Source organism: Desulfitobacterium elongatum, assembly GCF_055378975.1.
On record NZ_AP038772.1, the window covers coordinates 1,325,882 to 1,383,552 of the forward strand.

The 57,671-nt window shown below is 45.7% G+C and carries 47 protein-coding genes and 3 pseudogenes (2 of these 50 running past the window's edge); 45 read left to right on the top strand and 5 right to left on the bottom strand.

The window, feature by feature from the left end; all coding sequences use genetic code 11:
- The 15 genes from smc to ACZ42W_RS06200 form a co-directional block, all read left to right on the top strand.
- A protein-coding gene (gene smc / locus ACZ42W_RS06130) for a chromosome segregation protein SMC (RefSeq protein ID WP_464169205.1) crosses the window boundary here: on the top strand, positions 1-687 show its final stretch. The gene continues 2,910 nt to the left of window position 1, outside the view; only the last 687 of its 3,597 coding nucleotides appear in the window; its start codon lies off the left edge, out of view; the stop codon is at positions 685-687.
- A 227-nt stretch (positions 688-914) separates the two neighbouring features.
- Positions 915-2,615 (top strand): LytS/YhcK type 5TM receptor domain-containing protein, encoded by a 1,701-nt coding sequence (locus ACZ42W_RS06135; protein WP_464169207.1) that lies wholly within the window; start codon positions 915-917, stop codon positions 2,613-2,615.
- 12 nt (positions 2,616-2,627) lie between these two features.
- Positions 2,628-3,413: a LytR/AlgR family response regulator transcription factor gene (locus ACZ42W_RS06140; RefSeq protein WP_464169210.1), complete on the top strand. Its 786-nt coding sequence runs from the start codon at positions 2,628-2,630 to the stop codon at positions 3,411-3,413.
- A gap of 222 nt (positions 3,414-3,635) precedes the next feature.
- Positions 3,636-5,297: an L-lactate permease gene (locus ACZ42W_RS06145; RefSeq protein ID WP_464169212.1), complete on the top strand. Its 1,662-nt coding sequence runs from the start codon at positions 3,636-3,638 to the stop codon at positions 5,295-5,297.
- Positions 5,298-5,326: 29 nt separating this feature from the next.
- Entirely contained in the window at positions 5,327-6,988 is a 1,662-nt protein-coding gene (locus ACZ42W_RS06150) for an L-lactate permease (protein WP_464169214.1), read from the top strand.
- A gap of 66 nt (positions 6,989-7,054) precedes the next feature.
- Positions 7,055-7,408 (top strand): cupin domain-containing protein, encoded by a 354-nt coding sequence (locus tag ACZ42W_RS06155; RefSeq protein ID WP_464169216.1) that lies wholly within the window; start codon positions 7,055-7,057, stop codon positions 7,406-7,408.
- Positions 7,409-7,623: 215 nt separating this feature from the next.
- The gene (locus tag ACZ42W_RS06160; RefSeq protein ID WP_464169218.1) at positions 7,624-9,621 is read left to right on the top strand and encodes a methyl-accepting chemotaxis protein; all 1,998 of its coding nucleotides are present in this window, start codon (positions 7,624-7,626) and stop codon (positions 9,619-9,621) included.
- A 618-nt stretch (positions 9,622-10,239) separates the two neighbouring features.
- Complete coding sequence (locus ACZ42W_RS06165; protein ID WP_464169220.1) at positions 10,240-10,620, top strand: RidA family protein; 381 nt, start codon at positions 10,240-10,242, stop codon at positions 10,618-10,620.
- A gap of 375 nt (positions 10,621-10,995) precedes the next feature.
- The gene (locus ACZ42W_RS06170; RefSeq protein WP_464169222.1) at positions 10,996-11,415 is read left to right on the top strand and encodes a DUF3830 family protein; all 420 of its coding nucleotides are present in this window, start codon (positions 10,996-10,998) and stop codon (positions 11,413-11,415) included.
- Between the two features lie 78 nt (positions 11,416-11,493).
- On the top strand, positions 11,494-11,730 hold the full coding sequence (locus ACZ42W_RS06175) for an ABC transporter permease subunit (protein WP_464169224.1): 237 nt from the start codon (positions 11,494-11,496) through the stop codon (positions 11,728-11,730).
- Positions 11,685-12,080, top strand: a complete 396-nt coding sequence (locus tag ACZ42W_RS06180) for an ABC transporter permease (protein WP_464169226.1) — start codon at positions 11,685-11,687, stop codon at positions 12,078-12,080. The genes ACZ42W_RS06175 and ACZ42W_RS06180 overlap by 46 nt, the downstream gene beginning before the upstream one ends.
- Before the next feature lie 300 nt (positions 12,081-12,380).
- On the top strand, positions 12,381-13,616 hold the full coding sequence (locus ACZ42W_RS06185) for a hydantoinase/carbamoylase family amidase (protein ID WP_464169228.1): 1,236 nt from the start codon (positions 12,381-12,383) through the stop codon (positions 13,614-13,616).
- A 499-nt stretch (positions 13,617-14,115) separates the two neighbouring features.
- Entirely contained in the window at positions 14,116-15,456 is a 1,341-nt protein-coding gene (locus ACZ42W_RS06190; protein WP_464169230.1) for a cation:dicarboxylate symporter family transporter, read from the top strand.
- Positions 15,457-15,571: 115 nt separating this feature from the next.
- Entirely contained in the window at positions 15,572-16,780 is a 1,209-nt protein-coding gene (locus ACZ42W_RS06195; protein ID WP_464170886.1) for an MFS transporter, read from the top strand.
- Positions 16,781-16,809: 29 nt separating this feature from the next.
- On the top strand, positions 16,810-18,096 hold the full coding sequence (locus ACZ42W_RS06200; protein WP_464169231.1) for a CapA family protein: 1,287 nt from the start codon (positions 16,810-16,812) through the stop codon (positions 18,094-18,096).
- A gap of 269 nt (positions 18,097-18,365) precedes the next feature.
- On the opposite strand, the gene ACZ42W_RS06205 is transcribed toward ACZ42W_RS06200, so the two are convergent.
- Positions 18,366-20,351, bottom strand: a complete 1,986-nt coding sequence (locus tag ACZ42W_RS06205) for a sigma 54-interacting transcriptional regulator (protein WP_464169232.1) — start codon at positions 20,349-20,351, stop codon at positions 18,366-18,368.
- A gap of 159 nt (positions 20,352-20,510) precedes the next feature.
- Here ACZ42W_RS06205 and ACZ42W_RS06210 point away from each other — a divergent pair, with 159 nt between their 5' ends.
- The 3 genes from ACZ42W_RS06210 to ACZ42W_RS06220 all read left to right on the top strand — a co-directional run bounded on the left by ACZ42W_RS06210 (position 20,511) and on the right by ACZ42W_RS06220 (position 23,650).
- Positions 20,511-20,750, top strand: coding sequence for a hypothetical protein (locus ACZ42W_RS06210; RefSeq protein WP_464169234.1), 240 nt, complete (start codon positions 20,511-20,513; stop codon positions 20,748-20,750).
- Between the two features lie 353 nt (positions 20,751-21,103).
- A complete protein-coding gene (locus tag ACZ42W_RS06215; protein ID WP_464169236.1) occupies positions 21,104-21,538 on the top strand; it encodes a DUF3830 family protein in 435 nt (144 codons plus the stop codon).
- 561 nt (positions 21,539-22,099) lie between these two features.
- The gene (locus ACZ42W_RS06220) at positions 22,100-23,650 is read left to right on the top strand and encodes an AbgT family transporter (RefSeq protein ID WP_464169238.1); all 1,551 of its coding nucleotides are present in this window, start codon (positions 22,100-22,102) and stop codon (positions 23,648-23,650) included.
- A gap of 527 nt (positions 23,651-24,177) precedes the next feature.
- Here ACZ42W_RS06220 and ACZ42W_RS06225 read toward each other — a convergent pair.
- A pseudogene (locus tag ACZ42W_RS06225) lies at positions 24,178-24,308 on the bottom strand (IS3 family transposase); the annotation flags it as partial.
- 81 nt (positions 24,309-24,389) lie between these two features.
- Between ACZ42W_RS06225 and ACZ42W_RS06230 the strand changes: the two are divergent.
- The 3 genes from ACZ42W_RS06230 (at position 24,390) to ACZ42W_RS06240 (ending at position 26,681) form a co-directional block, all read left to right on the top strand.
- Positions 24,390-24,683: a hypothetical protein gene (locus ACZ42W_RS06230; protein ID WP_464169240.1), complete on the top strand. Its 294-nt coding sequence runs from the start codon at positions 24,390-24,392 to the stop codon at positions 24,681-24,683.
- Between the two features lie 275 nt (positions 24,684-24,958).
- The gene (locus ACZ42W_RS06235) at positions 24,959-25,768 is read left to right on the top strand and encodes a LuxR C-terminal-related transcriptional regulator (RefSeq protein WP_464169242.1); all 810 of its coding nucleotides are present in this window, start codon (positions 24,959-24,961) and stop codon (positions 25,766-25,768) included.
- 412 nt (positions 25,769-26,180) lie between these two features.
- The gene (locus tag ACZ42W_RS06240; RefSeq protein ID WP_464169244.1) at positions 26,181-26,681 is read left to right on the top strand and encodes a VOC family protein; all 501 of its coding nucleotides are present in this window, start codon (positions 26,181-26,183) and stop codon (positions 26,679-26,681) included.
- 593 nt (positions 26,682-27,274) lie between these two features.
- On the opposite strand, the gene ACZ42W_RS06245 is transcribed toward ACZ42W_RS06240, so the two are convergent.
- The gene (locus tag ACZ42W_RS06245) at positions 27,275-28,966 is read right to left on the bottom strand and encodes a sigma-54 interaction domain-containing protein (protein ID WP_464169245.1); all 1,692 of its coding nucleotides are present in this window, start codon (positions 28,964-28,966) and stop codon (positions 27,275-27,277) included.
- An 820-nt stretch (positions 28,967-29,786) separates the two neighbouring features.
- On the opposite strand from ACZ42W_RS06245, the gene ACZ42W_RS06250 reads away from it, so the two are divergent.
- Genes ACZ42W_RS06250 through ACZ42W_RS06260 form a run of 3 tightly spaced genes read left to right on the top strand, consistent with a single transcriptional unit; the run spans position 29,787 to position 32,996 of the window.
- Entirely contained in the window at positions 29,787-32,189 is a 2,403-nt protein-coding gene (locus ACZ42W_RS06250; protein WP_464169246.1) for a molybdopterin-dependent oxidoreductase, read from the top strand.
- A gap of 2 nt (positions 32,190-32,191) precedes the next feature.
- Entirely contained in the window at positions 32,192-32,536 is a 345-nt protein-coding gene (locus ACZ42W_RS06255) for an oxidoreductase (RefSeq protein WP_464169248.1), read from the top strand.
- A 19-nt stretch (positions 32,537-32,555) separates the two neighbouring features.
- Positions 32,556-32,996 (top strand): FKBP-type peptidyl-prolyl cis-trans isomerase, encoded by a 441-nt coding sequence (locus ACZ42W_RS06260; RefSeq protein ID WP_464169249.1) that lies wholly within the window; start codon positions 32,556-32,558, stop codon positions 32,994-32,996.
- Positions 32,997-33,406: 410 nt separating this feature from the next.
- Here the strand turns inward: ACZ42W_RS06260 and ACZ42W_RS06265 are convergent, their stop codons facing one another.
- Positions 33,407-33,577 carry a hypothetical protein gene (locus tag ACZ42W_RS06265; RefSeq protein ID WP_464169251.1) on the bottom strand — a complete coding sequence of 57 codons (171 nt, stop codon included), beginning with the start codon at positions 33,575-33,577 and terminating at the stop codon, positions 33,407-33,409.
- Between the two features lie 116 nt (positions 33,578-33,693).
- Here ACZ42W_RS06265 and ACZ42W_RS06270 point away from each other — a divergent pair.
- The 14 genes and pseudogenes from ACZ42W_RS06270 to ACZ42W_RS06335 all read left to right on the top strand — a co-directional run.
- Positions 33,694-33,806 (top strand): annotated as a pseudogene (locus ACZ42W_RS06270) (transposase); the annotation flags it as partial.
- 368 nt (positions 33,807-34,174) lie between these two features.
- Positions 34,175-34,522, top strand: coding sequence for an FKBP-type peptidyl-prolyl cis-trans isomerase (locus tag ACZ42W_RS06275; RefSeq protein ID WP_464169252.1), 348 nt, complete (start codon positions 34,175-34,177; stop codon positions 34,520-34,522).
- Between the two features lie 252 nt (positions 34,523-34,774).
- Positions 34,775-35,281: a hypothetical protein gene (locus ACZ42W_RS06280; protein WP_464169254.1), complete on the top strand. Its 507-nt coding sequence runs from the start codon at positions 34,775-34,777 to the stop codon at positions 35,279-35,281.
- A gap of 776 nt (positions 35,282-36,057) precedes the next feature.
- Complete coding sequence (locus ACZ42W_RS06285) at positions 36,058-36,867, top strand: LuxR C-terminal-related transcriptional regulator (protein WP_464169256.1); 810 nt, start codon at positions 36,058-36,060, stop codon at positions 36,865-36,867.
- A 449-nt stretch (positions 36,868-37,316) separates the two neighbouring features.
- Positions 37,317-37,766, top strand: a complete 450-nt coding sequence (locus tag ACZ42W_RS06290) for a VOC family protein (protein ID WP_464169258.1) — start codon at positions 37,317-37,319, stop codon at positions 37,764-37,766.
- 34 nt (positions 37,767-37,800) lie between these two features.
- On the top strand, positions 37,801-38,535 hold the full coding sequence (locus ACZ42W_RS06295) for an electron transfer flavoprotein subunit beta/FixA family protein (protein ID WP_464169260.1): 735 nt from the start codon (positions 37,801-37,803) through the stop codon (positions 38,533-38,535).
- On the top strand, positions 38,532-39,485 hold the full coding sequence (locus tag ACZ42W_RS06300; protein WP_464169262.1) for an electron transfer flavoprotein subunit alpha/FixB family protein: 954 nt from the start codon (positions 38,532-38,534) through the stop codon (positions 39,483-39,485). The genes ACZ42W_RS06295 and ACZ42W_RS06300 overlap by 4 nt, the downstream gene beginning before the upstream one ends.
- 80 nt (positions 39,486-39,565) lie before the next feature.
- Positions 39,566-41,053 (top strand): FAD-dependent oxidoreductase, encoded by a 1,488-nt coding sequence (locus tag ACZ42W_RS06305; protein ID WP_464169264.1) that lies wholly within the window; start codon positions 39,566-39,568, stop codon positions 41,051-41,053.
- A gap of 2 nt (positions 41,054-41,055) precedes the next feature.
- Complete coding sequence (locus ACZ42W_RS06310; RefSeq protein ID WP_464169265.1) at positions 41,056-42,357, top strand: FAD-dependent oxidoreductase; 1,302 nt, start codon at positions 41,056-41,058, stop codon at positions 42,355-42,357.
- Positions 42,354-42,653 carry a ferredoxin family protein gene (locus ACZ42W_RS06315; protein ID WP_464169266.1) on the top strand — a complete coding sequence of 100 codons (300 nt, stop codon included), beginning with the start codon at positions 42,354-42,356 and terminating at the stop codon, positions 42,651-42,653. Before ACZ42W_RS06310 ends, ACZ42W_RS06315 begins: the two co-directional genes overlap by 4 nt.
- 81 nt (positions 42,654-42,734) lie before the next feature.
- Positions 42,735-43,568, top strand: a complete 834-nt coding sequence (locus ACZ42W_RS06320) for an SDR family NAD(P)-dependent oxidoreductase (RefSeq protein WP_464169268.1) — start codon at positions 42,735-42,737, stop codon at positions 43,566-43,568.
- 295 nt (positions 43,569-43,863) lie between these two features.
- Positions 43,864-44,391: a hypothetical protein gene (locus tag ACZ42W_RS06325; RefSeq protein ID WP_464169270.1), complete on the top strand. Its 528-nt coding sequence runs from the start codon at positions 43,864-43,866 to the stop codon at positions 44,389-44,391.
- Positions 44,392-44,451: 60 nt separating this feature from the next.
- Positions 44,452-46,380, top strand: coding sequence for an oxidoreductase (locus tag ACZ42W_RS06330; RefSeq protein ID WP_464169272.1), 1,929 nt, complete (start codon positions 44,452-44,454; stop codon positions 46,378-46,380).
- A 68-nt stretch (positions 46,381-46,448) separates the two neighbouring features.
- Positions 46,449-46,991 (top strand): hypothetical protein, encoded by a 543-nt coding sequence (locus ACZ42W_RS06335; RefSeq protein WP_464169274.1) that lies wholly within the window; start codon positions 46,449-46,451, stop codon positions 46,989-46,991.
- Here the strand turns inward: ACZ42W_RS06335 and istB are convergent.
- Positions 46,933-47,685, bottom strand: coding sequence for an IS21-like element helper ATPase IstB (gene istB / locus ACZ42W_RS06340; protein ID WP_464169276.1), 753 nt, complete (start codon positions 47,683-47,685; stop codon positions 46,933-46,935). The two genes, ACZ42W_RS06335 and istB, sit on opposite strands and share 59 nt — an antisense overlap.
- 386 nt (positions 47,686-48,071) lie before the next feature.
- Here istB and ACZ42W_RS06345 point away from each other — a divergent pair.
- The 7 genes and pseudogenes from ACZ42W_RS06345 to ACZ42W_RS06375 all read left to right on the top strand — a co-directional run.
- Positions 48,072-49,362, top strand: a pseudogene (locus tag ACZ42W_RS06345) (IS3 family transposase).
- A gap of 283 nt (positions 49,363-49,645) precedes the next feature.
- Positions 49,646-50,881: a PucR family transcriptional regulator gene (locus ACZ42W_RS06350; RefSeq protein ID WP_464169278.1), complete on the top strand. Its 1,236-nt coding sequence runs from the start codon at positions 49,646-49,648 to the stop codon at positions 50,879-50,881.
- 45 nt (positions 50,882-50,926) lie between these two features.
- Positions 50,927-52,936 (top strand): molybdopterin-dependent oxidoreductase, encoded by a 2,010-nt coding sequence (locus tag ACZ42W_RS06355; RefSeq protein ID WP_464169279.1) that lies wholly within the window; start codon positions 50,927-50,929, stop codon positions 52,934-52,936.
- Entirely contained in the window at positions 52,929-53,486 is a 558-nt protein-coding gene (locus ACZ42W_RS06360) for a 4Fe-4S dicluster domain-containing protein (RefSeq protein WP_464169281.1), read from the top strand. The genes ACZ42W_RS06355 and ACZ42W_RS06360 overlap by 8 nt, the downstream gene beginning before the upstream one ends.
- Before the next feature lie 272 nt (positions 53,487-53,758).
- Complete coding sequence (locus ACZ42W_RS06365; RefSeq protein WP_464169283.1) at positions 53,759-56,380, top strand: molybdopterin-dependent oxidoreductase; 2,622 nt, start codon at positions 53,759-53,761, stop codon at positions 56,378-56,380.
- Positions 56,381-56,398: 18 nt separating this feature from the next.
- Positions 56,399-56,983 (top strand): 4Fe-4S dicluster domain-containing protein, encoded by a 585-nt coding sequence (locus tag ACZ42W_RS06370; protein ID WP_464169285.1) that lies wholly within the window; start codon positions 56,399-56,401, stop codon positions 56,981-56,983.
- Positions 56,984-56,987: 4 nt separating this feature from the next.
- Positions 56,988-57,671, top strand: the 5' portion of a protein-coding gene (locus ACZ42W_RS06375) for a dimethyl sulfoxide reductase anchor subunit family protein (protein WP_464169287.1). It continues 201 nt past the right edge of the window; 684 of the gene's 885 nt are visible here — the first part of the coding sequence; its start codon is at positions 56,988-56,990; its stop codon lies beyond the right edge, outside the window.

Here is a 57,671-nt window from a genome sequence, read left to right on the forward strand (position 1 = left end):
CAAACCGAGGAAGAGCGTGCCAAACTCTGGGCAAGAGTACAGGAAGTTAAACGTCAGATTGAAGTCCTAGGCCCTGTCAATCAGGCTGCAATTGAAGAATATCCTAAGATGCGGGAACGGTTTGAATTTTTATCCACACAAAAGCTGGATTTAGTGGAAGCGAATAACTCGCTTCGCGAACTGATTGGAGAACTTGACAAAACCATGTCAGAGCGCTTTGAAGAAGGCTTTAAGGCGGTTAATGAAGCCTTCCAGGTGGTTTTTAAAGAACTCTTCAACGGGGGTTTTGCAGAACTGCGTCTGGATGACCCCAATAACATCTTGGAGACAGGGGTAGAGATTATCGCCCAGCCTCCAGGGAAGAAGCCACAACTTCTTTCTCTCTTATCCGGAGGAGAACGGGCACTCACTGCAATCGGCTTACTCTTTGCTTTGCTTCGAGTAAAACCAAGTCCCTTCTGTATCCTCGATGAGATTGAAGCCTCCCTCGATGATGCAAACGTCAGCCGTTTTGCCCAGTATATCCATCGACTCTCCAGCTCCACACAATTCCTCGTCATTTCCCACAGGAAAGGTACGATGGAATCCGCAGACGTTCTCTACGGTATTTCCATGGAGGAATCTGGAGTATCGAAACTATTGTCTGTCAAACTAGAGGATCAGAATAAGGATACCACATGCGCTTGAAACGGCGGAGCAGGTCCCTCCTTTCAGAGAAAGCACGGGTAGGGTACTTCCTCACATCGATCCGTATAAAACAAAGACGATGTCCCTAAACTTGGGGGCATCGTCTTTTCCAGTATCTCTATCTCAGATATTTTTACTACGGGTTTAAATATTGTTTTCTTTAACTAAAAAGGGTATGATCGATAAGTTAAATACAAAAAACTTAATTCACAAAGTAGGGGTTTAAAATGTTTTTTCAAATTTTACAAAAACTTACATTGAATATGAGTTTGATCGTTACTTTAGCTTTCTTAATCAGTAAAACGACAATATTTAAAAGGACAATGAGAGGTAATGTCAAGAAAACCGAAAAGGCTCTACTTATTGTGTTCTTCGGTTGTATAGGTATTTTAGGAACTTACATCGGTCTTCCAGTAAAAGGAGTTTTGGCTAACTCAAGGGTTATTGGTATAGCTGCTGGAGGACTATTAGGTGGCCCGACTGTGGGCTTAATAGCTGGTATCATTGCTGGAGGACATCGGTTATTACTCGGTGGTGTAACTGCAGTAAGTTGTGGTATTGCAACAGTTTTAGTTGGCCTTTTCACGGGCTATATTTCCAAACTTGTGTCGCCAAGAATATTAACATGGAAAGAAACTCTAGTTTTTGGTATGGTCGCTGAAGTTATAGAGATTGTTTTTATTTTATTTTCGCAACCTTTCGCTGCTGGACTGGATTTGGTGGAAACAATAGGCCTCCCGGTTATTATAATGAACGGAATCGGTATAGCGATATTTTATGGTATTGCACAGAGTTCGTTGATTGAGGAGGAGCGTATCGGTGCTTTACAGGCACAAAAAGCCTTGCAAATCGCAAACTTAACCCTACCTATTTTAAGAATGGGCCTGAATGAAGCTACGGCTGAAAAGGTCGTTAAAATAATTTTTGATCGAGCAGACTATGCAGCTGTAGCCTTAACAGATGGGCAAAGAGTATTAGCCTACGTTGGTAAGGGTTGTGACCATCATAAGCATGGTAAGGAAATTCAAACGAGGGCAACTTTAGAGGCTTTAGAATCTGGAGAAATTAAGTTAGCAGCGACTAAAGAGGAAATAGGATGCCTTGATAGCAAATGTCCGTTGTTTACAGCATTGATCGTACCGTTACACTATCAAGATTTGGTTGTTGGCACCCTTAAAATATATCGGGAGGGTCCGCGTGGGGTAAGCCAAATCGATTGGGAATTTGCTTCAGGACTAGGAATGCTTTTTTCTACGCAATTAGAGCTAGCAGAATTAGAGGTAAAGTCTAGACTTATCAGTAAAGCTGAGCTTAGGGCCCTCCAAGCCCAGATTAACCCTCATTTTTTATTTAATACTATTAATACAATTGTTTCCTTCTGCCGAACAAATCCGGATAGAGCTAGGGATCTTCTTCTGCAGCTCGGGGATTTCTTTCGCAAAAACTTACAGAGTGGTGATCGTTATGTTACTTTAGAGGAAGAATGTGAGCATATCCGAGCGTATTTAGCAATTGAACAAGCTCGCTTTTTCGATCGACTAAAAATCGTTGAACACATACAACCAGAAACTTTGAATTGGAAGCTTCCTGGGCTAACTCTTCAGCCTCTCGTGGAAAATGCAATTAAACACGGGATTTATCCGTCCAGGATCCCGGGAGAGATCTTAATCACTGCTTCAATTGAAAACGATCGTTTAATAATTAGTATTAGAGATAATGGGGTTGGGATGCGTGAGGAGACCATTAAACAGATTCAGAATGGGGTTAAGATTCAAAGTAAGGGTTTAGGAATTGGCCTTAATAACGTATCACAGAGGTTAAAACACGCCTATCACGGGCAGGCACAATTAGTAATTCAAAGTGAGACCAATAAAGGAACCTTGATTACCCTAAGCATACCCGAAATGTATCAATCTGAAATTGCCTAAAGGAGTAGAAGTATGAGAGTCATTGTTGCGGATGATGAACTACCGGCTAGGGAAGAACTCATCTATCTCCTTAGCCAACAAGAAAATGTTGAGATCGTTGGTGAAGCGGCTACAGGTGAAGAAACCTTCGAAAAAGTACAAGCTTTGCGTCCCGATGTAATCTTTTTGGATATTCAAATGCCTGATGCTTCAGGTGTGGACGTTGCGCGTAGAATATTGAATGAAAAGATTGAGACGGCAGTGGTATTTGCAACAGCTTATGATCAATACGCCTTGAATGCTTTTGATGTTAATGCTATTGATTATTTGCTTAAGCCCTTTAAGGAAGAACGCTTGAAAGCTACGATTCAACGACTAAAAAAACGTTTCAGCGATGAAAAATCGTCAGGGATACCTAATTTAAGCAAACCTATTAATGCTGAGTTTTTGGGGAAAATTGAGCAGCTCTATTCTATGTTAATACCAGCTACGGAACAGGGAAAACTCAAAGTCGAAGAGAATGAGAGAATTTATTTAATACCGACAAATGAGGTCATCTATGCAACGGTAGAAGGGCGTTCGGTTCGAGTTTTTACCGAAAAAAGAAGTTATCTAACCAGTTACACCTTGAGTGAGTTAGAAAATCTATTAGGTCATTCTTTTTTACGGGTCCATAAAAGCTTTCTGGCTAACCTGAGTAAAATTGATTCAATCATTCCCTGGTTTAACAATACCTACAATATCATGATGCAGGGCGGCACTGAAGTACCCGTCAGCCGATCTTATGTGAAGGCCTTCCGTGAGCGGTTAGAACTTTAATAATTTAATTAATAATTTAATAAATTGGCATTTCAGACAGGATTTTCGGCGACTTACGCGGCGAACCCTGTCTTTTTTGCGTATATTTACAGTTCTTTTTAATTTTTCTGTAGAATCTGAATGAACATTTGTTTTCCGCTATTGAGATTTTAAGGAAAGGAGTAACGAAAACAGTATTCGAACTTAATCTTAAATTTTTTTAAAGGAAAGGTGGACTCATGGATGCCGTGGACTCAGAATTATGCTGCACTTGGCAATAGCCTAAGCTTAACGGCGCTCGCTGTTGCAATCCCTATCTTCTTCTTATTCTGGGCATTAGCTGTGAAAAGAATGAAAGGCTATATTGCTGGATTACTAACGCTCTTAATTACCCTTGTCGATGTTATTCTCGTTTACAAAATGCCTGTTTCAATTGCTCTTTCCGCAACCGCCTATGGTATGTTATATGGTCTTTGGCCTATTGCCTGGATAGTTATCACAGCTGTGTACTTATACAATTTAACGGTTGAGGCCGGTCAGTTCGAAGTTATCAAAAGTTCTATTGCTTCGATTTCTAATGACCGCCGACTCCAAGCTCTTCTTGTGGCATTCTCCTTTGGGGCGTTTCTTGAAGGGGCCGCAGGTTTCGGTGCTCCTGTTGCAATTACGGGTGCGCTCCTTATCGGACTCGGTTTTGAACCCCTAAAAGCTGCAGGTCTATGCTTGATTGCCAATACTGCTCCTGTTGCCTTCGGCGCGATTGGTGCTCCAATCATTGCTGCAGGCGCCGTAACCGGAATGGGAGACTTCGTAATTTCCCAAGCAGTCGGCCGCCAACTTCCCTTCCTTTCCGTTGTGATTCCACTTTACCTCGTTGTTCTCATGGCGGGATGGAAGGCAGCAAAAGAAGTTATGCCCGCAATCTTAGTGACAGGATTCTCCTTCGCAATTGCTCAGTGGTGGTCCTCAAACCATCTCGGAGCGTACCTCCCGGATATTGTTTCTTCTTTAGTATCTCTAATTTCGCTCTCAGTCTTTTTGAAGTTCTGGAAGCCCAAGACACTCTGGCGTTTTCCACACGAGAAAAATGATGAAATTGATGAAGTTACCCATTATTCAGGTGGTCAGATTGTGAAGGCTTGGTCTCCATTTATCATCTTGACCGGTATGGTGACAATCTGGGGAACTCCGGCCTTTAAGACGTGGGCAGTGGATAAAATGCATTTAGTATTCTATGTTAAATCTTGGCCCGGTCTCGATGGCTTAGTCTATAAAGCGTCTCCGATCGTAGCTAAGCCAGCAATTTATTCTGCTTCATTTAAATGGGATTATTTCTCAGCTGGTGGTACAGCTATCCTATTTACCGCGATTATCAGTATGTTCATACTCGGTATTAAGCCTGCTGATGCAGTAAAAGTTTTTGGGAAAACAATCAAGCAGCTAATCTATCCAATTATCAATATGTCTGCCGTTCTCGGCTTTGCTTATCTAGCGAATTATTCTGGTCTTTCTTATACCCTTGGACTCTTATTTGCATCCACAGGGAAAGCCTTCCCACTCCTCTCTCCTGTACTTGGCTGGATGGGTGTATTCCTGACGGGTTCTGATACGTCTGCAAATGCCCTTTTTGGTAAACTCCAACAGGTTACCGCTGAACAAATCGGAATTAACCCGGTACTTACTGTGGCTGCGAATAGCTCAGGCGGAGTTGTCGGTAAAATGATTTCACCTCAGTCTATCGCGGTCGCCGCTGCAGCGACATCCTTGGTCGGTCGGGAGTCAGATCTCTTCCGCTTTACGGTGAAACATTCACTGGTCTTCTTGGTCGTTGTTGCGATTATGATCTATCTTCAAGCTTATGTTGTCCCAGGAATGATCCCGACGTTGGCTGCAGCAATAAAGTAGTATGTTATAACGAAAGGAAGTATATGAATATGCCATGGAATCAGAATTATACTGCGTTAGGCGGTAGTGTATTCCTAACTGCTCTTGTGGTAGCTATTCCAATCTTCTTTCTTTTTTGGGCCTTGGCTATTAAACGGATGAAAGGTCATATTGCCGGATGGTTGACGCTTCTGATAGCCATTGTTGATGTGGTTCTTGTTTATAAGATGCCTGTTGGAATAGCTATTTCTTCATCATTACTCGGTGTTGTAAATGGACTTTTCCCGATTGGTTGGATTGTGCTAACCGCCGTATTTCTCTATAACCTAACGGTTGAGGCGGGACAATTTGAGATTATCAAAAGTTCAATTTCTTCAATTTCTAGTGATAGAAGAATGCAAGCTTTGCTCATTGCGTTTTCATTTTCGGCCTTTATGGAAGGGGCTGCAGGCCAAGGCGCACCTGTTGCAATAGCAGCAGCGATGTTAATTGGTTTAGGTTTTCCTCCGTTGCAGGCCGCAATTGTTTGTCTTGTTGCAAATACTCCACCAGTTCCGTTTGGGCCTGTCGGAACACCTACGATCATGATGTCGTCGGTTACAGGTATTAGCGATTTACTTCTTGCTCAAGGTGTTGGCCGTAACATGTCCTTTATCGCTCTGATTATTCCTATTTTCATGTTGATTGTGCTAGCTGGATGGAAAAACACGAAGGACGTTTTACCAGCGGCTTTCGTTGTAGGTATTGGTTATGCAATCCCGAACATTCTTATTACACAATATTTAGGCGTTGCTCTTCCTAGTATTGTGTCGCCTATTGTTTCTTTGATTGCTTTAACGGTATTTCTAAAGTTCTGGCAACCCAAAACAATTTGGCGCTTCCCTAACGAAGGTACTTCAGAAGACTCTAAGATAACCTATACCAGTGGTCAAATTTTTAAAGCTTGGTCCCCTTTCTTAGTCCTAATGATTGTAATGGGTATTTGGAGCACCCAAGGGTTCAAAGATTTAATAGCTAAAAAACTTCAATGGTTTGTTAATATACCGCATTGGCCAGGAGTCGATGGCTTAGTCATGAAAACTGCGCCTATTGTCGCTAAGCCTGCGGTTTATGCTGCAAGCTATAAATGGGATTTTTTTGCGGCTGCAGGTACCGCCATGTTGATTTCAGCGTTGATTACCATGCTTATTTTAAAGATTAGTCCTGCACGTGGAGCAAAAGTCTTTGCTCAAACCTTTAAGCAACTCGTTTTTTCACTAATCACCATTGCATCCGTTCTTGGTTTGGCATATCTTGCTAACTACTCAGGTATGTCTTACACCCTGGGGTTAGCATTTGCCTCTACAGGCGTTATTTTCCCAGTCTTCTCGCCAGTGCTTGGTTGGTTAGGCGTTTTCTTAACAGGATCAGTAACCTCTTCTGCTGCTTTATTCGGAAAGCTTCAACAAGTTACCGCAGGTCAGTTGGGACTCAACCCGGTTTTAACAACATCAGCAAATCTGATTGGTGGCGTTATGGGAAAGCTTATTTCTCCTCAGTCCATCGCGATTGCTTGTGCTGCTACAGGTTTAGTGGGTAAAGAGAATGAGATATTCAGAAGGACTTCTAAATATTCACTTATGCTCCTTGGTGTTGTTATTGTTATGATTTTAGTACAAGCGTATATGTTCCCAGGAGTAATTCCAGAAATCGCTTCGTCAGCGATTCATTAAGCGAACTAATCACAAAGGAAATGATTATTGTCCTTATTTTTATCAAATTGCGTCAGGAGGTCCATTATGAGTGACAGAGTCTTTAACCTAGATGAATTAGCGAAGTTTGATGCCAATGTTCCTCAAAAAGTACTGGTTTACCAAACTGACAAAACTTTAGCGGCTATGTGGTGTCTGGAACCTGGTCAAGATGTGTTCCTTCATGCCCATCCAAATGGCGATGATGTTTGGATTTGCTTAGAAGGGGAATCAGGACTGTATTTTGCAGGAGAAGGCGAAGAAATTCCGATTAAAAAGGGTATGGCAATTCTCGCCAAGGCGGGTCAAACTCATGGCATGCGTAATACCGGAAAAGACCGCTTTGTGTTCGTTGGCGTCTGCGGACCGGTACCCCTTGAGACGGTAAGATTATCGAATTAAAGATAGAATAATTTTTAATGTTCCTTACAGAAGTCGCCTTTTCATGTTGAAAAATATCTACATAAAAAGGCGACTCAGATTTTATCTAATCGCTTATACAATTTGCTGAAAAAAGGGAAAAAACACCTTTATTTGATTCGAGAGTTTAACGAAATGGAGTAATATAAAGTTCTTTTTGGAGCTGAAATCTTTTAGAACATTAAAGGAGCATTACTATGTCTATTAAACTCAAGTTGCCACTATTCATCTCACTTTTAGTTGCCGTCGCACTTATTGTCACTAGCGTTTCTGTATATTTCTCTGTCTCGAAGGTGGTTACAGCTCAAAGCAACAAAGAATTAGAGACAAATGCTTTACGTGCAGGGAAGGATATTGAGAATCTAATTAACGAAGAAAAAACAATTACATATTGCTTATCCCAAAATCGTGCTCTGGTTGAGCTGTTGGAAGACCCTGCAAATGCAGATGCTAAAAATGAGGCTAATGCTTTTCTGGCTCAATCGTTCAAGCAGATGCCCAATCACCAACATATACAAGTTAATAATAATCAAGGCATTATTGTTGCGGATAGCGACCCTAAAAATATAGGTTCAAATTCCTCAGCACGAGACTATTTTAAACAGGCTATTCAAGGAAAGGAAAACATCAGTCAAGTTCTACAATCGAATGTTGGTAATCATGACAATATCATTGTTATTGCATTTCCGATTAAAGATGATTCTGGAAAAGTTATTGGAGTTTTGGGAAATGTAGTGACAACTAATTTTTTTAGTAACGATTTGGGAACAGTAAAACCTGGACAAGCGGGATACGCGTATTTACTTGACGACACTGGAAAAATGTTAGTCCATCCTGATAACACCTTAATTAATCAGAAAGTTCCTGTTCCAGAAATACAGGTAATTTCGGATAAAGGAGAAAAACCCACTGAGTTAGCCGTTAAATCTATGCAATATAATTATCAAGGGCAAGCGCGTGTCATGAGTTACTCAATTATCCCAGGGACAAATTGGTTATTAGCTATTACCAGTACCCAAGCGGATGTGAATGCCCCAGTTCGTGGGATTATGGTAACCATGTTAATTATTCTCCTCATTGTTATTGTGATTGCAGTCTTTTTAGGGATTGGTATTTCTCGTACCTTTACAAAGCCAATTTCATCTTTAAATCAAGCAATGGGCAAAGTTGCAAATGGTGATTTTAGAGTTACGATGGACATAAACTCAAAAGATGAACTCGGAACTCTATCCCGTAGTTTCAACGATATGGTGGAAAAGGTTCGAGGGCTTTTAATTAATATGAATGAAGCCATTAATAACCTAAACGCCTATAGTAGTAATCTAGATGAGTCAGCAAGAACCACGGCTGTTTCGGTTGAACAAACCTCTATGACTACTCAACAAATTGCGAAAGCCATTGAGTCCCAAGCGTCAGGGACAGAATCGGCTTCCATGAAGATTTCCGCACTAGGGGAAGAAATCGAGCAAATCAATGAACAATCCGAACTCATGAAACAAACATCGGATGAGATTAGTGAGATTGTAAATCGCGATAAAGCTGTCGTAGAAAAGCTCTTAGCGATAACCGAACAGAATGAACAAGAAGTAGAGAAGATTTCTGAAGTAACCCAAGAACTTGAAAAGAGCTCAAACAATATTGGGGATATAACCCTAGTCATTAGCGGGATAGCCGAACAAACCAACCTACTGGCACTCAATGCTTCGATTGAGGCCGCCAGAGCAGGGGAAGCAGGGCGAGGATTTGCAGTTGTAGCTGAAGAAATACGAAAACTTGCTGAACAATCTACTGATTCGGTTAAAAGGATTGATCTAATTATTAAAGAAGTTCAGAATGGGACGCTAAGAAATGCAACTTCCGTGAATGCAATCCAAGCAATTGTTCATGAGCAAATGGAGTACGCATCTAAAACTCAGGTAGCATTTGATAAAATCTTTAATAAGATTCAGGAAATATTAAATAAAATTCTTTCAACCGCAAGTGCCTTAGATATGATGAATCGAAGTAAAGATGATGTCATTGCTTATATGCAAAATATATCAGCATCGAGTGAAGAAGTTTCCGCTTCGGTTGAAGAAGTAACGGCTACCTCCGAAGAACAAACTGCAATGGTCGAACAACTCGCCCAGTTAGTTCAATCAATTAACGGTTTGTCAAATGAACTCGTGACAAAGAGTTCTGTTTTTAAATTCTAATAAGATAATAAAAAGTAAGAATCATAACACTCTTAAAAAAACGATTTCCTTTTGCAGGTGAAAGAAGCAAGGGGGCGTTCTTTTGCTTCCTTCTTTGATTGCTGATCATTGCGTTAGGAAATGATAACCTGGTTGAATAAAGGGTTCGCTCAAATAAGAAAGTAATTCTTATTTGAGCGGATCTTTTTATTGCTCTTTATTGTCCCGGAACACAAATAATGCCCTCAACAATTCCTACTGGGAAAGTCAAGGGCTTAATAGTTTACTTCAAAGTTATTTGGATATTCACGAACGTTTAGGAAAAGCCTAGTGCGGACCCACATGCTAGGTGGTGTGGGAGGACGGGGGCTAATCGCCCCCCCCTACTCGATTTGCTATTCCGAAAGCAGTAGGGAGCAATTGAATTTTAATTGGTTAATAGATGGGCAACCAAAAGATTGTCTATTTGACCAGTAAATCCTACAAGTTCGAACCCAGTCAGGAAATGTTACACAGAAGTTCCTAGGAGTGCTATGTTACCAGAGATGGTGAGGGATTTTTTAGGAGATTTAGTCCGAGCAATAACTGGCACGATTATTGCAATGAATAGTCTTTAGAAATTTCAAGGAGGTCATCATTATGAAAGAAATACTAACAAATAAAGCTGCTGCCCCGGTTGGACCGTATTCTCAAGCAATTGAGGTATCAAATCTCGTCTTTACTTCTGGGCAACTTCCTGTAAATCCTGAGACTGGAGAAATCGATCAAGATAATATAGAGTGGCAAACGAATCAGGTATTGAATAACCTTAAGGCAATTCTTGAGAGGGCCGGGACGAATTTTAACAATGTTGTTAAGAGTACAATCTTCTTAAAAGATATGAATGATTTTGCCACTGTCAACAAAATTTATGGTGAAGCATGTGGAAAGCTTTTTCCGGCACGTTCATGTTATCAGGTTGGGAAATTGCCTAAGGATGCGCTGATTGAAATTGAAGTTATAGCGGTAAAAAACAATTAGTCTTAGTTCATGATTCAGAGATAGGGTTAACGTAATTGGTTATAATGAGGCAACACATTCCTTGATATATGTGTTGCCTCACTGACTATTTATGCAGCCTGGAGTTAAAAATGGAGGAAGATTATTAGAAATGGGTTAACCAATAAATCACCAATGTTGCTCGGTTTAAATATTAAATATCGGGGTTAATATTGTACTTGAGGTTAAATCAGGGTTTAAAAAACAAGAAAGTTGGACTATTGGACATATGTAAAGTATTTTATTCCGCCTAGAACGAAAATTTAGAAAATAGCGACAGAGTTGGTGAGATTATTGCATTGATTACCGGACAGGTGATTGAAGCAATCATCAATATCAGCATGAGGGGGATTTAACTTGACTCACATCAGAATTACATCCGGCGAATTTATCTTTGTCGCACAACTGGAAGAAGAAAAAGCTCCCAAAACAAGTGAATGGTTCCTAAACTTATTACCTTTTAAAGCTCGAATGATTCAGGCTCGCTGGAGTGGTCAGTCAACTTTTATTGATCTGAAGGACCTCGGTGCAAATATTCCTTACGAAAGCCCTACCAGCCATCCGTCAAAAGGAGAAATCCTTATGTATCCCGGCAAAGAACTAAGTAATGGCGAGATTCTTATACCATACGGTGGTACATGCTTTGCTTGTCCACGTGGTCAAATCGCAGGGAATCACTTTCTCACTATTGTTGAGGGTAACCAACGACTCCCGGAGCTTGGTAGGAAGACTCTCTATGAAGGGGCACAGGAGATAGTATTCGAGAGAAGAGTATAACCCCCCGTCCTTATTAACGGAGGTGATTTTAGGGAAAGTACATTTTAAACCGGCTACTATATTGTCGGTATTTGTGCAGTGGCTGTCGCAGGATCGATCTGTGCTGTGCTCGATGTACTCTGTGGATATTGCGGTGGAATAGTGGACCATATCATCATGAGAATTGTTGAGACTTTAATCGCTCTGCCGAATATTTTACTCATGCCCGTATTTGTTAGTGTGTTCGGTCCTAGTGTGGTAACCCTTATTCTAGTAATGGGGGGAACCACTTGGACGGGTTATACCCGACTCATACGTGGAGAGGTCCTCAGTTAAGAGAACGGGATTTTGTCCGGGCAGCTCGTTCTATCGGGACAAAGGACAGAGTGATTATGTTTAGACATATCATAGCTAATGTTTTTTCAACCTTTATTGTTGTATGTACCATGAATGTAGCAGGAGCTATTCTCTCTGAAGCTTCTCTAAGTTTCCCTGGTCTGGGCATTCAACCCCCTACGATTTCCTGGGGATATATGCTGAACGAGGGAAGAATGTACTTAGCGACTAGCTGGTGGTTAGCAACCTTCCCTGGCCTTGCAATCACAACAACTGTATTAGGTATTATTTTCCTCGGAGACTGGTTACGTGACGTATTTGACCCGCGTTCACAAGGCCGCCGGTTGTAGAGGGAGGGAAGTATAATGCAAAACTACGAAATATTACTGGATGTACAAGATTTGCGAACTTGCTTCCAGACGGATCATGGAGAATCGCGGGAATGGACATATGGTGGCCTGCCATTATCCTCTTGAAGTCAGTCAGGGAATAATATTCGAATACTCGAACAAAGTCGTTATTAATCAATAGTTATCTTACATCTAAAGGACATGTGACAGTCGCCACCAGGACATGCAAAATATGGTCTTCTAATTCACATTGTTATTTTCACAGCTAAATGTTTCAAATAAGGTTAAAGGGGTGGAACTATGATTAACAAAGAAAGATTGTTTAATCGGATTTTAGAAGTTGGAGAAATCGGAAGACAGGAATCCGGTGCAGTGAATTGCCTTGCTTTCACGCCTGAGGATAAGTCTGCAGTCGACCTCGTTGCTACTTACATGAGAGAGGCCGGATTAGAGGTCCGTATGGATGCCGCAGGTAATTTAATCGGGCGCAAAGAAGGGAGAAATCCGAAGGCGTCTGTAGTGATGACAGGTTCGCATATTGATACTGTTTATGATGGAGGAATGTTCGACGGTCGTCTAGGGATTTTAGGAGGAATTGAAGCACTTCAGACCATGAATGAACAGGGTATCATCACGGAACATCCTATAGAGGTTTATATCTACCGTGACGAAGAAGGAACACGTTTTTCGAGTGGCTTCTCCGGTGCAAGGCATCTCGTGGGAGCAAATAAACCTGAAATACTAGCTCACACCGATAAGGATGGGATAACAATCGCTGAGGCTTTAAGGGCAAATGGAATAGACCCGGAACGTGTTAGTGAAGCCGCTCTACCACCCGGCTATGCTAAAGCCCAAGTCGAATTACACATTGAACAAGGTAAAGTCCTCGAAAGTCATAACCTATCTGTCGGTGTTGTCACAGGAATCTGCTGCCAAACGAGGGGGAAACTTGTCCTTACAGGGGAAGCCGGCCATGCGGGAGCAACTCCCATGAATCTACGCCGTGATCCGCTGGTTGCTGCGGCTGAGATTATTCAGGTCATCGAAAAAGCTGCCCAAAACAAAGAAACTGCGGTCGCAACAGTGGGTAGAATCAACGCATTCCCTGGCGGAGTCAATGTTATTCCGGGGATGGTTGAGCTCAGTATTGATGTTAGAGCGCAGTCTACAGAGACTCGTGATGCAGTTTTAGAGGAAATATATGCCCAGGCTAAAGAAATCTGCATCAGGCGTGCTATAGAGGTTGACCTTCAGATATTTAGTAAAGGGAGCGCACCGAAACCCTGTTCAGAGGATATACAAGAGGCAATATGCGAGTCCTGCGAGACACTTGGATTGCCTGTCTTTAAACTTCCTAGTGGTGCGGGTCATGACTCAGGGAGTTTTGCCAACTTTTGTCCCATGGGTATGATATTTATCCGCTCGAAAGATGGAATTAGCCATAATCCAGCTGAATGGAGCTCAGCAGAGGATTGTGCTGATGGTACCAATGTTCTATTCCATACACTTTTAAAACTAGCTGTACAGGTGCAATAATCGGAGTTATCTTAATGGTACAGGGGGAATCGAGTTACTCTCGGTTCTTCCTTTTTATATTTTTGTGAGATAAGAACTCCTGCGGAGATCTTTCTTTTGGTTATGTGCATTTAACCATATGGCAGCCAATTAGTAACCGGAATGAAGCGGAAATACAACTCAATATAAAATTACTGAATCGGATTGTGATAAAGCTTGATGATTTACAGTTAATGATAGTAGTAAGCGTCTGAAAATTATCATATTTTGACTATTTTTAGACCCTTGCGGCTATTTTAATATTACAAAATAAAGCATCTTCTATGATTACTCGCTGAGAAATACTTTCTTTCTTACTCAGCAAAATTAACTCGAATATGGCATGCTTTTTGCAATTGATTATATGTAAAGCGCTTAAGTCTATTATTTATCCCTATGTGAAAAGGGGGAGTGGTTAAAAGTCTAGTCAATGTTTTATAGAAGAGACCGAAAAAATTCAATAATGATGGAGGAAAAAGTCATGGCAGAAAAAAATCAAGTCGTAAAAGCGCCTCAAGCAAAGCAGCCCTTTTATAAAGGAATGTTCTTTCAGATTATGGCTGCAATGGTCATTGGTATTATTGTAGGTTGGTTATGGCCCGCATTTGGATCACCGCTTAAGCCAGTGGTAGACGGTTTCATTAAATTGATTAAGATGGTAATTGCCCCAGTCGTTTTCGGAGTTGTGGTCGTAGGTATCGCAAAGGTTGGAGATATCAAGACAGTTGGCCGTATCGGTGGAAAAACCATTCTCTACTTTGAGATCGTGACTACCATAGCTTTGGCAATCGGAATGATTACAGCTAATATCATCCATCCCGGAGCGGGAATGCATATCGATCCTTCCAGCCTAAGTGAAAAGGCCTTGGTAGCGCAAACCAAAGGAGCACAAATCCCTTCTACGGTAGATTTTATCCTTAACATCATCCCGAACAGTGTCGTCGGAGCATTTGCGAATAATGAACTTTTACAGGTGTTGCTGTTCTCTCTCCTCTTTGGCTTTGCCCTTCTTAAAATGAAAAAAGAGCGTGCAGAAGTCGTTATAGATGCTATCGAGCATTTCAATGAAGTCATCTTTAAGATGATTGGCTTCTTCATGAAGCTTTCAGTGCCTGTCACCTTTGCAGCCATGGCATATAGCATTGGTTTGTATGGTTTGGATATGCTGATTTCATTTGGTAAGTTAATTGGTGCAATGGCTGGGGCCTCATTATTGTTCATTGTTGTGTTAGGCATTATTGTAAGAGTATTCGCAGGAATTGGAATATGGCAACTGATCCGCTACATCCGCGAAGAAATAGTCATTTCTTTTGCAACAGGTTCGACGGAGGTTTGCATGCCGCGTTTGATGGCAAAATTCGAGCATGCAGGGTGTCACAGCTCAGTTGTCGGGTTAGTAGTACCAACTGGCTACTCCTTTAATCTAGATGGTGCTTCCCTTTATCTGTCACTTTCGGTAGTATTCCTTGCTCAAGCGATGGGTATCGATATGAGCATTGCACAACAGCTTACTCTTTTAGGTATTCTTATGCTAACCTCTAAGGGGATGGCAGGAATACCGGGCTCAGCTTTCGTAGCTCTTACAGCGAGCGCCTCGGCGACAGGTCTGATCCCAGCTGCGGCAGTAACCCTAATGTTTGGACCGGACCGTTTTATGGGAAAGATTCGTGTCTTTGTTAACATCGTCGGGTACGCATGCGCAACCTTCGTGGTTGCACGTTGGGAGCGTTTGCTAGATGTCAATCGTGCTAAGGATGTCCTTTCTGGGAGAATTGCCGAGCTTGATTTGAATAACGAAGAAGTTCAAAGCGCGGCGAAATAGTCCAGAGAAGAAGGTATAAGGTCGATATTAAAAGGAGAAGGGGGCAATCAGAATCAGAGATTCAGCAGCGTGTTCACCAAGTGCACCGATATTGAAGATGCGATATAATGTTTTGATGTTTCTCTGGGCCTGCTCTCTTCTTTCCCTTTTCGACCGAATGGTGATCAATGTTTCGCTACCTTTAATAGGCCGAGAATTTGCTGTCAATGAGGCTGCTCAAGGGTTTATTATTAGTCTTAGCTTTTTGAGCGTTTCTCTCTTTCAAATTCCCGGTGGTTTGATAACAGATAAAATCGGCCCAAGAAAGGCCCTAACTCTCTCGATGGGTTGGGCTGCGCTTTTCATTCCTCTAACTGGGTTGGCTTTTTCTTACCCTCTTATGTTGCTCATTCGCTTCTTACTTGGGGCAGGTGGTTCACTTTCAGCGGGGGCACCTATGAAAATCATGGCAACCTATTTTCCCCTTAAAGAACGGGCTACGGCTAACGCCATAAGATCATCTGTCAATAGTTTAGCGCCGGCGATTGCTACGATAGTCGCGGCTGCGGTTATTGGAACGTATGGGTGGCGTGTGGTTTTTGTAATGCTTGGAATCCCAGGGGCAATGATTGTCTTATATTTATTGTTCAGGTTTAGGGATAATCCGCTCGACTGTCCCAAGATATCTAAGAGCGAACTCACTGAAATCCAGACAGCTTCGGAATTAGAAGGCTACTCTGACGAGGAAGTTTCTAAAATAACGTATAGAGAGTTTCTAGGAAAACCGATCCTCTGGCAACTCATTTTAATCTGGTTTTTCTTTGATTTTACCTATTGGGGCTTTACATCGTGGCTACCTTCTTATCTTCTGAAGGCAAGGGGATTCACATTGGTTAAGACTGGGATGTATGGTGCGCTGCCGTATTTGATCGGAACGGCTTCGATGATCTTTGGTGGATACTTGTCAGATCGCTTCATAGGGAAAAGAAAATGGGTATTTGTCCCGAGTGCTTTGGTCGCTGCGTTAGCCTTATATCTAATGGTTTATGCATCAACAGACAGGATATTAATCATTTACCAATGTATTGCAGCTGCCTTCATGTTCATTGCTTTTGGCTCCTTTGGCGGCATTCAGTTCGATAGTTTACCGAAACATATCATGGCCTCGGCTTCTGCTACAGTGGGCGCCGCAGGCCAGATTGCAGGGATTATTTCACCATTCCTACTCGGTTACCTGATTCAAATTAATGGGGGGTCCTATAGTCACGCCTTTTTTGTGATAATTGCAAGCCTTGTTCTCGCTGCTGGTGTAGCACTTACCATTAAGAATAGAAAATGCAGATAGAAAATGTCATGAAAGGTGGAGGAGAAAAAATGAGTCAGAAGATATCTTTTGCTGTTACCGGTGATTCACTTACAGTCACAAGGTTACCAAAAGAGGACCCGAAGCTCGTTGCAATCAGGGAATTGTTAATGAAGTCGGATGTGCGCTTTACAAATCTTGAGACTTCCATTCATAATTACGAAAATGACGTTTATCCGTCCAAACATAGTGGCGGAGACTGGATTGCCGCACCACCTTCCGTAATATCCGATATGGTTTGGTTGGGATTTAACCTGCTAGGTGCTCCCAACAATCATAGTATGGATTGGTCTCATAATGGCTTAGTTAGGACGATTGAAAATCTTGAGCGAGAAGGTGTAACCTATGCGGGTATAGGGAGAAACTTATCTGAAGCAAGTCGTCCCAGGTATTTCGAAACTGCGAAGGGTCGTGTGGCGCTTGTCGCAGTGAATACAAGCTTTCGCGACTGGCATCCTGCAGGGGAACAACGGAAGGATTTTATCGGGAGACCGGGAATTAATGCGTTACATTTTACTACGGTTCATAGAATCTCCGAAGAAGCTATGCAAAGCTTAAAGGTAGTAGCAGGCCAAACTGAAATCAATAAACGAATTAAGAATAATCAGGATGGGACATTCAACTTTGGGGAGCATCTTTTCGAAGTCGGTGAACCTGGAACCTATACAAAAATGGACCAAAATGATGCAAAGCGAATTGAGAGAGCGATTAAAGAGGCTCAAAGGCAGGCCGATATCGTACTCGTAAGTGGTCATTCGCATGAGATGAAAGGAAAAGATAAGCAAGAGTTAGCTGATTTCCAACGCGAATTTGCCTATATGTGTATTAATGCAGGGGCACATGCCTATATTGGCCATGGACCTCATGTTTTAAGAGGAATTGAAATCTATAATGAGCGGCCAATTTTCCATGGACTCGGGGATTTCTTTTATCAATGCGAACTCATCGAAAAGGCACCTTCAGAGTTTTATGAGAAATTCGGCAATCTAAGTTCTGAGCAGTGTACTGCTGATGGATATGACTTTAGAATTGCCTCAGGCGGCTTGTTGGGTGAAACAAATCCGAAGTGTTTTGAATCTGTAATCGGCACTTTTGATTTTGTAGAGGGTAAACTTCAGAATGTAGCTATTCATCCGGTTACGCTCGGTTTTAATCAGCCTCGTTCCCGAAAGGGATCTCCTGAGCGGGCTTCCGCCGAAGACGGAGAAAGAATTCTTAAGGAAATGCAGGAGCTTTCCGCGAAGTTTGGAACGACTATCGAAGTTAAAGATGGCGTCGGGATTGTGAAACTTAGCTAATAGCTCGTTAGAGGAAAAGTAATTTATATTTTTCGTTAGCTTCAGTAGAAGACACCAGCAGGGTCTTCTGCTGAAGCTTTCTTTGTACTGTCAGAAAGTATAAGCTTCGTATATACTTTTCAAGCATTAGTGCAACCAACGACTTCGCCTTTCTTTTATGCACTATAAAGGCTCGGCGAAGCCGGGTTTTCTTTATAATAGACAAATGGGCTGCACAGAGAGTGGCAGCCCAAATAGTAGGAAAGCAATAAAGAAAGCTATTTTAGTGGCTAACAGAGAGCTGAAGCTAATTCTTGTCCTTTCGAAGTAAGCTCAAGTCCTGATTTACCTCGATTTTTGCGAATATAACCTTTTACCGAGAGCTTATCGAGCCGTGTGCGGATTTGCTGCTCGGATAGATTGAAGCCTTGGTTGCAAGAGAGTTCAGACAGCTTCTTTCTTCCAATAGATTCCTTGCGTTGGTTGTATTTATCGATAGCTTGCATTAGGAAAAGTTCAACTTCGTCTAAGGGCAGGTTACCTACGCGACTTTGGCTGATATCCTCAGGAAGGTGATAGGGCATGATAACGTCCTCATCGCAAATTGCTAAAATATACTCTGCGGTGTTTTCCAATTCTCGAACGTTGCCGGGCCAATTGTAATTAAGAAGGATCTTTTCGGCATCGGATGAAATTTTAAGTTTTATATTGCTTTTGTTTTGAAGAAAATGTCGAAATAGAGCGAGGATATCCTCTTTTCGTTCACGCAGGGGAGGGAGATTCAGATAGAGTTTTTTTAGACGGTAATAGAGATCTTCTCTGAAAAGAGATTTCTCAACCTGTTCAAGTAGATTTTTATTAGTCGCTGCGACCACGCGAACATCGACAGGGATGATCGTATTTCCGCCGACCTTCAGGATTTCTTTTTCCTGTAGGACTCTGAGTAGACGGAGTTGAATTTTAGGTGGAATATCCCCAATTTCATCGAGGAAGATAGTCCCACCGTTTGCCATTTCAAATAAGCCAATTCTTCCACCTTTTTTGGCACCTGTAAAGGCACCCTCTTCATAGCCGAAAAGCTCGCTCTCAATCAAATCTTCGGGTAAAGCGGAGAAATTAACTGCGAGAAAGGGGCCGTTTCGCCTTGGGGAGTAGTTATGAAGGGCGCTTGCGAAGAGTTCCTTTCCAGTGCCGCTTTCCCCAAGAATTAATATATTATAGTCGCTTTGAGCTAATTTTTTCCCTTTTTCGATAGTTGAGGTTATGACTGGAGATTTGTGTATGATATTTTCGAAAGAGTATTTGCCGTAATATCCTTGCTTTTTTAATTCTTTACGCAACCGACTTTCCAGGTTGATTCGTTCACGCGCATTCTTTATCGTACAAACATAAGATTGAGAGGACTCTAAGTATATTTTTCCAAAAAGGTATTCGGTCTGTGAGATACTAAACATACAATCATTAATTTTATCATCAAAGAAAAAGTCTACCATGGTTTTTGTGACTAGAGATGATGTTCTGAGATCCTCATTGTTTTTGATACCCAATATCTTTTCGGCATTAGTATTTGTTGTTGTTACGAAGCCAGTTTTCTTGAACGAAAAAATTCCATCATCCACACTGTTTATGACCTTAAAAAGAAATTCATTAATATTTTTAATGTTTTGGGCATAATCATGTAATTCCATACCCTGGGAAATGATTTTATTTAGATATTTAGCGGAGACAAGGTGTGCTCGGTCATCAAATAAGCTAAGTGCTTGGAGAAGTTCGACAATAGTGGTCAAATCCAATATTCTTGTCCCAATGTTAATGATAGGTGCTAAGCCTGGGGGGCACATCGACTCTTCTCCCGGAGTGATGACATAGTCAAAATCATAGGATTGAAGCCTACAGTTCGGATAATATGGGGTAAAGTTAAAGCTGCTGAAACCTGCACGCTGGAGAATTTCGGCAACTTCTATTGCGGTATCATAGGTGTCATTAACCATAAGAATACGACTATCTTTTTGTAGAGGGTACAGTTTGTCCAATTTAGAAAAATTCAAAGTTCTGCGAGCTACAATGATCTTACAAGATTCGTCAATACAGGGTAGGGCCTTATCGCGAATACTTGAAGAAGTTACAAGCACGACCGAATTGAATATCTTTTGCATGCTCCCTGTTTCAATCGAATAGCTGATTATATGAATTTCCCTCGAAAATAATTCGTTTAGCTGTTCTTCTAGTTTTAACCTCGTTGACTCAGTACCGGAGATAAGTACAAATCTCATCATTTTTTATCGCCCCCTAACCCATTATAGCTGATTTATCAGTAACTTTAAACGCTAGTTAGTTAGAGAAAGCAGCAAATTCGCCGAAATTCGTGACAATGGTAAAAATAAAGAACTATTGTTAAACGGTAAGAGTAATTCCTTACTCGATGCTCACAAGATATGGATGAATATCTCTCGACTGCAGCCAGCAATAAAGCACAGTATGGTTATAACAATCCAAAAGTTGATGAATTATTAAACAAAGCCCGTAACAACATGAATTTTGAAGAGCGCAACAAACAGTATCAACAAGTTCAAGAAATCTTAGCAGATGAGGTTCCCTATATTCCGTTATGCCTAAAGCACTATTTTCGGCTGTCAGTGACAGCGTCTCATTTAAGTCCACACCTGATAAAATGATGGATGTACGGGATATGAAGAAAAAGCAAAGGTCGCCACCTCTGACTTTTCGAAGCAGAGGTGGTTTTTCGTTTTACCCTAGTTGAAAAGATTTTTAATTCAGCTTTGGGGGCAAATGGTTTATTAATGGGTGGTTTATAATTAACCAAAATCATTTAGCGAAAATATGCATGGTTTAATATATACCTGTAAAGTGGGCTAGTTCCGCGTAGTTCCTTGAAAAGCATGGCGTAGGTTTGATTATGTTTTAAGGTTCAAGCAAGAAAAGTAAGTCTTAGTGCTGGCATGCAAATTGCAATAAGTAATATTTAAGACTAAAATATTAAATACACAATTATGGAGGAGATTGAACAATGACACGCATTAAAATTACTTCTGGCAAATTCACTTTCATCGGAAGATTGAACGAAGAACAATGTCCTAAAACCTGTGAATGGTTTCTTAACCTTTTACCCTATAAAGAAACTATGATTCACGTATCCTGGAGTGGTCAGGCAAGTTTCATTCGTCTACAAGACCTTGGTCACGGAGTACCTTTTGAAAACCCAACGAGTCGTCCGTCCAAAGGGGAAGTTCTAATGTATCCAGGAAATATTCCTAATTTACAAATGGGAGGAGAAATCTTCCTTCCATGGGGCGGAAATGTTTTTGCATGCCCTAATGGAAATCTGGTTGGGAATCATTTCATGACGATTATTGAAGGGAATGAGCACTTGGCCGAATTTGGTAGAATCGTTCATCTACAAGGGGGTCAGGAAATAGTATTTGAGAAGTTGGATGATCGATAACGTTACAACTGAATAGTTCTGTATAAGAACATATTGAATTCCCAACAGGCAACACATTATCTGATCATGTGTTGCCTGTTTTTATTGTTTTGGATTGGTTTTGACCATAGTCCAATAGCAGTCCATCAATATCTATTAAGTAAAGTTAATTGAAGAAAATGAAAATTACATTCCTAATGGTTTTAAATAGTTCAATCTATTATCAACCAAAAATAACCATATAAGCTTTATCGTTTAAGAATTTATTGTAAAGCCTTTCTGATTTAGACTTCAAACAAATAAAACTTTAGGTTGATAGTCAAAGTTATTGAGTATTTACAGTTTTAGTAGCTTGATTAAAACAAAATTTTAGAAAAGTCTTTGTATTGGCATATTTTTTGCAATTAAATGTTGCAAGTTGTCAAAAGTCTACGGAGTCAAGCTCCACCTGAAGAACGGTTCCTTTTATGAGATATATGAGAGGGGGACGACAAAGAAATAATTACGAGTTAAATTTATTATTGTCCTAGGAATTGAACCAAAGAATAGCAGTTTATTCGGAAAAAAGAGGAGGATATCATTATGAGTAGAACATCATCAGCTTACGGTGATAGTCGCTATGGGCGTTTCTTAGCGTCACTCGAGAAAATCGGAAATCGATTTCCGCATCCATTTGTCTTATTTATTGGTTTTTTTGTAGTTTTATGTATTGTTTCGGCGATCTTTGCTTCATTAGGATCATCGGTACAAGTGCCTGGGGCGAAGGAGACCTTATATATTAAGTCTATCCTTACCTTAGAAGGCTTCCTTTATATGCTCGATAATGTTATTAAGAACTTTATTAACTTCCCCGGATTAGGGAACGTATTCTTTATGGTTATGACAGTCACGGTAGCCCAGGGCAGTGGTGTATTGGAGACTGCTGTACGTGCACTGATGTCTAAGGTTCCAGCTAAACTTGTCCCTTATGCGGTAGCCTTCGTTGCTGCTCAAGGCCATATTTTCTCAGATGCATCCTACTTTGTCATCGCACCCCTCGGAGCATTCGCCTTCAAAGCAGCAGGTAGAAACCCAGTCGCAGGACTTATTGGGGCCTATGCAATCCTGCAAGGAGGGTATGCAGGCGGAATGGTCCTAGGTACTCTGGATGCTACCTATGTTGCCATTACAGAAAGGGTAGCTCAGTTAGTGCCAGTTCATGGAGGATATATCGTACACATTGCTATGAATATCTTCTACACGGCGACCGTTGGAATTCTATTTCCAATTGTTGGAGGGTGGATTATTGCAAATGTACTTGAACCTCGTCTACCAGCATTTACGATGGGGAAATCGGAGAATAAAAATGGTGAGGTAGGATTTGACCTCAATCCTGAACAACGTCGTGGTTTGCTTTGGAGTGGTATTGCATTCATTATCTTTGTTGGTGCAGCTTTAGCTGCCTGGTTGCTTCCCTGGGGAATCCTAAGGGGTAAAGGTGGCACCTTGGTACCATCCCCGCTTCTTACTAATATGGTTCTTATCATTGGTGCTGCATTTATCATTCTCGGAGTAGTTTATGGCAGAGTTGCAAAAACCTTTAATAAGGATACCAATGTCAATTCCTTAATGAAAAAAGGGTTGCAGAATATATCCAGTGCGACGGTGATTATCTTTATTATCGCTCAGGTACTAGCAGTGCTTACTTGGACGAATCTCGGAACCCTATTTGCAGTAAACCTTGCACAACTCGCTGAATCTGCTGGCTTGACAGGCTTTGGAGCTCTGCTACTTCTTGTTTTAGTCTCTGCTATTCTTAATATGATTATTACCGGTGGTGGATCCCTTTGGTCGTTAGTGGGTCCGGTAATGGTGCCGAGTATGATGCTTCTGGGATTACATCCGGCAGTTATTCAGGCTGCTTTCCGTATTGGGGACTCGACAACAACCCTAATTACCCCTTTATCCATTTGGATGTATGTCCTCCTCAACATGGCTAAAGAATACGAACCTGATCTTGAACTTGGTACCCTGATGTCCCGTCTTGCAATATTCGTCGTTCCGTTCTTTGCAGTATGGATTGGTGCGCTCGCCATCTTCTACTTCCTTGGTTTGCCCCTTGGACCGGGTACGGGAATTTTCTTGCCTAAGTAAGTTAAGGGGATAAGTCCTAGCATTGTAAAGGGTAAGCATATGTACGCCGTACGAATGGGGAGCCCTAACTGTAACATTAAAACGCCCCCCTTGCTTTTTAGGGGGTCTAACCTTTTCGCACAAAGATAATTCCGCACTTCAGTATCACTACTTTGCTCAGACACGCGTTGAGAGTATAATAATGATGACGTATAGTGGTTCTAAGGGCAAAAAATGAGCAAAAAACGGACTAATAGATTTTAAGAAAAAATCTAAAATTAGAGGCTAAGTCTAGGCCAATAAATGGCACTTGAACTTAGTTTCTTTTTAGCATAATAATGGAAATATTTTAATGAAACATGTATAATTAAAAGAAAATAAGTGCGAGGTGTGTTTATGAACTCTGAAATTGTGATGTATCAGACCGAAGATGGTTTGACAAAAATAGAAACTACTTTTGACAACGATACCGTTTGGCTCTCTATTGATTAAATGGCAGAGTTATTTTAGCGTGATAAGTCTACCATTTCTCGTCACATTAAAAATATTGCTTGACAGACAAGTTGGGCATCTTTAGCCAGCCCACAACTATGACCTATTATTTCACGATAATGAGATCGATGAGCAGGCGAATATAATTCCATCGGCCAGCGACCCGAACATAAGTTAAATCGCTGACTTGAAGTCCCGATGGAGTTCATTCTTGGTATCGTCTTCATTAGGTGGTTTAAGTTTACTAGACCTTAAGAGAACTGTCCATTTGAGTGTAACCTATCCAGATGATGTCCTAAAAGATTTAACTCTTTATGCAGGATATGATGTTCGAAATGAGCTTCTTGCGAAAGAAGTATATCTGGAGTTGCCAAATAATCGAGAAAAGCATAATGAGGATTTGGCTCCATATATAACGCAATATGTAAAAGAGCATCACAGGCAAGATAGAAGTCAAAATCAATTACTTAAGAACTTTTTAAAGAACCTTTTTATTTGGATAGATGAGAATCTGAAAAAGCCAAAAAAACTATTTCCGGAAATTTGTGAAAACAAGCATTAGCTCTATGCTAATGATTATGATAATTGGAAAAACTTAAATTTTATTCAGGTACTTGACAAACTGAGTTTTTGTAAGTTATATCCAATTTGCTCCTTTGTTACATTTTATTAAAGCTGATCCCTATTTTGTTAATCCAAAGCAAAATTTTAGGAAGGGAGGAGCAAAAAACAAAACAATTTAAAGGAATAGGTTCAATTTAAATCTGTTTGATGAGGGAGAGGTCTGTTGCTTGACACTTTAGAGTAGGTGTGTTTTTGATGAAGGAGGGCGTTTAAGTGAGTACTCGGCCGGAAGTTTCTTCCAAGAACCAGACGCAACGCATTGTCAAGGATGTCGACAATCAAACACAGCGCGCTGCCGCCGATTCGCAGCCTATTGACCTCAAGTCGCCTGTTCTTATGGATTTGCGACACCGGGTCGTGCCTACGCCAATCAGCGTGATGATTGCGCACGAGGACAAACTGTTCTCAGAAGGTATCGCTGCCCTAATCGACCAGTGGGCCGAGTTCCAGTTGATTGCCAAGGTCTCTAACAACGACGAGGTACTGAAGTTCACCATTGAGTATTACCCTGCGGTCATCCTGATGGGTGTGCGAATGCAGGGTGTTAAATGTAGCGAGACAATCCGCGCCATTACTGCGAACGGATTTGAGACGCATGTTATCGTCATCGCCTCTCGCAGCGAAGCCGCTGACGTCCTAGAAGCCTTGCGTGCCGGCGCCACGGGGTACGGTGTTCGCGAGGACCTCTCCGCCGACCGGCTCCGTGGAATTCTTTGGGGCGTTGCAGCCGGCGAAGTTGTACTATCAGGCTCGGTTGGCACTCGCCTCAAAGAAGAGCTTCTCAAGCCGGCCGATGCGTCGGCAATTGACGACGGTTTTTTTAATGCCCTCACTAAGCGCGAGCGAGAGGTGCTTGCCTTGCTCGTCGAAGGACTTTCCAATACGGAGATCAGTCATCAGCTTTATCTGAGTGAGCCCACCATTAAGAAGATCATCAGCCAAGTCACCGGCAAATTGCAGGTCACGAATCGGGTTCAGGCAGCAGTGCTAGCGACCCGCCATATGATGATTCGCCAACAGTAGCTATCAACAACGCTGGTTAACCGAATGATGTATTGTGCTTCTGGTAGCCAGCGCGGCATTGAAGTATATATAGGTATAAACTTTTGCGGAAGGCGTCCAAGCACGCACTTTCGTATACCCTTTATGATATCTTTGCCTAGGATGAAACAAGCGCTCGTTGAAAAAGTGAAAAATATTATTAGAGTGTGTGAAGCCGCGTAGAAACGCGGTTTTTTTATCGCAGACTAATGTGGGTAAACACTAGGTTACCTAAAATCAACTAAAAAAACATCCCAAAGAATATCCCAAAGGGCATTCCAATATATCCCAAAGACGCTATCCGCCCGTGCCTTCGTCTGTAATATTGAATCGAATATGAACCTGCTGCTGGTCGGCCGTAGCTGGCGGTTAAGTTTGAAAAGGAGTGGTGTAAATGTTTGTAGCTAAATTGGATCGAGTCGCGGTGGTGGTGCGAGATATCAATCAAGCCACGAAAGACATGAAAGAGATGCTGGGCTGCGAGTTCTACGGGCCGCTTGACGACCCCGGGCCGGGTCTTGCCGTTGCGTTGCCCCGACGCGGGGGACTTGAGCTGGTGTCACCGACGCGCTGCGACGACGCGATTGGTGCGACCCAGCTCTTGGAACGCAAAGGCGAAGGTATCACCGGTATCGCCTTCAGAGTGGACAAGTTGGCTCGAAGTCAAAAAAGCGGTTTTCCATCCCGAAAGACCCGCCAAGTCCCGACCCGCCGGGCGCTGCGCCGCCTGCGGAGGATGGCCCGAAGTCAACGAACGGCAAATACCGTCAGCATAGCGAACAGGTACGGCCCTCTGAACGTCTGCAGCAAGACGAGGACAATGCGCCGCCCCGCGAAGATGGCCCCGGCCCTGCCGGTGATTATAGAATTGAGAGAACGATTCAATTTACTGTAATGTTGAAAGCAGGAAAGAAACGGAAATGATCCATGTCGAACGGAAGCGAGAAAAAGTACAAAAAATACTATAGCAATTAGCTTGTGGGTAAATTAGGAATTAAAGTTTCATTACGCAAGCTGGATTTCGTTCTAAATTTTGTCTTTTCACCAGTTAATCTATTCATATCACGATTTTCTTCATTTGTTTTCCAGGCAATTCGGAAACCGCCATTATGGAAGCGCAGCCATATTCGAAAGTTGAAATTATTTCAAAGACTTGGTCAAGGTTTAAAACTATTATTGCTGATAGAATAAGTACATAGAAAACAAGCAACAACCATAAAGACACTCTCGGAATTGAGGGGAGGTAATCACCAAATTTGACAAGAATTAACTGGGAATTGCAGTTCAGCGTCGCAAATACTAACTATAGATATTTTAGATATTAAAAGCTCCTGAGAGTGTTATCTTCAAATTAACAATCTCAGGAGCTTTTCGACGTCCACCTAAATATTCCCCTCGAATTGTTATGAGCGTTTTTTCAAAAGCTGCCAATCCGGCTAGTGGAAGGTTTTAGCTAGTTCCTTTCACTGGCAAATCTCTCTAGATTTTTCACTTTTGAAATGATTCCATAAGCGCAATGTCATATTCCTTCATTTTGCGGTACAGCGTCGACCGCGCAACACCAAGTATTTTGGCTGCTTTGTCGGTATTCTTGCCGGTATAACTCAAGGTTTCTTCGATTGCGTTTTTCTCCAATTCGGCCAGAGTACTCAGATGCTTCGCGCTATGCACAAGACCCTTTCGGCATATTTCCTGCGGCAGATCGCAGGCTTCTATTACGCCGCCCTTACAGAGATTGGCGGCGTAAACCATGGCGTTTTCCAATTGGCGGACATTACCGGGCCAAGGACAACTTTGCAGGATGCGCCGGGCTTCGTCACTGAATACGGGAACCTGTTTACCCGGGCCGCAGATCTTCGCCATTAAGTGTTCGGCCAAAACGAGGATATCGGCTTGGCGGCTGCGCAGCGGGGGAATATCGATCAGGAACACGGCCAGACGATAATAAAGATCATTTCGGAACTGGCCTGCCGAGACGGCCTGCAGCAGATCCTTGTTGGTCGCGGCGATAATGCGGACATCGACGGGGATATGCTTTACGCCGCCAATGCGCATTATTTTTTTCTCCTCCAGCGCCCTTAGCAGTACCGGCTGTACCTCCATGGGCATGTCGCCTATTTCATCAAGAAAGAGCGTTCCACCGTCAGCCAGTTCAAATTTTCCGGGCCGTCCTTTTTTCTCGGCGCCAGTAAACGCGCCTCCCTCATAGCCGAACAGCTCGCTTTCAATCAGCGTGCGGGGCAGGGCGGCGCAATTGATGGCGATAAAAGGGCCTGTCGGGCGGTGCAGGTTATGGATGGCCTGGGCGAATAATTCCTTTCCCGTACCGCTTTCCCCGATGAGCAAAACGCCAGCGCTTGTCTTGGCGAAACTTTGGGCCAAATGTACGGCATTACGCACTTCGACGCTGGTGCCGCAGATATCGCTAAAGGTATAGACTGCCTGTACTCCGCTCCCGTTATGATCTACCCTGCTCGTCTGGCGCAAATGGTAAGTGGCCTGGAGTTGTTCGTCTTTGGCGTTCAGATCCAGTTGTCGGGAAATTGCTTCCGCCGTGGATATCACCCAACCAAGGGTATGGAAGCGCAAATGCTGCATCTGAATTTCTCCCTGAAGCTCGATGACGGCGATAGTACCGATAATTTGTTCATCCGAGTTCAGGATCGGCGCAGCCGAAGAAATATGCGTTTCAAAGGTAAACAAAAAGTTGCTCGGCCCAACCAGCTGTACAGGTTTTGTGTGCAGGATGCATAGGGAAATTGCATTGGTGCCTATGGTCTCTTCCCGGGCGTAGATGGGATTGGAATAGCGGATATCATTTTGCCCACAGGATATATAGATAAAAGCGCCTGCCTCATCGGTCAAAGACAACACATAACTGGAGCTGGATAATAAGGGTAAAAGTTTTTTCAGAATAGGAACTGCTGCATTCAGCAAAGACGTGTTTTTCACCGCTAGTTCCAGGGGATTGCAGTATTTTATTTCCTGCGGCTCAGTGTAAGGATTCACAGTAAATTGCTGGGAACGTACCCATGATTCGGCGACTTCCGGCAATATATATTTATTGGCGAAAGGATCCTCCTGACCTGAGAGGAAACGCTTCTTGCAGACATGAATCCGCTTCAAAGCGGCAGCATTTAATTCTGCGTCAAAAATGATACCATTTTCTAAGCTCCTCAATGTTATCACCTCTAGTAATATTATGGAATATTTTTAAAAATTTGTCCATTGTAATTATTATTTTCCTCAATTCTTTTTTTGGCTGGCCGCCTTATTTTCTATATAGGAATATTTCTATTCTGCGAATACGGGTAATGGCACGAAAACAGCAAAGGGCTGGCTTTTCCCCTTGGCATGAAAAATGCAATACCTATTTGTTGATAGCGTAATACTTTAGGAAAGGAGGGCGAAACGATGAAAAATGAAATCACCAGATCACCGCCCGCCGCGCTCGGGGCTGGAATTGATTGCTCAAACGAAGCCTAATGTCAAGATTAATAAGTGAAAGCGATATTACTACATGTGTGAATTTGTTTGCACTCGTTGCGGACGTTGTGGGCGCAGGGGAAACGAAGTCCTCTACGACTCACCCAAGATTGCAGGGATCTGCCTGTTCTGCGGCGGGGTGAATTCGCCGGCCGATACAGCCTGTTTCACCTGCGGTAAACCGCTGGTCAAACAGGCGGGTGTTTCAAATTTTTCCCTGTCACAAGCCGCAAGCGCCGGGGAGGCGGTAAGGGACCGGCTTGGTGAGAGTGAAAACAATGGGTAAAATCTGATCGTTACCTGAAAAGAAGGAGAAGACGGAGTTCGATGTATTTAACGGATTGGAAAGAATGGAGGAATTCGTATGGAGATATTGTAAACTGCCAAAGCGGTCAAACTCGACTCACTGGGCGATGTCAACGACCTCGGCAAAAGCGCACCATGTAGGCATCCCTTATGTCGACATTTAAATCAGGGACTTTAAAAGACGAACAAGAAAGAAGAGGTGAGTTTAATGGGTGTAAAGACGAAAGCTGCACCTTCAATTAAGTTGGATACTTTATCCGACGTGAACGATATGGGAAAACCATGGAAGTTCGACGATCCTGAAACTGGCCTGCACGTTACCCGTAGCTGTGTCTGGTCTCCTCCAGGCTGTCATCCGGTCGGGTGTGGCGTAAAGCTCTACGTTGACGATGAGGGGAAGCTTGTCAAGGTAGAAGGCGACGAGAACCAGCCTGTCACTCAGGGACGTCTGTGCATGCGCTGTATCGCGCTCAAAGACTATGTATACAATCCATCCCGTATCATTCACCCCATGAAACGTGAGCGCCAGTATCGCGGTCAGGCAGACAAATGGGTTGAGATCACCATGGATGAGGCCCTCGATATGATCGAGGAGAACTATTGGAAGACCGTCAAGCAGTACGGACATGAGAGCGTCTTAATTTACACCGGCACCGGGCGTGACGGAGGCGTGACGTCTGGCTCGAATCTCGCTGCTATGACGTTCAACACGCCGAACTACTGTTACACGCAATCTGGTTATGCCTGCTATCTGCCGCGGATGGCTGCAAGTGTTTATGTTTCCGGCATCGCTTATACCGAGATGGATTACGCAGGTACGCTCGAAGGACGCTATGATGATCCCGAGTATGCGATCCCAGAGGTCATCGTTCTATGGGGTAAAGATCCCCTGCCCTCCAACCCTGATGGCTTGTTTGGCCATGCTGTGATAGACCTGATGAAGCGTGGTTCTAAGGTCATCTGCGTTGACCCGCGTGTCACCTGGCTTTCCACTAAGGCCGCCTATCACCTGAGGCTTCGTGCCGGAACCGATACCGCCTTAGGTATGGCGATGCTCGACACTATCATCAAGGAAGACCTGTACGATCATGAGTTCGTTGAGAACTACTGCTACGGATTCGACGAGTTTGCGGAACGTTGCGCCACCATGCCGGCAGAGAAGGCAGCAGAGATCTGCGGAATCGATGCTGAGGATATCAAGGGAGCAGCGCGTCTATACGCCAATGCAGCACAGGCCACCATTGCCTGGGGTCTTGCCATCGATCAGAAGACAAACGGTCTGCAAAATGGGCATGTCGTTATCGCGCTGACTGCAATCACCGGCAATATCGACCGCCCTGGCGGTCAGTTGGTAGCCGGTGCCGGTACAACTGTCACCGGCGGTGAGAACGAAGACGCCGAGATGATGGCACTGGCGCGAGTCGACGACGACGAACTGCATATGAAGATGATCGGTATGCAGGAATACCCTGGATACTGCGGTTTCTGCAATAACAGTCATGCGGACTTGACGTTGTTGGCTTTGGAGACAGATAAGCCTTATCCGGTTCGATTTGCCATGCTCCAGAACTCTAACTTTGCCGCATGTCCCACAGCTGAGCCTGATCGTTGGATCAAGGCAAGCGCCAAGGCGCTGGATTTCTGCTTCGCCTTAGACTGCTTTATCACCCCCTCTGTCCAGTGTACGGCTGATCTGATCTTACCTCTTCAAACCACTGCTGAGAAGCTTACGGTTGTATCGGTCAACTATGGCGCTACACCCGTTTACCGCGGTTTCGAGAACAAGGCGATAACGGTCGGCGATTGCATTGGAGATGCCGAATTCGCGTATCTCATGGGAAAACGTCTCAACCCTGAGAAGTTCGAGAAAATGAATATCCATAGCACTGAGGACTTCTTAAGCCGTGTATGGCTTGGCAAGGAGGATTTCGACGAATTAAAGACGACCGTCATCAACCAGTACGACCATGAGTACTTCAAGTACAAAAAGGGTCATATGCGCGCTGACGGCCAGCTGGGCTTTAACACTCCCTCCGGCCGTATCGAGTTGTGGTGCAGTGCCTATCAGCAGTTTGGCGATGACCCGCTGCCGTACTACGAAGAGCCGCATTACAGCCCCTCTAGCAACTCTGAGTATATGAAAGAAGAGTATAGGGAGAAGTATCCCTTCGTCTTTACAACAGGGGCTCGTGTCTACCCCTTTTTCCATTCAGAAATGAGGCAGATTCCGGTTCTCAGGGAGATCAACCCCAATCCGCTGGTCGAGATTAATCCTGAAACAGCGAAGCGCCTGAATATCATCGATGGACAATGGTGCAGGATCTATAACATGTTTGGGGAATGTTACCAGAAGGCCAAGGTCACCGTAGCGGTAGATGAACAGACCATCCACGCCCAGCACGGTTGGTGGTTCCCTGAGGAGGAACCCAGCGCTCCGTCTCTGTTTGCTACCCTGCGCTCCAACCCCAACAGCTTGATTCCAAGCTTCCACAACGGGAAAATCGGTTTTGGCGCTCCCTTTAAGTCCATCATCTGCAACATTGAGCCTACTGACAAGAACTTTGATGTCGATATGCAGATGATCCAGAAGAAATTTGGAAGGGTGAAGTAACTATGGCTACCTATGGACTTTTAATTGACTACGAGCTTTGCACAGGATGCCAGTCTTGCGAGGTCTCCTGCAAGATGGAGCACGATCTGCCGGTTGGCAAGTGGGGCATCCGTGTTCACGACGAAGGCCCTTGGGAAATTGAGCCCAAGCGCTTCAACTGGATTAAAATGCCCATTCCGACAGATCTGTGTGACCTATGCGCTGATAGAACCAGTAAGGGTCGTGAGCCAATCTGTGTGCACCATTGCCTTGCGAACGTTATGCGCTATGGAACGGTCGAAGACCTTGCTAAACGAATGGACGGCAAGTTAAAGCAGGTTTTGTTCACTCCTCAAAAGCAAGGCTAAATAGAGGAGGCGGGTGTTGATGAGAGATGCTACACGATTCGGAAAATATGCATTACTCCGCTATAAGGGAGGAGCTTTGGGTGAGGATCCCATTGAGGATTACTCACAGGGTGAGTTAAAGAAGGTTCGCCTTGGATACAATGAGATACCCAGGGGCATAGATGAGGCATTGTTTGAAATGAATATTGGTGAGTCGGGTAACGTGATCGTCCCGCCTGAAAAAGCATATGGTGACCATGACCCCCACGGCATTCAGATTCGCATGCGCTCCGAGGTTCCTGATGGGGCATCCCTTAAAGTAGGATCTGTCTTGGGGTGGAAAAATCCCCTCTCACAGAAGGTCATCCCTGTAAGGGTGGTGGAGGCGACCGATGATTACGTCAAACTGGATTACAACCATCCCCTAGCGGGAAAGAGCCTTGATTATTGGCTCGAGTTGGTGGATATCGTTGATTGGTAGCGTCTTTATTGGTTAACTTCAATGCTACAGCTGCTTGAAATGGGCGCAGCTGCCGACACATGAGTCCTGCTGCGCCCTTTTGCTCTCGTTGGATGCCGTCGTCTTCCTCTCTGAGCGAATCGTATTCCCGAGTGGGGAGAATTGTGTTTCCGTTTTTCAGAGATCGCCGTACTCTCTCATGTGGGATGCCTTCCAGTTATAAACCAACTAAATGAAGCAATGAGCATGAGAACGAGGATTGATGTCACGCGTAATCATTCGTTCCCGTTCCACCTAGGCCCGCCGCAAACACGACGACTATTCCTGTTGTAACCCCAAACATAACAAGCAGCCGGCCGAAAAGGATGGAAATGAAACAGGATATTACTCCATTTTTACCGATCTCCATAAGCGTGGCTACCGCAGAAAGATCAAAAAGAGTGAATGTAAGGGGGAGGTTCTCGGCCATGTGTTACGGCTGCAATATGTGCAATAGGTGCGGTAAGGTAACCCGGCTCCAGGGACTGCTCGGTGGTCGCTTCTGCCCCCAATGCAGCACCAAAGCCAAAGAAGATGAGACTCACTGTCTCAATTGCGGGCATCGCTTACCCCCACCTTACATAAAGCCATCATCGTTGACCTGCTCCCCAAAATCGTAGTCCATTCTCAATGAGAGAAAACCGTGTACGATATACCTACGATCTAGCAACTGATAACCATGAAGAAGACCCGCTATTCAGGAGAGCAGAAGCCTTCGCCTTGAAACAGGCGGAGGTTGGCGTGCCCGTTGCAGACGTATGCCGCAAGCTCGGTATTGCCGAGGCCACCTTCTAACGCTGGCGCGACAAGGGTTGCTATGGTAGCTCTGTGTTCCCAACCCTTACTGGTGCTACACCCAATCCGGGTATGCCTTGATTATGCTGCCTGCCTGCCCGAACGTTACGAGATCCGGCTTACAAGGTTCCCGAATGTATCGTCCTGTGGGGCAAGGCTCCCCTTGAGTCGAACCCGGACGGTTTCTTTGCCCTTTTATCACCGGCGTCCCATACCCCGAACTGAAGTGGGCGCTTATGCCCTGCATGAAGGAGGAAGCAGATTTATGAGACATTTCTCAACGGTTGGGTAAACGCGTGCTGGTACGCTATCGCGGCGGCGCCTAGGGTGAAGAAATCATCGAGGATTTCTCCGAAGACGATCCTTTGGAGATATGTATTGGCTTTGGTCAGGTTCCTGTCGGTATCGATGAAATCCTTTTCGAGATGGAAATCGGTGAGCAGCGGATTGTCAGGATTCCCTGGGATAAGGCCTACGGTGAGCATGATCCGGACGGCGTGCAAAAATATCCACGGTCTTTTATCGGAAACGGTTATGCGCTGGAAAAGGGAAGCTGTTTTGCCTGGACAAATCCTGCAACGGGGCGGAAGATACCTGTGCGTGTGGTCAAAGCGACCAAAGACACCGAAACCCTTGACTTCAATCACCCCTTGGCGGGGAAAACCCTTGAATATTGGTTTGAACTCGTTGATGTCATCGACTATAAAGACTGATGGTAATTTACACGATTAAACGGAGGTGATAGTAATGTGTTTCCGACCGCCAACGGCTGGAAAACCAATTAAATGCCCAAAATGCGGAATGATGAATCCGCAGATTAGCAAAACTTGCAGACAGTGTCAGGAGCCCTTAAACAAAAAAGAAAAAAATGAAAATGAAGAAAAGTAAGTAGCTTCCATTTATTAATGGAAATTTTTAAGGAAAATGATTAGGATAAAATATGCTTGAAAAGAGGTTATTCTGATATGAAGGTGGAGACAAAGATTAATATTTATACTAATCTGTTCTTTTCCATCCTTTTCGGCGTGGGATTCGCCACATTGGGCGGACTGCTCACAAAGGGTGCGGTTGACTGGCCTAACTTTCCTGCCACAGCTCTCGCCGGCCTCGTTGTAGGCTTTGTCGTCAGTATGATTATCCCCATCGGAAAAATAGGCGCCGCCTTGGCGGGCAAAGTTGCTAAGCCTGACACCTTTTTGTTCAACCTCATTAGTTTCGCAGTGCTTCTTTTCATCATGTTGGTGTTTATGTGCCCAGTCCTGACATTATTTATCGGCAGTTTCCTTATGGGCGCGCCTGTGGCAGCCGTTTTACCGAACTCTTATTCGCTTTTCCTACCGTTCTTCGGCGTTGGCATTGTCTCACTTATGATTATTGGCGGCTTCGTTATGAAACTAGTGATGAAATGCGCGGGTGCACCTGCCCCTGAAAACGCCAGCGTGACTAAAGAGGGCAGCCAGGAAAAACTTTGATTTAGAACCATTGGACTGATTCAAAAGGTTAGCGGAAATAATAGCAAAAGCCTGGTATAGCAAGCACCGCCTGCGGCAAAATCATGCTGCAGGCGGTGCTGTTACTTACTTTTGAAATCAAATTTGCGAAAGAGAGGATTTTATCTGGGCGCGAATATTGACAATAGACAATTCTTATTCAAAAACACTAAAAATGGCAGTGAGAAGCAGATCCTTGGTCCGAATCTCCCAACACCCTATCTTAAGCCAATGCTCTGTCTATAGCGGGCAGCTTCACCAAACACCTTTCATACTGCTTTCAGATTGGCTGTGGGATCGGTGGAGATGTCCCGCAGAACAAAACCAAAGAATGAAATCCGGGGTATTTGCCATATTCATCAAAGACACGGTGCACCTCGTTAAATATCTCTTCGTCCGTGGCTTCCGGCTGAGCCGGGGCGCCGTTGGAATTAAAGCCACCCATAATCGCAAATTTGTCTCCGTAGTTCTCCAATATCTCAACAATATTATTTATTGGCTATTTATAAATATTTAAATAACATTAATAATTTAGCTATTCCTCAATCCGGTATTTACCCTTATAATAGGTAATAGATGGAAAGTGAAATGTGTAACAAGGTTGAAGGAAGGGGTGCCTTATTTTCGCCTCGTGCGAGGCTTGCACAGAATAACGGACAATTATCGAAAGAGACGACTTGCAAACCTTAAAAAACATCTCAATATACCCCCGTTTGACACTATAGAGTAAGTGTTTTTTTGACGATGGAGGAGTTTAAATGAGTACTCGGCTAGAAGTTTCTTCCAAGAACCAGACGCAACGCATTGTTAAGGATGTCGACAATCAAACACAGCGCGCTGCCGCCGATTCGCGGCCTCTTGACCTCAAGTCGCCTGTTCTTATGGATTTGCGACACCGGGTCGTGCCTACGCCAATCAGCGTGATGATTGCGCACGAGGACAAACTGTTCTCAGAAGGTATCGCTGCCCTAATCGACCAGTGGGCCGAGTTCCAGTTGATTGCCAAGGTCTCTAACAACGACGAGGTACTGAAGTTCACCATTGAGTATTACCCTGCGGTCATCCTGATGGGTGTGCGAATGCAGGGTGTTAAATGTAGCGAGACAATCCGCGCCATTACTGCGAACGGATTTGAGACGCATGTTATCGTCATCGCCTCTCGCAGCAAAGCCGCTGACGTCCTAGAAGCCTTGCGTGCCGGCGCCACGGGGTACGGTGTTCGCGAGGACCTCTCCGCCGACCGGCTCCGTGGAATTCTTTGGGGCGTTGCAGCCGGCGAAGTTGTACTATCAGGCTCGGTTGGCACTCGCCTCAAAGAAGAGCTTCTCAAGCCGGCCGATGCGTCGGCAATTGACGACGGTTTTTTTAATGCCCTCACTAAGCGCGAGCGAGAGGTGCTTGCCTTGCTCGTCGAAGGACTTTCCAATACGGAGATCAGTCATCAGCTTTATCTGAGTGAGCCCACCATTAAGAAGATCATCAGCCAAGTCACCGGCAAATTGCAGGTTACGAATCGGGTTCAGGCAGCAGTGCTAGCGACCCGCCATATGATGATTCGCCAACAGTAGCTATCAACAACGCTGGTTAACCGAATGATGTACTGTGCTTCTGGTAGCCAGCGCGGCATTGAAGTATATATAGGTATAAACTTTTGCGGAAGGCGGCCAAGCACGCACTTCCGTTACACCCTTTATGATTTCATTGCCTAGGATGATATTATTGAAACAAGTAGCTCGCTGAAAAAGTAAAAGATATTATTAGAGTGTGTGAAACCGCGTAGAAACGCGGTTTTTTCGTTTTATCGCGGACTAATGCGGGTAAACACTAGGTTACCTCAAATCAACTAAAAAACATCCCAAAGTATCCCGAAAAGTATCCTAAAGAGCATCCCAAAGGGTATTTTAAAAGATCCCAAAGACGCTATTCGCCAGTGCCTCCATCTGGTAACATTGTGCACAGATGAACTTGCGGCTGGTCTGACATAGCTGGCGGTTAAGTATGAAAAGGAGTGGTGTAAATGTTAAGAGCTAAATTGGATCGGGTCGCAGTGGTGGTGCGGGATGTCAATAAGGCCAAGAAAGACCTGGAAGAGCTGCTGGGCTTAGAGTTCTACGGGCCGTTTGACGACCCCGGGCCGGGTCTTGCCGTTGCGTTGCCCCGACGCGGGGGACTTGAGCTGGTGTCACCGACACGCCAAGATGACGCGATTGGTGCGACACAGCTCTTGGAACGCAAGGGCGAAGGTATCACCGGTATCGCCTTTAGAGTGGACGATATTGAGGAGGCCGAGCGCCATTTTGCTAAACTCGGACTGAAACCGGACGTGAGGATTAACCATGGTGGCATGAAGGAAATTCTCTTCATGGCCCAGGAGGCTACACACGGTATTGAGATAGCAATCAACGAGTACCCCGAGGCCAACGGTATGGCACTCGAGGTTGCCCGTGATTTGGGCGTAGAAGTATAGGAGACCATCATTTAATTAGGGAAGGGAGACACTAATGAAGTCAGTGATAGTTTTTAAGTGGGCGGTCAATCCACTGGACGCGCGAGTAAGCGCTGACGGCACAGTCGATTGGAGTGCGGCCTCCCCCTGGGTGGGCGATGACGATTATCTTGCCGCTCAGGTGGCCAGCAAAGCCGCAGGCCCGGATGGCGAAGTGGTCGGTCTGACCTTGGCTGGCGGCGATGTCGCATTCGCGGCTGCCCGTGGTGCGCAGCATACTGTCGCCATCGACGGCCTTCCTGTCACAGCGGACGCATTTACCATAGCGCAGGCACTGGCGGCTACTGTGCGCTCGCTAGGGATTGTCGACGTCGTTGCAATTGGCGACTCAGCCTGGGAACCGTTGGTTCCGGTAATGCTCGCCGGTCTATTGGGCTGGACGGCATTAATGGCTGTCGACTCGGTTGAGATCAAAGACGATGGCCTGTGCGTGACCCGCCGTTTCGGTACAGGCACCCAAGACGTCATCGTTCGTGGACCAGTGGTCCTCGGAGTAGTTGCGCGGCGCGAAGAAGAGAACAAGCCGGGTATGCGCGCAGTGTTGAACGCGCGGAAGAAGCCAGTCACGACCGTGACAGTCGCCGAGTTGGTTGACGAAGGCTTGACCTCTCTCACATCGCGCGGGACGCATTTGCCTGAAACCGCGCCTTCGCGGCTGTTCGATGGCTCGGATCCCGACCATGCTGTGAGTCAACTGCTGCAGGCGTTGCAAGCCGAGGGGGCGCTATGATGACAACAAAAAGGTGTAATGATATGAGCAATGATAGTTGGATCATCATCGCAGACGATGTGCCAGCCGGTTCATTATCGGCGATGGCTCGGAGCTTGGGTGGACGGGTCACGGCAGTAGTCGTGGGCTCCCGGGAGCGTGCGGAGGCAGTGGCGATCTCGGGGGTCGATGCCTTAGTGTGGTACACGACCAATGATGTGACTCCTGCTGAGGCGTGGGCCACCGTAGTCGCAGAAACTGCCGCTGAAGCCAAGCCGCGCGTTGTTTTAGCGGCGAATGCGCCTGCGGCTAGGGTACTCGTCGGGGCAATTGCGGCGCGACTGGGCACAGCCATCACTTCATCGGTCATGGCGGTCACACTAGAGGAAAATCGGGTGGTAGTAAAGCGGTCAGTGGCCGAAGGACGCGCGGTCGAGGTACTCGACACTGATGGCTTCGTCGCTGGACTGATTATCGAGGGTGGGGATGAAGCGGAGCGTTCACCTGTTGCAGTCGAAATATCCGCCGCCGCGAATGTGGAACCTGGGGACAGCCTCAGGATAGTGGCGACTCATGTAGACACGGGTGGCGGCGCAGAGCTGGCGAGCGCAGACCGAGTGGTAGGTGTCGGACTTGGCATTTGCGACAAGGATAACATTGCCCTTGTCGAAGAACTGGCTGTCGCGTTACGCGCCAAGTTGGCCTGCACTCTACCCCTGTGTGACGACTATCGGTGGTTTGAGCATTCCCGTGTGGTCGGATCCTCGACCCAGCGGATCTCGCCCCGTTTATACTTGGCAGTCGGCATTTCAGGACAACCCCAGCACATGATGGGCGTGCGTGGGGTCAAAACGATTATTGCCATTAACAACGACCCCGAGGCGCCCATCTTCGGTAAGTGTACCTACGGTATCGTCGGCAATCTAAACGCCGTCGTACCCGTCCTGACAGCCGCGCTGTCGGATAGCTAAGAAAGATTGTGAATAACCTATCTCAGACCTGGAAAGAGACATGACAGAAAAGCTGAAGAAATGAGCGAGAGGTGAAAGAAATGACAGACAAAATGCAAACTTTCGACACAGAGTACGATTTAATCGTTGTTGGCAGCGGTGCCTCCGGGAAATCGGCCGCACTCACTGCCGCTCAAGCGGGCTTGCGAGTCGTTATTTTTGAGAAGATGCCCGAGACCGGTGGCACCTCAATTTATGCCGAGGGCACTTGCGCCTTCGAGTCCAGCGAACAAAAAGCCCGTGGTGTGCCCTCGAATCCCAAGTATCACTTTCCCACAAAGGTCGAGGGGTATGCAAAATTCAACTCGTACAGCCACTACCGTGCCAACGTCGACGTCGTCCGTGCGTTTGTAGATAGCTCCGCTGAAACGATTGATATTCTCAAGTCGCTTGGGGTCGTCTATAAAAATGTAACAATTGCCGCCTACGATGATCCAAACGAGTTGTGGTGTTTCCACCTTCCAGAAGGGCTGGGAGCACAAGTCCAGGAGATACTACTCGCTGCTGTCCAGAAGGCAGGTGTGGATATCTTCACGTCGACGCCGGTCAAAGAACTAATTATGGATGATGGCGCGGTGGTGGGGGTAGTTGCCCATGACACATCCAGCGGTGAGCAGCTGCGGGTGGGGGCCAAGGCAGTCGTGCTTGCCACCGGAGGCATCGGCAACAATCCCGAACTGGTCGCCAAGTACACTTGGTTTACGCCTAGCGCACTCAACATGAACGTGCTCACCCCGGCTCAAAACGTGGGCGACGGTCTTAACATGGCGTTGGGGGCCGGAGCCGATCCTAACAATATCGTAAGTGGCGGTCTGGTTGCCGCCGGTGCTCGAAACAAGGCCATGGACTCTCATATCGGTGCAGCGGGCTGTCAACCGTGTGTGTGGGTGAACAAGACCGCCAGGCGGTTCATCAACGAGGGCATCGCCGAGAACATCGGTGACATTGGCCCCGTCTGGGGTAAGCAGCCGGAAGGCCTGATATACGCGCTGCTTGACGAGAAGGACATCGAACGCTTGATCGCAGACGGTTCTGAGATTTCGATCGGCGAATTCGTTGTGTACGGTCGTCCGCTGAACCGCTTGCGTACCGAACTTGACCAGGATGTTGCTGATGGTGTCGCGTGGAAGTCAGATACCATCGAAGGGCTGGCCGAGCAGCTCGGGCTAGACCCGACTGTGTTGGCACAAACTGTAGTCGAGTACAATGCCGCTTGTGACGCGGGCGAGGATCCCAAGTACTACAAGCAAGCTCGTTACTTGAGGCCGCTTAGTTGTGCACCCTTCTATGCAATCAGCATGGCTCCCGGCATGATGAGCTCGGCCGGTGGCATCCGCATTAACGGTGACATGCAGGTCGTCGACAAGGACTACCAGCCCATTCCTGGTCTGTACGCAGTCGGTCTGGACGCAACCGGTCTGTACGGTGATTCGTATAACATGGAGGTTCCCGGCGCAGCCAATGGTTTTGCCCACACTTCTGGACGCATTGCAGCCCGTCACGTGGTGAGTACCTTGGGGGGCGTATAGTCATGACAATTTCCGATGCCGTAGACTTCGATGTAATCGTCGTAGGTGCCGGAGTGGCCGGTTGTGTCACTGCCTACCGTCTTGCTGCGGCGGGACACTCTGTGCTTGTGGTTGAACGCGGCAGCGAGCCCGGGGCTAAAAACCTCTCTGGCGGTGTGTTCTACTGCCAGGTAATGGAAGACGTGTTTCCTGGTTTCGCGGATGCGGCACCCGTCGAACGACGCATCATTCGCAATTGCCTGAGCTTCCTTACGCCGAGTGCCGCGGTGGGCGTCGACTACTTTGATCAACGCTTGGCTGAGCCGGTGAATGCAGTCTCGGTGTTGCGAGCTAAGCTTGACCCATGGCTTGCCCAGCAAGCCGTGGACGCAGGCGCGGAACTCATGCCCGGTTTCAGAGTTGACGCGCTACTCAAAGAGGAGGGCCGAGTCGTTGGGATTAAAGCTGGCGATGACGAATTGCGAGCCCATGTCGTCGTAGCTGCTGACGGCATCAACTCCTTCATCAGTCGTGAAGCGGGATTGAGAGCTAAAGAGCCTGATAAACACCTCGCCCTTGGGGTCAAATCCGTCATCGGTCTGCCTCGAGAAACAATCGAGGCTCGATGGGGGCTGACCGGCGACGAAGGAATCGCTTACTCTCTCGTCGGCGACTGTACGCAGGGCATAGGTGGCGGCGGCTTTTTGTACACCAACCTACAATCGGTCTCAATCGGTATTGTGCTCAGACTGGATGACTTAGCAAAAAGTGGCTTGACCTCGTCCGATGTTCATGATAGTTTCCTTAACCACCCGGCAGTGTCGCCGCTGCTGCGCGGAGGAGAACTTCTAGAGTACGGCTGCCATCTCGTCGCTGAGGGTGGCAATGCGATGGTTCACGATCTGATCCACGACGGTTTGGTTATCGTCGGAGACGCTGCAGGGTTCACGCTCAACACGGGTTTCACAATTCGAGGCATGGACTTGGCAGCCAGTTCGGGGATTGCCGCCGCTACAGCGATTGACGCCGCGCTCAAAGCAGGGGATTTCACTAAAGCTGCTCTGAGCCGTTACAGTAATGAGCTGAAGAAATCGTTTTGCGGTCAGGATATGCTTACCTATGCTAAGGCACCAGACTTCTTTGAGAACCCACGGCTCTATAAAGCTTACGGGGACATCCTCGCCAACATCATGTATGGTGTATATAACCTCGACACTTCCCCGCGTCGCCACTTGGCTCAAACGGCTCGAAGCGTGTTGCGCGAGTCCCCGGTCGGTTTGGGTCGTGTACTTCTCGACGCTATGGAGGGGGTGAAAGCGCTATGACCAACTCCAATCTGATACCTCCGATAACTGAACGCTTAGCCCTAAACCGCTTCGAACCTGACGAAGGAAACCCCCATATTGAGGTCGACCAGGTTTTGGCGCAATCGACCGGAGCGGGTTCGTTGCTTGAACGGGTTTGCCCCGCACACGTCTATTCCGTCGGGGCTGACGGCTCTATTAGAGTCTTGTACGCCGCATGTTTGGAATGCGGCACATGCTTCCAGGTAGCGCCTTCGGGTGTCCTTACATGGACTTATCCACAAGGCGGTATCGGGGTGGTATATAGAGAAGGCTGATTGCCTGCCGCTGACATTCGGCGGCAAGCTCAAGTAAAGTAAAGAAATTATTGGAAGAGGAAAGAAAGAAGGAATGAAATTATGACAAAAACACGTGTAACTCCTCCCTGTCCCGAACTCGTTAGCGCGGCCGAATCGCTTGGCCAGCGACTCAAAGGCAAGCGTGTGCTCCTCACGGGTACCACAAAAGGCGTGGGCGTAGCGGCGCAAGAGTTGTTTGCCCGTCATGGTGCTTACGTAATTGGCTCCGGCCGCACTCCGGGCTTGGCGGCAGCTAATGCCGCAAAGCTTGCCGCGCAGGGGCTGAAAGCCGAAGGCTATGACGTTGACCTGTCCGACCCCGATGCCGCCAAGGCTTGGGTCGACATGGCCGCCGAACGCATGGGCGGCATCGACGTGGTCGTCAACAATGCCTCAAAGCCTGAATTTGCCCCATTTGGCGTAATGACCTTCGCCCAGTGGAAGAAGTCCCTGCAAAACGAACTCGACCTCGTTTTTACTGTTACCAACGCGGCTTGGCCACACTTGATTAAGGCAGGCGGCGGCAGCGTAATCAACGTGTCGTCCAACAACGGCACGACCGGTATTGGTAATACCCCGCAAGCTGCTCACGCGGCAGCTAAGGCGGGTGTTATCGGTCTAGCCAAGCAGCTCGCAGCTGAGGGCGCCCCCTTTGGTATCCGGGTCAACGCACTCTCGCCAGGTCTCATTGAAACCCCCGGCGCGGACGGCGCGCCGCCGGAAATGGTCAATTTCATCATTCACGAGATGCAGCTCACCGGACGTCCGCTCACGCCGTTGGATGTCGCCTACGGGCTGCTTTTCCTGGCCTCGGATGAAAGCCGTTTCATCACTGCCATCAACCTGCCTCTTGACGGCGGCTCCAGCGGAGCCATGCCCGGTCCCAACTTCTAATCGACATTCTCTGGGAACTCACGGTAGATGCTTCCATGAGTCGAGGCATGGGCATCTGCCGTCCCCATATCAAGCCTAATTTGAGTCTTTTGTGTTTAGCCTTACTGGTAGATCATCTCGCTAAATGTTTTGATATTGACGTATTGCGGATACATTTAAGGTTAAAATCGCTTTGGCTAATTATTTGTAGGATATTTCACAACTATAAGGGAAGAGTTTTTTAATTTTCTCTAATTTTTTATCTTTTGGCCTACAATAATTTTACTCTAATGGATTTATGAAAGGGAGGAATACCATGAAGGGTCCCGCAGCGTTTCAGAGGATGACAAACGCTTTAATGAACGTGCTGTTGGGCATTGGCGTGAGCATTTATGTGATGTTGACGATGCAGAGTATGCCGCAGTTTTCCGGTGTTACGTTACTCACGCCTGTGACATTGCTGCAATCGGTTGTGTTGAGCTTCGCAATCGGGTACAGCGTGGGAGATCTGGTGCCTGTCATGGGCTGGGGGCAAGGACTGGTGCGCGTCTTTCAAGTACGCAACAAGGTTGGCTCATATCTGATCACGGCGACGGTTTTGGGCGCATGCATGGGCTTCTTTTTGAGCTGCATCCTGTCCTTTATTAACAATATCGTTACCCAGGGCATACCTGGTGTCCTAGGTTTCATCGCCACGTTCACGCCAGGCATCTGCCTGGTAGCCGCCCTCTTGGTGATCATAACTTTGGGGCCTGTGATGAGGCTGTCCTCGGTTATCAGTGGATTTGATCCCGCCCAGGCATCAGTATCTGAAGCCACACCCACATCAAACAGCAAGTGCTAGTTAAGTTTAAATGATTTTTACTCTCGTTCAAAAGGCTACTATAAAAGGAGGAAGATCTAAATGAAGCACAGCAAATACCCAAAACTATTCGAAAAAAGCTATATTGGGAACCTTGAAATCAAAAACAGAATTGTTAGAATGCCCATGGGGACTGACTTGGGAAATCCTGACGGATCAGCAACTGATCGACAAATTACTGCATATGCAGAAGCAGCGGAAGGCGGAGCAGGAATCGTATATATGGATGCCTGCGCACCGGTAAAAATACATCATTGCGGTCTAAATATTGCATCAGATTCAATGATTGCCAATTTAAGCCTACTTGCAGATGCTATCAAATATCATGGGGCCATTGCAGGGTGCCAAATTGCTCATCCGGGCAGAGACGCTGGTTTCGTAGGCGGAGATGATTTGGTAGCACCTTCAGCAATCCAATGGGAACCCTGGTATCAACATGGCGCCGCTATTCCTAGAGAACTGACGCTTCAAGAAATCCATGAAATGGTAAGCGCATTTGGTGATGCGGCTAGACGTTGTAAAATTGCTGGATTCGATATAGTAGATATTCATGCAGCTTGTGGAACTTTAGCATCTAATTTCCTATCGCCATTAAACAATACGCGTACGGATATGTATGGTGGATCATTATGCAATCGTGCAAGATTTGTGGTTGAAATTATCAAAGATATTAAAAAGAAAACAGGGCCTAATTATCCTGTATCAGTAAGATTGAGCTGTAATGATAATGAACCGGGTGGTATTAGAGTAGAAGAAACTGTTGAAGTAGCTAAAATGTGTGAAGCTGCTGGAGCAGACGTTATCAACATCACCGGTGGCAGCCATGCGGAAGCAGTTCGTTGTGCATCTATCTTCCAACCTTGGGGGATCAATCTTGAAGACGCTGCCAAGATCAAAAAGGCTGTTAATATTCCTGTTATGTGTGCTGGAGGTTTCAAAACTCCTGAATTTGCTGAAAAAGCTCTTGCAGAAGGAAAAATCGATTATATTGGTTTAGGTAAACCTGTTTTAGCTGATCCTTTCTGGGCTAAAAAGGCTAAAGAAGGAAGATCAGAAGATATTAAACCATGTATCAATTGTTTGATCGGGTGCCATGATAGAGGGCTAATGCCTGGAAGAGTTCCTCACTGTGCAGTCAATCCTACATTATACAAGTATGAAGCTCCGGCTATCATCCCGGCAGAAACACCTAAAAATGTTGCTGTTATTGGTGGCGGACCTGCAGGCATAGAAGCTGCTATTACAGCGACCCAGCGTGGTCATAATGTCACGATCTATGAAAAACGTGAATTAGGTGGAGCTATGATTGAAGCTTCAGTACCTGATTACAAGTCGGATATTAGATTACTAATTCAATACTATAAGACTCAATTAGAAAAATTAAATATAAAAGTCGTTAAGGAAGAAGCAACTATAGATACAATCAAAAATGGTAACTATGATGCTGCCATCGTTGCGGTAGGCGGCAAGACTAGGACATTAGATGTTCCGGGAATTGATAATAAAATCGTGACTAATGCCATGGATGTACTAGGTAAGAATGCTCCGACTGGTCATAAGGTAGTCATTGTTGGTGGCGGTATCACTGGTGCTGAAACTGCAGATGTCTTAGCTGAACAAGGTAAAGAAGTAACTATCGTTGAAATGCTTGATTCATTCTTGGGTAATGCAGGTATCAGCGCTATTGGCTACTTCCAAAAAATTGCAAAAGCTGGTATCAAAGTTATTACTGGTAGACGTCTTGAAAGTGTCAAAGACCATACTGCTGTGCTTGTTGATAGATTCGGCAATAGAAGTGAATTAGATGCTGATAGTATTGTTATTTCAGCTGGCTTTGTTCCGCAAAAAGAATTAGCTAATCAAATTGAAGAAGAAACAGACATTGATGTTTATACTGCTGGTGATTGCAGAAGTGCACGTCAAATCCAAGATGCAGTACATGAAGGCTATATTGCAGGAAGACTTGTATAATAGGTTCAAAAATTCACTTTACTCCCATAATTAAATTTTTTTTATAGAAAGAGTAGAAATAGTGAAATTTGAGTAACGAGCTGCTGCATTCAACCATCAACCGGAATACCCCGCTTTCCGCACTGATCCTCTATCTGTTTCTGCTCGGCTGTGGAAATTCGGTCTTTCAGTCGCCCAACAACAGCAGCATTATGGTCAGCGTGCCGCGTACGCAGCTCGGCGTCGCCAGCGGCCTTAACGCGCTGTTCCGCAACCTCGGCCTGGTCTCGGGCACAACCTTCTCGATGCTGATCTTTTCCTTTATCACCAAGCTGAACATCAACTCGGTGGCTGGCGGCGCCTTCAACGCGGCCTCATTCACAAGGGGGCTGATGGGAGTCTTTATCTTTGATGCGCTGTGCTGTCTGGGCGGCGTGGGCCTGAGCCTCACCCGCGCAAATCACGGTCAGGCCGGCCGACGAAGGCAAGCAAACGTAAGATCACTCTCCTTGGAAACCAAAGCGATAAACCCCGGGAGTTTGAGGGCGGAGCCCTCAATAGCCTTCAGGCTTTCTAGAAATTACTTTCTGAAATACCTTTGCGTTTTCGCATGGAAATTTTTCCGTCAATAAAAATATTATAGGAATCATGCACAATGCGATCGGAAATCGCGTCTGCCAACGTCGGCTCACCGATTTTATGGTACCATCCTCCGACTTCAAACTGAGAACAGAATATGGTAGAAGCCTTCCTGTACCAAGACTCTACGATCTCAAGCAAATCGCGGGCTTCACTTTCCTTTAAAGGAAACAGCAGCCATTCATCCAAAATGAGCAGTTTCACTTGCTTGTAAGTTTTAATAAACTTGCGATAAGTACCATCACCTCGCGCTATGGCCAACTCGCCCAGCAAATCCGGAACCCTCACATATTTGACTGTGCAAAAATTTCTAGCCGCAGCCATGCCGAAAGCATTAGACAGATAGGTTTTCCCGCTGCCGGTTGCGCCCAGAATAATAATATTATGGGCTTCTAAAATGTAGTTGCAGGCAGCTAAACGGCTTATTTGCGCTTTATCCAATTTTCGGTCGTCATGGTACTCGATATTTTCAACACAAGCGTCGTTGAAAGCGAATCCGGCGTTTTTGATCAGCCGGGATAGCCGGTTGTTTTTACGGGATGTCCATTCGGCATCCACCAGCAAGCCAAAGCGCTCCTCAAATGAAAGTTCCGTAAAGTCAGTGCCTTTAAGCTGTTCCCGGAAAGACTGGGCCATAACGCTGAGCTTCATTTCATGCAGTTTCGTAACAGTGGTGTCGTTTAGCATTTTCCATTCCTCCGGCTGTAATAGTCGGCTCCGCGAGTGAGACCATACTCGGAGGAGGAAGAAGATACTGGAGATTCTTCTTGGATCTTATCCCGGCCTGATTTAAGTATCACCTGAATGCTTTTAAAACTCGGGCGTTCTGTGTAAGATAGCGCTTTGGTACAGGCAGTTTCGAGTCGCTCAATCCAATACTTGTCGGCCAGTTTCAAAAGTGCCATACAAACCTTGTAGCCTTGTTGCTCAACCTTGTGACTTTCTAAAAACAAACGAACAACGGTGACTGTGGTCTAAAATGTACCCTGTAGAGTAGACAATGATAAAAACTACTCTGCGGGGTATTTTGTTATAATCAAGAAAGTTGAAAATGTTGAAGAGGGATGTAGTCAGTGAGTAAAAAGATTTTTACCGCAGAAGAAATTGCTAAGCTATCTCAGAACATATATGTCAAAAACCTTCTATGAAGATGCGCTTAAATTCATCAGTATAGGTAATACCTTTAGGTATTAGAAAACTCCCCCGTGAGGTATTCGAGTCTTGTGGATTCGATGTAGAGATCGTAGGGATAGACCGAGTCCAATCCTCCGCAAACAGGTGGAGAGTGGCCTATAGGAAAGATGGAATATTGGGACTACAGGATACCAGAAATGTAAATTCTGGAAGACCTCGTGTAAAGGATCTAACCCTTGCTCAGATTAAACTATTAAAGGCAGAGAATGAACTGCTAAAAAATATCCAAATAGCAGAAAGGAAGTGGAGAAAAAGGAAATAAAATTATCAGCAGAGGAAAAATACATACTTATCCAGAGAGTCATCAATATGCATAAACTAAAGGATATGGTAGCGCATTTTTGTAACATATCAGGAGTCTCGCGATCCGGATATTATCGATACCACTCAACGGATGCTGAGAAAACCCGAAGAGATAAAGAAGGGAAGAGATGAATTGGCCAGGGTAAACATCCTGAAAGCTACGTGTTTATGTTAAAAAAGGTCAAGGCAAATTAAGATGACCCTCGAAGGGCAGTTTAACATTGTCTACAATCTCAAACGTATTAGGCGGATAATGAAGAAATACAATATTTTCTGTCCTATACGTAAGGTAAATCCATATAGGAAGATGATAAAAGCGACCCAGGAACATACCGTCGTGCCCAATCTCCTGAATCGTGATTTCAAACAGGGAGTTCCAGGTAAGGTACTTTTAACCGACATAACCTACCTTTTTTATGGCGCTCACAAAAAGGCTTATTTGTCGACCATAAAGGATGGCTCAACAAACGAGCATACAATGTCTCTACAAGCTTAGAGATGCCCTTAGCGACAGAAACCCTGCACAAGCTTAAGGAGTCAGGTACCATGCTTCATGAGGACGCGTTCCTCCATTCAGATCAGGGAGTTCACTACACAAGCCCAATCTTCCAAAAGATTGCAAAGAAATATAGATTAAAGCAGTCCATGTCTCGAAGAGGTAACTGTTGGGACAATGCCCCCCAAGAGTCCTTCTATGGTCATTTCAAAGATGAGGCCTCCATAAAACCAAAACCTTGTGCCACGATCCATGAGCTAGTTCAGGAGGTAGACAGGTATATGGATTACTACAATAACTATAGATACCAGTGGAATTTAAAGAAGATGACCCCTGTACAATACAGAGATCATCTTCTAAGTCAACTATAGCTATTTTTAACTGTCCTTGACAAAGGGTACATTTTACTATTTGGGGGTACCGCTAATATTGATGTTTTTCTTAATTTGAGGAAATTGATTCTGGTAAACAACATAAAAAGTTACAATAACTGCCATTGATTGTCAGTCATTTAAAAATGATTGACAATAGTGCAACTATATTTCATCATGAATATAGACAAATGAAAAGTTTAACGAATTTAACAGTGAAGTCATATGACATGATGGCTATGGTTTCACTATCCTAATTTATCAAGTAAGGATGGTGAGTGGCATGGATGAAAATTTTGTTTTGCCCAATAACTTTCACGATTTGCTTATCGCTTCCAGTCAAGGCATAGACAGCCTCACCCAAAAACTTGCTGACTTATTGAATCTTCAGGTTGTGGTCACTTCTTCCGCTTATGTCCCAATAGCTATGTCATTTTCATTCCCCGGTGATGACTGTCTTCAGGTGATGACCAGCGAATCGGGAATAAATCAAGATACGTTATTTTTATGTCGGATTTCCAGCCAGTCTTTTCAGGTGGAAGCGGCAGGGCGGGCAGTTGCCCCTGTCGGCAAAATCATTGGCTATGTCTTCACCCTTTTTGACCAGGAGCCGCCTCATCCGGAAACCTACAGAAACATTCTGGATTATGCGGCTTCGCTTTACGCAGTCCACCTTCAAAACCGTTTGGAAGTAAAGCAAGAGCAAGCAAAAGCCAAAAATGCTTTTTTGTACGATATCCTTTATGGAAACCTGAAGCAAAGGGACGAAATAATCAGCATGAGTGAAATTTGGGGTTGGGATTTTCATCAGCCTCATGCGGTTTTAATGATCTCCCTTGCCAACGTTGATGATATCTCACGGAGTTGGCATTTAATCGATCTTCTATCGAGAACCGTTGAAACAATCTATTCAGGGAGATACTATAAAAATCCCCTCACGCTTTTAAAAAGAAATGAATTGATTACGGTCGTTCCTTTAAATACAAAATCCTCGGCGGATCAAAAAAAAGAGCTTATATCCTTTGTGGATAAAGTCCGGGCTAAACTGCAAGATATCCAATTTGAAAATGAAATATCCTGCGGGGCCGGGCAACCCTATGAAGAGCCAACCGACCTGTTCCGCAGCTACCAAGAGGCCAAAGTCGCTCTGGTTATGGGGAGCCTTTTGAGAATTCCGGTTCCCTTCTTCAGAGATTTAGGGTTGGAGCGAATTCTTTATAAGCATGATCTTCAGGATTTAAAAGAATATTATCTGCATGTGCTTGGAGACCTGCATAAGCAGGATGATCCTGAGGGTTCGCTGATTTACACGTTGGAAGCATTTGCGGACAATCAGTTTGATATTCAAAAGACTTCCCAGGCGATCTTTATGCATCGGAATACACTGCGTTACCGGTTGAACAAAATAGAAATTATTCTCGGCAAATCCTTGAACGAAATAGACGTTCGCTTAAATATTGTTGCGGCAATGAAAATAAAAAGGCTGCACAAAATGGATCAGCTCGTCCTGAAATCCTAACTCAAATAATGATTGAGTTAAATAACGCGATAAGGGTTGGTTGGAATGCCGGCTTATCATAGCGCCTGCCCGCGCCATTGCTACGGTACTTGCGGCATGCTGGCGCAGATCAACGAAAATAAACTCACTCAGGTCTTAGGCGATCCGGAACATGGTTATACCCAGGGAAGACTTTGTGCCAAGGGATACGCTTTAGTTCAGTATTCCCTGGATCAGAACCGCCTCAAATATCCTATGAAAGTAGCCCGGCGCGGTTCCAATGAATGGCGGCGGATTTCCTGGGAAGAGGCCTATTCGATGATTGCTGAAAAGATTCTGGAATTGAATCTTCGCTTTGGCAGTAATTTAGCAAGCGGCTATTATTGGGGCAAAGGGAATACCGGTTTTCTTCATCAAGCCGTAAAAGCCATGTTTGCCAGTCTAGGCCCACACACCAAACCAATGGGAGATCTATGCTCGGCCACCGGTGACCGGGCGCTGCTTCAAACTGTGGGTAAGTTACCAAGCCCCGACCCCGAAGAAATGGCCAAGGCAGGACTAATCGTACTTTGGGGAGCTAATCCTGTGGTTACCAATGTTAATCAAGTGAAATTTATTACTGAGGCCCGTCAAAAGGGCGCCCGTCTTGTTGTAATCGATCCGCTTTTCACAAAGTCTGCTCAGAGATCAGATTATTACCTTCAAATCAAACCGGGAACGGACGCCTTGCTGGCTTGGGCCATTGCCAGGATCATTATTGAACAGGACGGACAAAATAAAGATTTTTTGGAGCAGAGAACTATAGGTTGGGAGAATTATCGAGCGGAAATTCTTGAATTGGATTTGCAAGAAGTCGTTGCGCGGACAGGGGTATCCCTGGACGTAATCGAAGAATTAGCCTATTGCTATCTGACTTGCCGCCCAGCAGTTAATTGGTTGGGATTAGGCTGCCAGAGGAATCCCTTTGGCGAACAAACCGTTAAAGCGGTCAGCGCCCTGACTGCTTTAACCGGAGACTACGGAACCCAGGGCGGAGGACTCTACTTTCTGAACAGAGACAGCGAGGATTTCCCTCAACTTCTGGGTAACTATCCCGAGAAAAAAGACCCGGGCGATTTGATTTCCCGGAAGATTGCTTATGATGATTTTGCCGATCAGGCCTTGAGGCTTAATGATCCTCCTTTAAAACTTCTTTGGATATCTTGCGGAAATCCTCTAGCCCAGGATTACAATATCTCGGCCTGGAAGTCTTTGTTTTCTCAGTTGGAACTGATTGTTGCTGTTGATTTATATCTGACCAGAACAGCCCAACAAGCGGATTTGATTTTACCGGCAGCTTCATTTTTCGAGGAACAGGATCTTCATCTCAGTTTCTGGCACCGTTGGCTGTCAATCAATCAGCAGGTTTTGCCGGCCTTTTTTGAAGCGAAAAGCGACCTGCAGATCGCCAAGGAGCTATCCCAAAAAATAAATGCCTTAAAGCCCGGTTTTTCAGATTTTCCCATTGAGAAAAAACCTTGGGATTGGATCGAGGGGGAATTCACATCCCGGGTTTTGGAGCGATATGACTTGGATCATCCGTCTGAGCTGCTGGCCCGTCCGGCTAAACGAAAAAAAGAAGCTATACCTGCCTCCTGGAAATATCATTTTGATCAGCCTCAATTTAATGGGTTCAGAGACCCTAAAGCAGAATATCCGCAAAAAAAAACCAGCCCGGAATATCCGTACCTTCTTCTTACTCCTCAGTCGTTACTCCAATTTCATAGTCAGTATGAAACTCTGGATTGGCTCAATTCGGAGCATGAGCCGGTAATTGAAATAGCAGAAGACACAGCAAAAGAGTATCAGCTCAGCGAAGGTTCGGCCATCGAGGTTTTTAATGATCAGGCTGCTTTGCGTGGTGTGGCTAGGATCAACCGGCATTTGCCAAAAAATATCATAGTCACGGAACAAAGCGGCTTACATCCGGTCAATGATTTGCTGAAGAGGGAAGAGAAAAAACGGCCAGGCCAATCCGAAAGTATCCCCTTCTTTGATTGCAGAGTAAATATCAGGAGAGTAAACAAATATGTTTAAAAGAAAAGGCTTCCTTTTTGATCCTAATGTTTGTCTGGGGTGCCGAGCTTGTGAAATGGCTTGCCGGAATGAAAACCACACCCCGGCTGAAATCCACTGGCGCCAGGTTAAGTTGCTGGGCACGGAAACCTATCTCTCCATGTCCTGCAATCATTGTGACAGCCCTGAGTGTTTTCGCGTTTGCCCGCAAGGAGCCTTTATTAAAAGAACAGATGGAATCGTCGAAATTAACACATCCCTTTGCAACGGCTGCAATGGTGCTCGCCTCTGTTTTGAGGCCTGTCCCTATCATGTTCCCCAATATGACCCTGAGACAGGTAAAGTAACCCGCTGTCAAATGTGCTACCCCCGTCAGGATCATGGCCTGCCTCCGGCCTGTGTTGAAGCGTGTACGACGGGGGCTTTGACTGTTGTTGACCTGAACTGCGATGAGCTTTCCGGCACCATTACGGAGATTCCGGGATTTTCACATAGTAAGCTTACCGAACCAGCATTGATTTTTTATCCGCTAAAGTCCGCAAAACGATATTTTCGTACAGGTGCACAATAATTCAGCGCACTTTTTGTCTGCGAAATACATTTGATTTATTTTGTGAAATTATATAATAGGCTTAGATTCATTGAGAGCGAAGCAAATACTGAAATCAATTGTGCCAAGAATAACGGATGCCCCTGAGCACTGCAGGAAATTGTTGTTATTTGGAACAAGCAGTGTTGATTTGAGTAACGCCGACTCTCATTTTTAGTCCAGTTCTTATTAACAGTTTTCATTAGTGTCTTTTCCTCGACTAAAAATCGAAACGACGAGAGGGAGGAAAGTTTATGACAAATATTGTGAAAAAAATCTCAGAGAAAAACCTGAGCCGGAGAGCTTTTTTGCTGACTAGCGCGGCGGCAACCACCGGCTTGGCGCTTACCGGCTGCGGTACTTTGCTTGTTTCTGCCGGGTCTGATTATGATGTTCAAGCGGTTGGCGGTGCCGATGAAGGAAAATGGGTTACGGTCGGTTGTGATTTTGACTGCGGCGGCCGCTGTTTGAATAAGGCCTTAGTGGTGGACGGCGTGGTGGTAAGACAGAAAACGGATGACACCCACCCCGACAGTCCGGACTATCCGCAGCAAAGAGGCTGCCTGCGCGGCCGGTCGCAACGCAATGTGGTATTTGGCGCGGACAGAATAAAATACCCCATGAAACGGAAGAATTATGAAACCGGCGGCGGCAAGAAAGAATTGCGGGGCGTCGATGAATGGGAGCGCATCTCTTGGGATGAAGCGTTAACCATCGTGGCCACCGAGCTGAAAAATGCCAAAAGCAAATATGGCAACCGTTCCATACTCACACCCGGGATGAATCTGGATGCTACACTCTATGATGTGCTGAATCATTTTGGAGGATATGTCTCATTCTGGACGGCGACATCGTTCGGCGCTTGGGGTCTGGCCCATCAGGGAAGCATTGGCATGGAATGGTATTTCACTTATGTAAACGACCGTTTTGATTTAAAAAACAGTGAAACAGTAGTGATGTTCGGACTCAACCCTGCCTGGTCGTCTCCGGGCAACAGCTTCTACTATTACCTGCAGGCTAAGGAGGCCGGCGCGAAATTCATTAGTATCGACCCGTTTTATAACGATTCTGCCGCCGCCCTGAATGCGGAGTGGATGCCGATCCGCATCGGTACCGATACCACGCTGCTCCTGGCCTTGGCTTATGTTTTGCTTACGGAAGACGACCCGCTGACGAATCCGCTTATTGACTGGGAGTTCTTGAAAAAATGTACGATCGGCTTTGACAGTGAGTCCATGCCGGCCGGCGAAGATCCTAAAAATAATTTCAAAGATTATGTCCTCGGCACCTATGACGGTCAGCCCAAGGATCCTCAATGGGCTTCGGAAATCTGCGGTTTGGCGCCTCAGAAGATCCGACAGCTGGCCTATGAGATCAGAAAAGACAAAAAAGTATCCCTGTTGTCCGGCTGGGCTAATGGCAGGACCTCCGATGCCGATGCCTTGCCTCAGGTTTTTATGACGGTGGGAGCGATGACCGGCCATTTCGGCAAATCCGGTCATAGCTGCGGCGCAGCCTGTCACAGGCAAAATGTGAATTGCGGGCCTTTCCTTTACGCTGTTGGCCCGACGGAAAGACCCACATATGGCATGGGTGGGCTTCCTGCCCCGATCACGACCAAAATTCATGCCGATGAGCAATGGGACGCTATTCTCACCGGCAAGGCTAAGGCGGTTGATAACCCAACCTGGATTCTTGGCTCCGGCGCGGCCAAGACGCAGGACTTCGATATCCGCGTAATATTTAACCCGGAGAACAATGCGTTGGAAACAACGCCTCATGCGGCCAAAGGTATTGAAGCTTACCGTAAAGTAGATTTCGTGGTTTCCTGCGCCCAATATCCTTCCGGCTATGCCTTGTACAGCGATGTGATTCTCCCCCGGACATCGGCCTGGGAAGATGTGGGATTTATTAGCGGCATGGGCACCCGGGATGCGGTCATCGCTTGCAGCCGTGCGGTTGAACCCCTTTATGAAGCCAAATCGCGCCAATGGATCGGCATCGAGCTGATGAAAAAGCTGGGCTTGGATCCTAATGAACTTTTCCCCGAAAGTGAAGAACAGTATTATTTCAACATGCTGAAAAATACCATGGCAACGGAACCGGATGGCAAGGCAGTGCCCTTGGTGACAATTACCCAGACCGATATCGATAAACGAAAGGTCAAGGGCAAACCACAGCAGGGTAAAATCGGCCTTGAGGAATTCTTAGAAAAAGGCATCTACCAGTTTGAAGCGAAAAAATACCCCTATATCGCCTATGAAGCTTTTGTTAAAGACCCGGTAGCCAATCCACGGCCCACTGCAAGCGGAAAATTGGAAATCTTCTCCAAGACCTATTCCGCCTTGGTCACGGAATGCGGATACACGGAAAAAGATCCGCTGCCGGTTTATGTACCCGGGCCTGAAGGCTATGAAGAGAGCTTCAGCAATTGGGAGCAGAAAGTAAAAGGTGAATACCCTTATCAGATTTATTCGATTCATCATATGGGCCGTTTGCATACTGTTTTTAGCAGCAATACCTGGCTGCAGGAGGCATTTGCGGCTCCGGTCTATATGAGTGCGGTCGACGCAGCGGCTAATGGCATTAAAGATGGGGATACGGTGCTTGTCCAGAGCAAATACGGCAAAGTCTTGCGCCGGGCCAATGTTTCCGAACGAATGATGCCTGGTGTGATGTCCATCGCTCATGGGGGCTGGATGGATTTGGATAAAAAAACCGGCGTGGATCAAGGCGGCAATGAGAATATTCTTTGCGGTACACCCCCCACCGGAGCAGGCGTCAGTGCCTACAATTCCATTCTGGTTAAGATGGAAAAGTGGTCGGGCCAGCCGCTGGTTCCGGATGTGGAAAAACCGAGACGAGTCTTAGTTTAGGAAGGAGTGAGCGCAGCAATGGCTAAATTAGGATTTTATTTCAATATGGATAACTGCATCGGCTGCCGGACTTGTCAGATCGCCTGCAAAGACAGAAACAACCTGAAAATCGGGGTACTCTTTCGGAAAGTGCGGACCTTTGAAACAGGGGCTTATCCGGCGCCTGGATTATATAACTACAGCGGTTCATGTAACCATTGCGCCAACGCCAAATGCGTCTACGGCTGCCCCACCGGAGCCATGCACTATGGTGAAGATGGAACCGTTCAGCATGATAAAGAAAAATGCGTCGGCTGCCGCTATTGTGTTTGGAATTGCCCCTATGGCGCCCCGCAATTCCTTGAGGACCGAGGTGTCGTAGGGAAATGCGACAGCTGCAAGAGTTTGCGTGAGGCGGGTGAGAACCCGGTTTGTGTCGACGCTTGCCCGATGCGAGTTCTGGAATTCGGCGATCTCGATGAACTTAAAGCTAAGCATGCCGCTGAGAAGGCAACCAGTAATCTTGCTATACTCCCGAGTTCAACAATCACCAATCCGTCCTTGCTGATTAAACCAAGAGCCTGCGCCCTGCAAGCAGGATTCAAGGAAAAGAAAGAGGTGTAAGAAGATGGCCGAATTCCCCTTAATCATATTTTCTCTGTGTCTGAATGGGGCTGTGGGTATCATGCTTTTTGTGGCGATTGCCAAGTTGCAAAACAAGGACGGCAGTTTTAAAACGGCCATCGTCTCTGCGGCTGTTTTGGCTGTGGTTGGTCTTCTGGCATCCTTGCTGCACCTTGGACGGCCTCTTGCCGCTCTCAATTCACTGCTGGGAGTCGGACATTCCTGGCTCAGCCGTGAAATTTGGTTTACCGGCGCCGTGACTGCTTTAATTGTGGTCAGTGCCTTGTTGATCATCTTTAAGCCTGCTGCCAAGCGGGTACTGGGGATTTTGATCTATCTTGCGGCAATCCTGGGCCTGGCGGATGTGTTTGTGATGGCCTCAATCTATAAATTCGCCAGCGTACCTGCCTGGCAGAACGGTTTGATCTATGCCGAGTTTTATGGGGCGGCCCTATCCCTTGGGGCAGTTCTTTTCTTAGCCACAAGCAAAAAAGAAGCGGCGGATATATCGAAAATTGCGGTTTTCACGGCAGCTTGCGCCATTGTCCTGCAGGTTGCAGCGATGGTCATCTATTTGATTGAGCTGGGGACCAGCAACAGCTTGGCGGCGCAACAAAGTTTTTCCCTGCTGGGTGAAATGGGTACGGCTGTAATCGTTAAGTTGGTCTTTATCCTCGGAGGGGCCATT

Bases quoted from the DNA above. Each gene is read 5' to 3' on its own strand.
- ACZ42W_RS06135 (WP_464169207.1), top strand. From the start codon at position 915: ATGTTTTTTCAAATTTTACAAAAACTTACATTGAATATGAGTTTGATC.
- ACZ42W_RS06140 (WP_464169210.1), top strand. From the start codon at position 2,628: ATGAGAGTCATTGTTGCGGATGATGAACTACCGGCTAGGGAAGAACTC.
- ACZ42W_RS06145 (WP_464169212.1), top strand. From the start codon at position 3,636: ATGCCGTGGACTCAGAATTATGCTGCACTTGGCAATAGCCTAAGCTTA.
- ACZ42W_RS06150 (WP_464169214.1), top strand. From the start codon at position 5,327: ATGCCATGGAATCAGAATTATACTGCGTTAGGCGGTAGTGTATTCCTA.
- ACZ42W_RS06155 (WP_464169216.1), top strand. From the start codon at position 7,055: ATGAGTGACAGAGTCTTTAACCTAGATGAATTAGCGAAGTTTGATGCC.
- ACZ42W_RS06160 (WP_464169218.1), top strand. From the start codon at position 7,624: ATGTCTATTAAACTCAAGTTGCCACTATTCATCTCACTTTTAGTTGCC.
- ACZ42W_RS06165 (WP_464169220.1), top strand. From the start codon at position 10,240: ATGAAAGAAATACTAACAAATAAAGCTGCTGCCCCGGTTGGACCGTAT.
- ACZ42W_RS06185 (WP_464169228.1), top strand. From the start codon at position 12,381: ATGATTAACAAAGAAAGATTGTTTAATCGGATTTTAGAAGTTGGAGAA.
- ACZ42W_RS06190 (WP_464169230.1), top strand. From the start codon at position 14,116: ATGGCAGAAAAAAATCAAGTCGTAAAAGCGCCTCAAGCAAAGCAGCCC.
- ACZ42W_RS06195 (WP_464170886.1), top strand. From the start codon at position 15,572: ATGTTTCTCTGGGCCTGCTCTCTTCTTTCCCTTTTCGACCGAATGGTG.
- ACZ42W_RS06200 (WP_464169231.1), top strand. From the start codon at position 16,810: ATGAGTCAGAAGATATCTTTTGCTGTTACCGGTGATTCACTTACAGTC.
- ACZ42W_RS06205 (WP_464169232.1), bottom strand. From the start codon at position 20,351: ATGATGAGATTTGTACTTATCTCCGGTACTGAGTCAACGAGGTTAAAA.
- ACZ42W_RS06210 (WP_464169234.1), top strand. From the start codon at position 20,511: ATGGATGAATATCTCTCGACTGCAGCCAGCAATAAAGCACAGTATGGT.
- ACZ42W_RS06215 (WP_464169236.1), top strand. From the start codon at position 21,104: ATGACACGCATTAAAATTACTTCTGGCAAATTCACTTTCATCGGAAGA.
- ACZ42W_RS06220 (WP_464169238.1), top strand. From the start codon at position 22,100: ATGAGTAGAACATCATCAGCTTACGGTGATAGTCGCTATGGGCGTTTC.
- ACZ42W_RS06240 (WP_464169244.1), top strand. From the start codon at position 26,181: ATGTTTGTAGCTAAATTGGATCGAGTCGCGGTGGTGGTGCGAGATATC.
- ACZ42W_RS06250 (WP_464169246.1), top strand. From the start codon at position 29,787: ATGGGTGTAAAGACGAAAGCTGCACCTTCAATTAAGTTGGATACTTTA.
- ACZ42W_RS06255 (WP_464169248.1), top strand. From the start codon at position 32,192: ATGGCTACCTATGGACTTTTAATTGACTACGAGCTTTGCACAGGATGC.
- ACZ42W_RS06260 (WP_464169249.1), top strand. From the start codon at position 32,556: ATGAGAGATGCTACACGATTCGGAAAATATGCATTACTCCGCTATAAG.
- ACZ42W_RS06265 (WP_464169251.1), bottom strand. From the start codon at position 33,577: ATGCCCGCAATTGAGACAGTGAGTCTCATCTTCTTTGGCTTTGGTGCT.
- ACZ42W_RS06280 (WP_464169254.1), top strand. From the start codon at position 34,775: ATGAAGGTGGAGACAAAGATTAATATTTATACTAATCTGTTCTTTTCC.
- ACZ42W_RS06285 (WP_464169256.1), top strand. From the start codon at position 36,058: ATGAGTACTCGGCTAGAAGTTTCTTCCAAGAACCAGACGCAACGCATT.
- ACZ42W_RS06290 (WP_464169258.1), top strand. From the start codon at position 37,317: ATGTTAAGAGCTAAATTGGATCGGGTCGCAGTGGTGGTGCGGGATGTC.
- ACZ42W_RS06295 (WP_464169260.1), top strand. From the start codon at position 37,801: ATGAAGTCAGTGATAGTTTTTAAGTGGGCGGTCAATCCACTGGACGCG.
- ACZ42W_RS06300 (WP_464169262.1), top strand. From the start codon at position 38,532: ATGATGACAACAAAAAGGTGTAATGATATGAGCAATGATAGTTGGATC.
- ACZ42W_RS06305 (WP_464169264.1), top strand. From the start codon at position 39,566: ATGACAGACAAAATGCAAACTTTCGACACAGAGTACGATTTAATCGTT.
- ACZ42W_RS06310 (WP_464169265.1), top strand. From the start codon at position 41,056: ATGACAATTTCCGATGCCGTAGACTTCGATGTAATCGTCGTAGGTGCC.
- ACZ42W_RS06315 (WP_464169266.1), top strand. From the start codon at position 42,354: ATGACCAACTCCAATCTGATACCTCCGATAACTGAACGCTTAGCCCTA.
- ACZ42W_RS06320 (WP_464169268.1), top strand. From the start codon at position 42,735: ATGACAAAAACACGTGTAACTCCTCCCTGTCCCGAACTCGTTAGCGCG.
- ACZ42W_RS06325 (WP_464169270.1), top strand. From the start codon at position 43,864: ATGAAGGGTCCCGCAGCGTTTCAGAGGATGACAAACGCTTTAATGAAC.
- ACZ42W_RS06330 (WP_464169272.1), top strand. From the start codon at position 44,452: ATGAAGCACAGCAAATACCCAAAACTATTCGAAAAAAGCTATATTGGG.
- istB (WP_464169276.1), bottom strand. From the start codon at position 47,685: ATGCTAAACGACACCACTGTTACGAAACTGCATGAAATGAAGCTCAGC.
- ACZ42W_RS06350 (WP_464169278.1), top strand. From the start codon at position 49,646: ATGGATGAAAATTTTGTTTTGCCCAATAACTTTCACGATTTGCTTATC.
- ACZ42W_RS06355 (WP_464169279.1), top strand. From the start codon at position 50,927: ATGCCGGCTTATCATAGCGCCTGCCCGCGCCATTGCTACGGTACTTGC.
- ACZ42W_RS06360 (WP_464169281.1), top strand. From the start codon at position 52,929: ATGTTTAAAAGAAAAGGCTTCCTTTTTGATCCTAATGTTTGTCTGGGG.
- ACZ42W_RS06365 (WP_464169283.1), top strand. From the start codon at position 53,759: ATGACAAATATTGTGAAAAAAATCTCAGAGAAAAACCTGAGCCGGAGA.
- ACZ42W_RS06370 (WP_464169285.1), top strand. From the start codon at position 56,399: ATGGCTAAATTAGGATTTTATTTCAATATGGATAACTGCATCGGCTGC.